The 57,671-nt window shown below is 36.2% G+C and carries 57 protein-coding genes and 1 pseudogene (1 of these 58 cut by a window edge); 7 read left to right on the forward strand and 51 right to left on the reverse strand.

What is annotated here, in order from left to right; translation table 11 throughout:
• Positions 1-284: 284 nt before the first annotated feature.
• On the reverse strand, positions 285-3,353 hold the full coding sequence (locus GKP30_RS02950) for an efflux RND transporter permease subunit (protein ID WP_216827876.1): 3,069 nt from the start codon (positions 3,351-3,353) through the stop codon (positions 285-287).
• 554 nt (positions 3,354-3,907) lie between these two features.
• Positions 3,908-4,114 carry an alpha/beta-type small acid-soluble spore protein gene (locus tag GKP30_RS02955; protein ID WP_216827877.1) on the reverse strand — a complete coding sequence of 69 codons (207 nt, stop codon included), beginning with the start codon at positions 4,112-4,114 and terminating at the stop codon, positions 3,908-3,910.
• 212 nt (positions 4,115-4,326) lie between these two features.
• On the opposite strand from GKP30_RS02955, the gene GKP30_RS02960 reads away from it, so the two are divergent.
• Positions 4,327-4,446: a YjcZ family sporulation protein gene (locus GKP30_RS02960; RefSeq protein ID WP_216827878.1), complete on the forward strand. Its 120-nt coding sequence runs from the start codon at positions 4,327-4,329 to the stop codon at positions 4,444-4,446.
• A gap of 96 nt (positions 4,447-4,542) precedes the next feature.
• Here GKP30_RS02960 and GKP30_RS02965 read toward each other — a convergent pair whose 3' ends face one another.
• Entirely contained in the window at positions 4,543-4,965 is a 423-nt protein-coding gene (locus tag GKP30_RS02965) for a hypothetical protein (RefSeq protein ID WP_216827879.1), read from the reverse strand.
• 120 nt (positions 4,966-5,085) lie between these two features.
• Between GKP30_RS02965 and GKP30_RS02970 the strand changes: the two genes are divergently transcribed.
• Positions 5,086-5,511 carry a DUF2621 domain-containing protein gene (locus GKP30_RS02970; RefSeq protein WP_216827880.1) on the forward strand — a complete coding sequence of 142 codons (426 nt, stop codon included), beginning with the start codon at positions 5,086-5,088 and terminating at the stop codon, positions 5,509-5,511.
• A 47-nt stretch (positions 5,512-5,558) separates the two neighbouring features.
• On the opposite strand, the gene GKP30_RS02975 is transcribed toward GKP30_RS02970, so the two are convergent.
• The 7 genes from GKP30_RS02975 to GKP30_RS03005 form a co-directional block, all read right to left on the reverse strand.
• A complete protein-coding gene (locus GKP30_RS02975) occupies positions 5,559-6,062 on the reverse strand; it encodes a CcdC family protein (RefSeq protein ID WP_216827881.1) in 504 nt (167 codons plus the stop codon).
• 55 nt (positions 6,063-6,117) lie between these two features.
• Entirely contained in the window at positions 6,118-6,738 is a 621-nt protein-coding gene (locus GKP30_RS02980; protein WP_216827882.1) for a hypothetical protein, read from the reverse strand.
• A gap of 6 nt (positions 6,739-6,744) precedes the next feature.
• Entirely contained in the window at positions 6,745-7,320 is a 576-nt protein-coding gene (locus tag GKP30_RS02985; protein ID WP_216827883.1) for a TlpA family protein disulfide reductase, read from the reverse strand.
• Positions 7,298-8,293 (reverse strand): F510_1955 family glycosylhydrolase, encoded by a 996-nt coding sequence (locus GKP30_RS02990; RefSeq protein WP_216827884.1) that lies wholly within the window; start codon positions 8,291-8,293, stop codon positions 7,298-7,300. Before GKP30_RS02990 ends, GKP30_RS02985 begins: the two co-directional genes overlap by 23 nt.
• 171 nt (positions 8,294-8,464) lie before the next feature.
• On the reverse strand, positions 8,465-8,674 hold the full coding sequence (gene copZ / locus GKP30_RS02995; protein WP_216827885.1) for a copper chaperone CopZ: 210 nt from the start codon (positions 8,672-8,674) through the stop codon (positions 8,465-8,467).
• Between the two features lie 29 nt (positions 8,675-8,703).
• A complete protein-coding gene (locus GKP30_RS03000) occupies positions 8,704-11,091 on the reverse strand; it encodes a heavy metal translocating P-type ATPase (protein WP_216827886.1) in 2,388 nt (795 codons plus the stop codon).
• Between the two features lie 13 nt (positions 11,092-11,104).
• Positions 11,105-11,428, reverse strand: coding sequence for a metal-sensing transcriptional repressor (locus tag GKP30_RS03005; protein WP_216827887.1), 324 nt, complete (start codon positions 11,426-11,428; stop codon positions 11,105-11,107).
• Positions 11,429-11,643: 215 nt separating this feature from the next.
• Here GKP30_RS03005 and GKP30_RS03010 point away from each other — a divergent pair, with 215 nt between their 5' ends.
• Positions 11,644-11,829 (forward strand): aspartyl-phosphate phosphatase Spo0E family protein, encoded by a 186-nt coding sequence (locus GKP30_RS03010; RefSeq protein WP_216827888.1) that lies wholly within the window; start codon positions 11,644-11,646, stop codon positions 11,827-11,829.
• Positions 11,830-11,868: 39 nt separating this feature from the next.
• On the opposite strand, the gene GKP30_RS03015 is transcribed toward GKP30_RS03010, so the two are convergent.
• The 8 genes from GKP30_RS03015 to yneA all read right to left on the reverse strand — a co-directional run bounded on the left by GKP30_RS03015 (position 11,869) and on the right by yneA (position 20,098).
• On the reverse strand, positions 11,869-13,659 hold the full coding sequence (locus GKP30_RS03015) for an ABC transporter ATP-binding protein (RefSeq protein ID WP_216827889.1): 1,791 nt from the start codon (positions 13,657-13,659) through the stop codon (positions 11,869-11,871).
• Positions 13,649-15,412, reverse strand: coding sequence for an ABC transporter transmembrane domain-containing protein (locus GKP30_RS03020; RefSeq protein WP_216827890.1), 1,764 nt, complete (start codon positions 15,410-15,412; stop codon positions 13,649-13,651). The genes GKP30_RS03015 and GKP30_RS03020 overlap by 11 nt, the downstream gene beginning before the upstream one ends.
• A gap of 305 nt (positions 15,413-15,717) precedes the next feature.
• The gene (locus tag GKP30_RS03025; protein WP_216827891.1) at positions 15,718-15,936 is read right to left on the reverse strand and encodes a YneF family protein; all 219 of its coding nucleotides are present in this window, start codon (positions 15,934-15,936) and stop codon (positions 15,718-15,720) included.
• A gap of 116 nt (positions 15,937-16,052) precedes the next feature.
• Complete coding sequence (sirA, locus tag GKP30_RS03030) at positions 16,053-16,496, reverse strand: sporulation inhibitor of replication protein SirA (RefSeq protein ID WP_236034850.1); 444 nt, start codon at positions 16,494-16,496, stop codon at positions 16,053-16,055.
• A 211-nt stretch (positions 16,497-16,707) separates the two neighbouring features.
• A complete protein-coding gene (tkt, locus tag GKP30_RS03035) occupies positions 16,708-18,705 on the reverse strand; it encodes a transketolase (RefSeq protein ID WP_216827892.1) in 1,998 nt (665 codons plus the stop codon).
• Between the two features lie 140 nt (positions 18,706-18,845).
• On the reverse strand, positions 18,846-19,085 hold the full coding sequence (locus GKP30_RS03040) for a DUF896 domain-containing protein (RefSeq protein WP_216827893.1): 240 nt from the start codon (positions 19,083-19,085) through the stop codon (positions 18,846-18,848).
• A gap of 60 nt (positions 19,086-19,145) precedes the next feature.
• On the reverse strand, positions 19,146-19,799 hold the full coding sequence (locus tag GKP30_RS03045) for a YneB family resolvase-like protein (RefSeq protein ID WP_216827894.1): 654 nt from the start codon (positions 19,797-19,799) through the stop codon (positions 19,146-19,148).
• Positions 19,800-19,804: 5 nt separating this feature from the next.
• Positions 19,805-20,098, reverse strand: a complete 294-nt coding sequence (gene yneA / locus GKP30_RS03050) for a cell division suppressor protein YneA (protein WP_216827895.1) — start codon at positions 20,096-20,098, stop codon at positions 19,805-19,807.
• Positions 20,099-20,250: 152 nt separating this feature from the next.
• Here yneA and lexA point away from each other — a divergent pair, with 152 nt between their 5' ends.
• The 4 genes and pseudogenes from lexA to GKP30_RS03065 form a co-directional block, all read left to right on the forward strand.
• A complete protein-coding gene (gene lexA, locus GKP30_RS03055) occupies positions 20,251-20,877 on the forward strand; it encodes a transcriptional repressor LexA (protein ID WP_216827896.1) in 627 nt (208 codons plus the stop codon).
• Positions 20,878-20,944: 67 nt separating this feature from the next.
• On the forward strand, positions 20,945-21,508 hold the full coding sequence (locus tag GKP30_RS03060; RefSeq protein WP_216827897.1) for a helix-turn-helix domain-containing protein: 564 nt from the start codon (positions 20,945-20,947) through the stop codon (positions 21,506-21,508).
• Positions 21,509-21,561: 53 nt separating this feature from the next.
• On the forward strand, positions 21,562-21,690 hold the full coding sequence (locus tag GKP30_RS23975) for an IS3 family transposase (RefSeq protein WP_407928576.1): 129 nt from the start codon (positions 21,562-21,564) through the stop codon (positions 21,688-21,690).
• Between the two features lie 10 nt (positions 21,691-21,700).
• A pseudogene (locus GKP30_RS03065) lies at positions 21,701-22,327 on the forward strand (IS3 family transposase); the annotation flags it as partial.
• A 111-nt stretch (positions 22,328-22,438) separates the two neighbouring features.
• On the opposite strand, the gene glnA reads toward GKP30_RS03065, so the two are convergent.
• The 33 genes from glnA to yfmH all read right to left on the reverse strand — a co-directional run.
• Positions 22,439-23,788, reverse strand: a complete 1,350-nt coding sequence (gene glnA, locus GKP30_RS03070) for a type I glutamate--ammonia ligase (protein WP_216827899.1) — start codon at positions 23,786-23,788, stop codon at positions 22,439-22,441.
• 43 nt (positions 23,789-23,831) lie between these two features.
• Positions 23,832-24,227: a MerR family transcriptional regulator gene (locus GKP30_RS03075; protein ID WP_216827900.1), complete on the reverse strand. Its 396-nt coding sequence runs from the start codon at positions 24,225-24,227 to the stop codon at positions 23,832-23,834.
• 246 nt (positions 24,228-24,473) lie between these two features.
• Positions 24,474-25,742, reverse strand: coding sequence for a methionine gamma-lyase family protein (locus GKP30_RS03080; protein ID WP_216827901.1), 1,269 nt, complete (start codon positions 25,740-25,742; stop codon positions 24,474-24,476).
• Between the two features lie 17 nt (positions 25,743-25,759).
• Positions 25,760-27,031 (reverse strand): GTPase HflX, encoded by a 1,272-nt coding sequence (gene hflX / locus GKP30_RS03085; protein ID WP_216827902.1) that lies wholly within the window; start codon positions 27,029-27,031, stop codon positions 25,760-25,762.
• A 226-nt stretch (positions 27,032-27,257) separates the two neighbouring features.
• The gene (spoVK, locus tag GKP30_RS03090) at positions 27,258-28,220 is read right to left on the reverse strand and encodes a stage V sporulation protein K (protein WP_216827903.1); all 963 of its coding nucleotides are present in this window, start codon (positions 28,218-28,220) and stop codon (positions 27,258-27,260) included.
• A gap of 154 nt (positions 28,221-28,374) precedes the next feature.
• The gene (hfq, locus tag GKP30_RS03095; RefSeq protein WP_075386030.1) at positions 28,375-28,614 is read right to left on the reverse strand and encodes an RNA chaperone Hfq; all 240 of its coding nucleotides are present in this window, start codon (positions 28,612-28,614) and stop codon (positions 28,375-28,377) included.
• A 25-nt stretch (positions 28,615-28,639) separates the two neighbouring features.
• Positions 28,640-29,587, reverse strand: a complete 948-nt coding sequence (gene miaA / locus GKP30_RS03100; protein WP_216827904.1) for a tRNA (adenosine(37)-N6)-dimethylallyltransferase MiaA — start codon at positions 29,585-29,587, stop codon at positions 28,640-28,642.
• Positions 29,588-29,609: 22 nt separating this feature from the next.
• A complete protein-coding gene (locus tag GKP30_RS23390; protein ID WP_216827905.1) occupies positions 29,610-30,401 on the reverse strand; it encodes a class I SAM-dependent methyltransferase in 792 nt (263 codons plus the stop codon).
• Between the two features lie 155 nt (positions 30,402-30,556).
• Positions 30,557-32,410, reverse strand: coding sequence for a DNA mismatch repair endonuclease MutL (mutL, locus tag GKP30_RS03110; RefSeq protein ID WP_216827906.1), 1,854 nt, complete (start codon positions 32,408-32,410; stop codon positions 30,557-30,559).
• A gap of 18 nt (positions 32,411-32,428) precedes the next feature.
• Positions 32,429-35,026, reverse strand: coding sequence for a DNA mismatch repair protein MutS (mutS, locus tag GKP30_RS03115; RefSeq protein ID WP_216827907.1), 2,598 nt, complete (start codon positions 35,024-35,026; stop codon positions 32,429-32,431).
• 144 nt (positions 35,027-35,170) lie between these two features.
• Complete coding sequence (locus GKP30_RS03120) at positions 35,171-35,740, reverse strand: outer spore coat protein CotE (RefSeq protein WP_216827908.1); 570 nt, start codon at positions 35,738-35,740, stop codon at positions 35,171-35,173.
• Positions 35,741-36,309: 569 nt separating this feature from the next.
• Complete coding sequence (locus GKP30_RS03125; RefSeq protein WP_216827909.1) at positions 36,310-36,741, reverse strand: RicAFT regulatory complex protein RicA family protein; 432 nt, start codon at positions 36,739-36,741, stop codon at positions 36,310-36,312.
• Complete coding sequence (miaB, locus tag GKP30_RS03130; RefSeq protein WP_407928577.1) at positions 36,741-38,354, reverse strand: tRNA (N6-isopentenyl adenosine(37)-C2)-methylthiotransferase MiaB; 1,614 nt, start codon at positions 38,352-38,354, stop codon at positions 36,741-36,743. Before miaB ends, GKP30_RS03125 begins: the two co-directional genes overlap by 1 nt.
• 302 nt (positions 38,355-38,656) lie before the next feature.
• Positions 38,657-39,088, reverse strand: coding sequence for a universal stress protein (locus GKP30_RS03135; RefSeq protein ID WP_216827910.1), 432 nt, complete (start codon positions 39,086-39,088; stop codon positions 38,657-38,659).
• Positions 39,089-39,265: 177 nt separating this feature from the next.
• Entirely contained in the window at positions 39,266-40,132 is an 867-nt protein-coding gene (locus GKP30_RS03140) for a 2-oxoacid:ferredoxin oxidoreductase subunit beta (protein ID WP_216827911.1), read from the reverse strand.
• Positions 40,133-41,875: a 2-oxoacid:acceptor oxidoreductase subunit alpha gene (locus GKP30_RS03145; RefSeq protein WP_216827912.1), complete on the reverse strand. Its 1,743-nt coding sequence runs from the start codon at positions 41,873-41,875 to the stop codon at positions 40,133-40,135.
• A 419-nt stretch (positions 41,876-42,294) separates the two neighbouring features.
• Entirely contained in the window at positions 42,295-42,555 is a 261-nt protein-coding gene (locus tag GKP30_RS03150; protein ID WP_216827913.1) for a stage V sporulation protein S, read from the reverse strand.
• 107 nt (positions 42,556-42,662) lie between these two features.
• Positions 42,663-43,457 carry a TIGR00282 family metallophosphoesterase gene (locus tag GKP30_RS03155; RefSeq protein WP_216827914.1) on the reverse strand — a complete coding sequence of 265 codons (795 nt, stop codon included), beginning with the start codon at positions 43,455-43,457 and terminating at the stop codon, positions 42,663-42,665.
• Positions 43,458-43,670: 213 nt separating this feature from the next.
• Positions 43,671-45,236: a ribonuclease Y gene (rny, locus tag GKP30_RS03160; RefSeq protein WP_216827915.1), complete on the reverse strand. Its 1,566-nt coding sequence runs from the start codon at positions 45,234-45,236 to the stop codon at positions 43,671-43,673.
• Between the two features lie 152 nt (positions 45,237-45,388).
• A complete protein-coding gene (locus tag GKP30_RS03165) occupies positions 45,389-46,054 on the reverse strand; it encodes a DNA repair protein RecN (protein WP_216827916.1) in 666 nt (221 codons plus the stop codon).
• Complete coding sequence (locus GKP30_RS03170) at positions 46,047-46,307, reverse strand: hypothetical protein (RefSeq protein WP_236034851.1); 261 nt, start codon at positions 46,305-46,307, stop codon at positions 46,047-46,049. Before GKP30_RS03170 ends, GKP30_RS03165 begins: the two co-directional genes overlap by 8 nt.
• A gap of 13 nt (positions 46,308-46,320) precedes the next feature.
• Positions 46,321-47,757 (reverse strand): AAA family ATPase, encoded by a 1,437-nt coding sequence (locus GKP30_RS03175; RefSeq protein WP_216827918.1) that lies wholly within the window; start codon positions 47,755-47,757, stop codon positions 46,321-46,323.
• Entirely contained in the window at positions 47,744-48,739 is a 996-nt protein-coding gene (locus tag GKP30_RS03180) for a metallophosphoesterase family protein (protein WP_216827919.1), read from the reverse strand. The genes GKP30_RS03175 and GKP30_RS03180 overlap by 14 nt, the downstream gene beginning before the upstream one ends.
• A 231-nt stretch (positions 48,740-48,970) precedes the next feature.
• Positions 48,971-50,020, reverse strand: coding sequence for a recombinase RecA (gene recA, locus GKP30_RS03185; RefSeq protein WP_216827920.1), 1,050 nt, complete (start codon positions 50,018-50,020; stop codon positions 48,971-48,973).
• 340 nt (positions 50,021-50,360) lie between these two features.
• On the reverse strand, positions 50,361-51,956 hold the full coding sequence (locus GKP30_RS03190) for a DEAD/DEAH box helicase (protein ID WP_216827921.1): 1,596 nt from the start codon (positions 51,954-51,956) through the stop codon (positions 50,361-50,363).
• 17 nt (positions 51,957-51,973) lie between these two features.
• Positions 51,974-53,206 carry a competence/damage-inducible protein A gene (locus GKP30_RS03195; RefSeq protein ID WP_216827922.1) on the reverse strand — a complete coding sequence of 411 codons (1,233 nt, stop codon included), beginning with the start codon at positions 53,204-53,206 and terminating at the stop codon, positions 51,974-51,976.
• A gap of 57 nt (positions 53,207-53,263) precedes the next feature.
• Positions 53,264-53,839, reverse strand: coding sequence for a CDP-diacylglycerol--glycerol-3-phosphate 3-phosphatidyltransferase (gene pgsA / locus GKP30_RS03200; RefSeq protein ID WP_216827923.1), 576 nt, complete (start codon positions 53,837-53,839; stop codon positions 53,264-53,266).
• Positions 53,840-53,870: 31 nt separating this feature from the next.
• Positions 53,871-54,365 carry a YajQ family cyclic di-GMP-binding protein gene (locus GKP30_RS03205; RefSeq protein ID WP_216827924.1) on the reverse strand — a complete coding sequence of 165 codons (495 nt, stop codon included), beginning with the start codon at positions 54,363-54,365 and terminating at the stop codon, positions 53,871-53,873.
• A 152-nt stretch (positions 54,366-54,517) separates the two neighbouring features.
• Positions 54,518-55,420, reverse strand: coding sequence for a helix-turn-helix domain-containing protein (locus GKP30_RS03210; protein ID WP_407928578.1), 903 nt, complete (start codon positions 55,418-55,420; stop codon positions 54,518-54,520).
• 8 nt (positions 55,421-55,428) lie between these two features.
• Positions 55,429-56,196: a YmfK family protein gene (locus GKP30_RS03215; RefSeq protein WP_216827926.1), complete on the reverse strand. Its 768-nt coding sequence runs from the start codon at positions 56,194-56,196 to the stop codon at positions 55,429-55,431.
• Between the two features lie 369 nt (positions 56,197-56,565).
• A complete protein-coding gene (locus GKP30_RS03220; RefSeq protein ID WP_216827927.1) occupies positions 56,566-56,817 on the reverse strand; it encodes a DUF3243 domain-containing protein in 252 nt (83 codons plus the stop codon).
• 90 nt (positions 56,818-56,907) lie between these two features.
• Positions 56,908-57,633 (reverse strand): elongation factor P 5-aminopentanone reductase, encoded by a 726-nt coding sequence (gene ymfI / locus GKP30_RS03225; protein ID WP_216827928.1) that lies wholly within the window; start codon positions 57,631-57,633, stop codon positions 56,908-56,910.
• A gap of 1 nt (position 57,634) precedes the next feature.
• Positions 57,635-57,671, reverse strand: partial view of an EF-P 5-aminopentanol modification-associated protein YfmH gene (gene yfmH, locus GKP30_RS03230; protein ID WP_216827929.1) — the final stretch only. 1,265 nt of this gene lie beyond the right edge of the window; the window shows 37 of its 1,302 coding nt (coding positions 1,266-1,302); its start codon lies off the right edge, out of view — the gene reads right to left on this strand; the stop codon is at positions 57,635-57,637.

A 57,671-nucleotide genomic window follows, 5' to 3' on the forward strand; every position in this document is an offset into this window, starting at 1 on the left:
TTAAAATTACTGAGACTACATAGACTTTTTTCCTTTAAAAATAATACAAATTGGCTCAACGCAAGAAAATAAGTATATAATTGACTAGGACTAGCTCTAAAAATGATAAAGCTGAACATTTAGTCTGTTTATTTTTATATTAAAATTAAGTCTTTAGAATGAATGGTTATTTACTAAAAACTCAATTAAACATATTGGACGATAGAGTAAAAATAAAAAAATGAGCCAATCCCGATGCAGAGTCTGCTCTCGGTTTGGCTCTCTTGCTATTGAATATGTTTTTATCACAAGCTTCCCTTTGTTTCTCCAGCTTTATCAACAATTACTTGAGTGATTTTACGTTTTTTTAGCCTTCCTAACCCTCGTGTAATATCCTCAAATAATAAATAGACGGCTGGAATAAGCACTAGTGTGATCATCGTCGCAAAGAGTAATCCTGAAATAACGACAGTTGCTAGCGGCGATTGATAGCTGCTTGAAACACCTGTCGCAAGTGCTAATGGTAGCATTCCACCTACTGTTGTTAATGTCGTCATAAATATCGGTCTTAGCCTTGATTTACCTGCTTCTATCACAGCTTCAGCAACTTGATAATCGGCGTTCCTTAGCTGCTTCGTTCGATCGATCAATAAAATGGCGTTGTTTAGGACAATCCCAATTAACATGACAACACCCATTGCCGACATGATGCTTAACTCCATTTGGGTAATGAATAACCCTAAAATAACTCCTGTAATGGTCATAGGAATGATAGACATAACAATAAGCGGATGCTTTAAACTATTAAATTGGACAGCCATTACAACATAAACAAGGAATAGAGCGATTCCTAAAATAATTAACATTTCCTGCATAGCTTCTTGTTGTGCTTCGAGATCACCGCTCATAGAAACAGAATATCCATTTGGTGTTTGAAAGTCTTGAAGCACTTGTTGAATATCACGATTTACTGAACCGGGATCACGGCCTTCTAAGTCTGCAATAACGGTAACATAACGTTCCCCGTCTTTTCGATCAATTTGAGCTGGAACGGTGTTATTCTTAAAACCGATGTATTTAGAAAGTTTTTCTTTATCACCCATTGGAGTCGTTACTTTGTAATCAAGAGCTTCTTGCTTACGTTCAACTTGTTTGTCTGTAGTTACAAATAATGATCGAGTCGTGTTATCATCTGCGGTTATTTCTCCAATCGGACTCTTCATGAATAATGGTTGTAACAAATTTGAAATTTGTACTGGAGTTAGGTTATCGTCTTTGATAGGTTTTTCTTTTAATACGATTTCCTCTTCTTCTAATAACTTTTCACCAGTTGCTTTTATTCCCACTAATCCGTCAATTTGTTCTAAGTCGTTTATTAAATTCTGTGAAAGCTGATCTAGCTCACCAAAATCGTCTCCTTTAATTTCGAGAGAGATAGGGAAGCCCCCGCCCATTCCCATGGCAGATCCAACACTTGTGACTGGGTACTTCTCTTCTAATGTTCGGATTGATGATAAAATTTGTTCATTAATTTCACTTTGCTCTATAGTTGCTTCTTCAATTGGTGTCATATTAATTATTGCATATATTGAATTGACATTATCAATGACAACCGTATTTGTTAATTCAGGTACCCCTTTTAAGCTGTCATATATGGCTAAGGCGATTTCTTCACGCTCTGAAGGTGTTGTTCCGCTTTCTAATTGCACCATTACTTCAGAATATCGATTAAAAACGTCTGGCATGATTATCATCGGTACTTTTGAGACTAGCGTAAGTGACCCCACAAATATAATAAAAAATAAGGTGATCATACTATAGCGATAGCGTTTTTTTCTACTCATCCAAGTAATTAAGTTACCGTATTGTCTGATAATTTTACCTTCACCACGTTTTTTAGCCTTATCACTTACTTTTAAGAAATTTTCTGCGAGAGTTGGTATTAATGTAAAGGATACAAGTACCGAGCTTACAAGCGTAAATACAACTACGAGCGATAAAATAATCATAAATTTGCCAACTTCTCCGCCGAGTAACCCAATAGGTAAAAATACAACAATTGTTGTTAACATTGAAGCTAATACAGCAGTTGACACTTCGCCTGTGCCTTTTATAACAGCCTCAAAACTTCCTAGACCTTGCTCTTTTTTCTTAAAGATGGACTCAAGTATGACAATAGATGCATCTACCATCATCCCAATTCCAAGTCCTAATCCAACAAGACTTAACATATTAAAGCTATAATCAAAGTACAACATAGTCGTAAACGTTAATAATATCGATAAAGGTATAGCTATGCCGATAATTAGTGTCGCCCTTATATTTCGTAAAAATAGTAACAGTACAACTAAAGCCAGTATCCCACCAATTAGGACATTTTGCGATACACCAGAAATGGCATCTGTTACATAGTCTGCTTGAGAAACAATTTCGTCTAAATCAAATCCTTCAACAAAACCATCTGCCCGGATTTTTTCTATCTCAGCTCTTACCGCGGCCGCCATCTCGATTTGAGTTACATCAGAAACTCTGCTAACCTGAACAAGGATAAAGTTAGCACTTCCATTTTTCCAAACTCCAGCTGAATTTTCGCTTGATTGTTCTGAAACTAAAGCAAATTCATTTATTTTTTTTATTCCATCGACAGTAGGTATTGTGATGTTCTTTACATCATTGACATTGTGGATTGACGTATTCCAACGAACTGTTGGCTCATTTTGTTCTCCTGTTAACAAACCTAACGAATTCTCATTATTTGATTGTTGAATGTAACCAATCATCTGTTGAACATCAATTCCTAATTCATCAACTTTATCTTGGTTTAATTCAATGATAATTTCCTTTTGATCAATTCCGACCAAGTCAACATCATGAACCTCTGGCAAGGCTTCCAAGCGGGGCTCTAATACCTCTCTAGCAAAGGCTGCCATATCTTCCTTATCACCATTAGAAATATCCAAAAAGAATTCATACGTCCCGTTCATTGAATAAGGAAAAACATAAATGTCATTGACACCAATAAGTTGCGCCTTTAACCCATTTAATATGGATTTAACTTCACTTGCTACCTCTTCTCCACGTCCTTCTTCAATCTCTATCGTAATCGTACTATTACCCACACTAGAAGACGATTGAAAGCTTTCCACTCCGTCAATACCAAGAAGGGTTTGTTCAATCGGGGTCGTTACACGCTCCTCAATATCTAGTGTCGTCATACTCCCCGCATCAACTTGTATAACAGCACCGTCAAATGTAATAGGTGGCATTAGCTCTTGATCTAACTTTGTTGTTGCATATGTTCCAATAAATAAAATAAAAACAACCATCAAACCGACAATTAACTTACGCTTTAATAAAAATTTTAACCAACCCATCAACCTTTCCCCCCGCCCATTTCTCCGTTTAATAAATACAGACCTACTACTCACGAACTAATATATTCTATTTCATTGAGATTATATAACTTTCTTTTGGTAAATTAATCCTATTTAAGGTTTAATTCCAGCTCCGTCTCAAGACTGATATATTTGTGCTTCTTCACTCATCGCTAAAACGGTTCAATAGCAACATAGTTACAAAAACTATGGCTTAAGATTATTTTTTGGGATATTTGTGTAAAATAATTTCAATCGTTAGAATGAACGTTTTTTGAATTCGTCTTTTACGTAATTCTGACGATAATTCCGTGCTACCTCCTCCCTAGAAAACCTTCACCCATTTGTTGGTAGCACGGTTTTTTAATTGTTTTTTCTTAAGACTCTTTTCTCATAGATTGTTGCTCAGAGCTATTGGACCGTTAACAAACGTAAGCTTGGTTAACGGTTCAATAGCAACTAAGTTTACAAAAACAGCAAATAAAAAGAAGTAGGCAGTATACCTACTTCTTAAATCCATATTTATTTAATTATTGGAGGTGTGATCAGGAAAATTATTTTGTGGGATTACCATTTAATTGTTGTTCAGCCATTTGAACTAATCTCTTTGTAATCTCTCCACCAACTGATCCATTTGAACGAGACGTGCCATCAGCACTTAATTGCACACCAAATTCTTGTGCGATCTCATACTTCATTTGGTCTAGGGCTTGCTCAACTCCAGGTACTACTAATTTGTTTGAACTATTATTGTTTGCCATTTTAATGACCTCCTTTGTATGATGTACTTATAACTTGTGTCAGGACACATTGTTTTATGTAACCAAATGATGGAATAACTAACCCAATCCTCCTTAACTCATTTTTAGTATGGTTATTCGCCTATTCTTTCCGCATTCGTGACACGCGCCCACCCATCAGAGTTACTTTTACATATACTCATATTGAAACTAACAAAAGGAGGCATCCATTTATGAATTTCTATGGAGCACCACAGTTTCACGGCTATCACGGCGGAGCAGGTAAAGGATTTTCGCTGATTGTCGTATTATTCATCCTACTCGTTATTGTAGGAACAGCTTATGTAAAATAAGGATAAAAATATTAGAGGCAAGGAAAGCCTTGCCTCTTTTTTGATTTTAGTCAATAGCAAAAAAGTTTACGAAAACAGCTATAAAAAAAGCGCTTTTTAGCCTAAGAAATTTGTGAATTTTATAATAAACATCGCAATGATAGCTAGCATAAGTAAAGTACTAAACATTTTTACTTTATTAACTGGCTCCTCGAACGACTGCTTATTTTCAATCGATTCCAATGATTCTCGAACAAATTTTGCTGTTAATCCTAAATAAGCCCCAATAATTACCCAAACGACCACAACAATGATTGTCCATAGTGAAAGATCAAATCTTAGCAGAACACCTGTTACAAACATAACAATTAACGCACCGTGAGCAATCATTATAATCTTTTTATAAATTTTTAAGACCAAATGGATACGTCCTGAACCTTCAGTTACCATCACATGTATGATGACAGGTAGAGGAATTAAGATAAAAAAGATCATAGAAATAAATAAATGGAGTGCATACATTAAGATTTCAAATAACATAAATTAACCACCTCAATGTTCTATTTTATAGAAAATTGGTGAATGAGTAAAATATATTTTATGTTCACCTCCCATTATGTTAATATTTAATGGTTAGATGAATGTATTTGAGGTGTTTATATGTCTACATGGTTTATGTGGTTTATCGTTTTTTGGACAATATTTTTAGTAACAGTTATGTTTATTGGTGGTTATTTTATGTTTAGGAAGTTCTTAAAGAAGTTACCAAAAGAAGATGGCATGTCAATCTTAGATTGGCAGGATCATTATATTAAAGAAACAATCCAATTGTGGCCTGACGATATGAAACAACTTTTAGAGGAACTTGTTTCCCCAGTTCCAGAACTTTTCCGCGATGTAGCTCGACAAAAAATTGCAGGAAAAATTGGTGAACTAGCCATTGAAGAAAAAGCGGGAGTAATAACGGAAGAACTTGTTGTTAGGGGTTATATTCTGGCAACACCAAAACGAGATCATAAATTCTTATTAAAAAAATTACACGAAAAGCAAATTGATGTCTCACCATATCAAGCACTATTTAAATAACTTGGACCCATAATAAAAAGGATGGACTTTGAATTCCATCCTTTTTATTATGTTTCAGCTGGCACCATTGTTTTCTCGGTACTACTCTTCAGTTCTTGTTCGACTCTCTTAAACGAGAGGTACATTGCAATTCGCCATGGGATAATCATTCCATAGGCTAACAAAAAGAACATTCCACTGAGCTCTTCAACATTAATTGAATCACCAATAATAATTTTAAATAAAATCCGAGCGATAAGTAGGCCAACTAGAATGAATACAAAAGCTTTTGATCGCTTTAAATAAATTTCTTGGTTTTTTATTTCAAATTTTGATGTCTTTATTAATAATATTGAGAAAAGCATCCCCACCGAAAGTGCTTCTAGAACTTGAAGCGGTGCAGGCCTTGTTGGTTCATATAGAAACATTAAAAAACCTGTCGACATAAATAAAGGAGGTAATACGATCTTCTTTATCGATGCAGGCTTTTTCGTTGCTTTTAAACGAATAATGATAGCTAATGTCGCCATCATCGCTGCACCAATAGTTGTTAGTAAAACTGATGTTGTCATTTGCTAGCCTCCTTTCTGTAACGATAAATTTAATTATAGCATATCCATGTCTATATTACTTGATTTGAAATGGGACAAGCAAGCTTTTCACTAAAATAAACGTAATTACTAATAAAATGGTTGATTTTCCAATTCCATTGGTTCTTGTCCATTGAAGCGTAAAGAAAAGGAATACTAATAATAACAAAGCTTCGTAAACATTAACAGGATGAAAATAAACACCTTCAACCTTCCAACCAAAATCAAGATGGTTACGTTGTCCAACCTCTTTTAATAGAACTGAATACATAATCGCACTACAAAAAGCAGAAATGCTTAATTGGTCAATTAATTGTATTTTCCACCTTTGCCTTATCCAACTAACAATAAAAAAACCTAAACTTATTGTACCTGCTCCAACAAATGCACCTGGACCTCCAGCATAATAGATTAAATTTCTTAGATCCAATAGTAATGAAGGAGAAAAAATAAATGGCCACAGCTTATATACGACTAAAAAAATAACAAAAGTTGTGGTTACTAGATTTAATATATTTTCCCGTTCTCCTTTTAAATCCGTTTGCTTAAGTAGGTAACTTAAAATACCATAAAATACTGCAGCACAAATGATGTATGAAATCATCGTCAAAGAAAGTTGAGCGGGACCAAGCTTGATAGTGTCTAATGGATCAAACATATACTATTAATTCCTTTCCTCAAGTACGGAATTCATTACATTTATCAACTCTCGTTCTGTCATTCCCCCTACCCTACGGTAAGCGATAACACCATCAGCATCAAGAACAACAGTTGTTGGAAAGGCAGTAACCCGAAATAAACGTGCAATCTCTCCATTTGCGTCAACTAGGTTATCATACGGAACCTCGTAATCAGATATAAAACCTAGTGCTGCCTCGTCACGATCTTGGTGAGCCATATTGATACCTACAAATTCAACCTGATTAGAAAATTGCTCATATACATTAATAAGATGTGGCATTTCTACACGACACGGTGGACACCAAGAAGCCCAAAAATTTAATAACACTGGTTTACCTCTAAAATCCTCCGAGTCAATACTCTGTCCTTCAAAGTTTTTTAGCGAAAAAACAGGGGCCTGATAGCCTACCTGTGGTAATACTAAATTATCTTCATTTGTTGCAAAAGAATTTTGATAGTTGCCAAACCATATGAAAAATCCGACAGTCATAACAACTAATACTAAAGAAAGCTTTTTCAAATGTTCAATTCCTTCCTTACTGTACTTTACCGTGATCAACTAAAACGTTCCATCTATCATCATTTTCTTGTAACAGTAACGATGAACGTTCTGTAGTAATAACAAGTTGCCCTTCTTCATTTACAACTATATAATTTACAGAACCATGCTCACTTGGATAGGTAATAGTTTCACTTTTGTCGCCAGTCCAAAGAGAAAGCGCTTCATTTGTTTCATTAAAGTAATAAACCATTTCATTACTTAATACTGCGAGTCCCTTGACATTGCCAGAACTGATTTCTGTCCAATTGACTCCACTGTCTTCTGATCGATACAATCCTTTAACTGTAGCTGCAAAAATTACAGAGTCATCTTCTGGTGAAAATGCCAGGTCGTGAACAGCATGGTGCTCTAATGGCAGGCCATTTGTTTCTATTCGGTCCCAGTTAAACCCTTGGTCCTTACTTCTAAAAATAAACGATGCAAAATTATTTTTAAAATCGAGTGCATGTCCTAAAATGTGATGATCGTCTTGATAACTGGCAGTAAGGGCATGGAAGTCGTATTCTCCTAGTAAGCTTCTGAACTCCCAAGACTGACCGCTGTCTTCACTCCACATAAACCCAAGTGGGTCAGGAAGATCACTACTATAGACTGGATGACCACTCGACATAAGGTAACTCGTATCTGCAACACGACTGAAGCCCATAAAGTCGTCATGCATTTCACCTAAATAGTAAGCCGTTTCAGGTCCTTCATATTCCACTATACCATGATGGGTTGCGATTAAATAACTTTCTGGATTCCTAGGATTTATTTCAAGACCGTGTATGTGACTCAATTCTTCTGTTTTTTCTCTTATCATTTCTTTTTCGTCAATAACAGGTTCATCGAATTCATCTTCTTCTATTATTTCTTCTGTTTCAACTGCTGTTGGATCTTCTGTGGGATCTTCACTTTGCCCGCACCCTGCTACTAGTATGGCACCTGATACTATAACTGAGACAAAGAGTCGTTTCTTATATTTTTTCACATTAAACACTCCATTTCTTTGAAGATATTTCTTTTTGTAAGCTTTGTAAGCTTTGTAACCCATTGCATCCATTAAGGGATAAACAACAACTGAATGAATAATTATAGCAATATTTAATGAAAAAAATATGAAGGGAGCACAAATTTTTCATTAGGCTCCCTTCATTCTCATTTACGCTACAACATCGAAGCCAGTGTCTTCGATTTCTGATTTTAATTGATCAATCGTTACTTCGTCCTCATTATATTCAACCGTAACTTCTTTATTTTCTAAATTAACTTCTGCTTGAGTTACTCCAGCAAGTTTTGTTAATGCACCTTCTACTGAAGCTTTGCAGTGTCCACATGTCATTCCTTTTACTTTAATAGTTTGTTTCGTCATTTTCATATCTCCTCATCGATTTTTTATTTTCAAAGCTTTACTCTTTTTAAGCGTAAAGCATTGCTAACTACTGAAACTGAGCTAAATGCCATCGCAGCACCTGCTACCCAAGGAGCTAATAAGCCTGCTGCAGCTATCGGTAAGCCGATGGAATTGTAGATAAACGCCCAGAATAAGTTTTGTTTAATGTTTCGCATTGTTAACTGACTCATTCTAATCGCTTGTGGAACAGCTAATAAATCTCCACGCATTAAAGTAATATCCGAAGCTTCAATCGCTACATCTGTCCCTGTCCCAATTGCCATTCCTATATCAGCCACAGCTAGTGCCGGCGCATCGTTAATACCATCACCAATCATGACAACCTTTTGGCCTTGTTTCTTTAATTCTTCTACTTTTTTCGCTTTTTCATCTGGTAATACTTCAGCAAATACTATATCAATCCCAACTTGTTCAGCAATTGCATTGGCTGTTCGTTCATTATCACCAGTTAGCATAACAACTTTAAGGCCCATCTTCTTTAATTGTTGAACAGCTTCTTTCGATGTTTCTTTGACTTCATCAGCAACGGCGATAATTGCAACGAGCTCGCCTTTCCTTGCGGCTAGCATCGCTGTCTTACCTTCTAGCTCTAATTTTTTTAATGTTTGTTCATGTTCATCTTTCAATACAATACCATAATCATTCATTAGTCTTCTAGTTCCAACCAATACTTCAGCGCGTTCAACTACACCTTTAATACCTCTTCCAGGTATAGCCTCAAACTGTTCATGCTCGATTAACTGAATGGCTCTAGATTTAGCTCCTTTAACAATCGCTCGAGCTAATGGATGTTCTGAATTTTGTTCAAGACTTGCAATCCATTGCAGTGTATTCTCTTCAGTTGAATTATCGTACATGATGAGATCTGTTAATGCTGGTTCACCTTTAGTTATCGTTCCTGTTTTATCAAACACTACAGTGCTTATTTTATGGGCTGTTTCTAACTGCTCGCCACCCTTAAACAGAATACCATATTCAGCACCTTTCCCTGTTCCAACCATGATAGAGGTTGGAGTAGCCAAACCTAATGCACAAGGACAAGCAATAACTAACACAGCTGTAAAATTGATCAGGGCAAGCTCAAAACTAGCTCCTAAGAAGAAGTACCATAAAATAAATGAGAATACTGCAATTCCAAACGCTGTAGGAACGAAATATCCAGAAATGATATCAACCATTCTTTGGATCGGTGCTTTTGATGTTTGTGCTTCTTCTACGATTCTTACAATCTGTGCAAGCGTTGAATCCTTCCCTACTTTTGTTGCTCTTAACTTAAAACTACCATGTATATTGATAGTGGCACCGATCACATCGTCACCAATATTTTTATCAACAGGGATACTTTCCCCTGTTAGCATTGATTCGTCAATACTTGAGTAACCTTCTACGATAATACCATCGACAGGTATTTTTTCTCCTGGTTTAACAACTACAATATCATTTAATTCAACTTGTTCAATTGGAACTTCAATTTCTACACCATTGTTAATAACAATAGCCTTTTTCGCCTGTAGGTTTAACATTTTCTTAATCGCCTCAGACGTTCTTCCCTTTGCCCGTGCTTCTAATAGTTTACCGAGAAGAATGAGAGTAATTATGACTGCACTCGTTTCAAAAAACAAGTATACTTCTCCTTGAAGGACGAGCCAGACAGAGTAGAAATAGGCAGCGGAAGTCCCCATCGCTACTAGAACATCCATATTGGCACTTTTATTTTTTAACGTTTTATATGCCCCCCGATAAAACTGCCATCCAGCATAGAACTGGACTGGTGTTGCTAATACCCATTGCAGGTATCCATTCATTAACCAATGGGGTAATAACATTCGTTCTGGGTAAAAATGATCAATCATCGTAATAAATAACGGTAATGAAAAAATGAGTGCAAATATAAATTTATTTCGCTGTCTTCTTATTTCTAACTCTTTTTCGTCGACTTCTGGCCGTTCAGCTACTGGTTGCTTCGCTTGAAATCCTAATTTTTCAATCTTTTCTGTAATACGTTCTAATTCTGTAATGCCCTCATAAAAAGTAACAGTTCCCTTTTCTAATGGAAGATTAACTTGAACCTCTTTAACTCCTTCCATCTTCCCTATCACTTTTTCAATCCTTGAGGAACAAGCAGCACATGTCATTCCTTTTATATCTAACTCCACTTTTTTAATAGGAACTGTAAATCCTAATTTATCAATTTTTTCAACTACTTTTTGTGTCGTGTTTTTGGATGAGTCAATCTGAATCGAAGCTTTTTCTAAAGAAAGGTTAACGGATGCTTCAACACCCTCCATTTTATTTAACACTTTTTCAATTCTCGTAGAACAAGCAGCACATGTCATACCCTGAATGGGTATATTCATTTCTTTTCTATCCATCATAATCACCTGCCTTTTATTTTGTAAATTGATGGATCACTTTCATTAGCTCATCTAATGCTTGTTCTTCTTCACCAGATTTTATCGCATTGGCAACACAACCTTTAGTATGCTGCTCCAGTAATGTATACCCTACTTTTTTTAGCGCTGCATTGACAGCTGATAATTGAACGAGTACGTCCACACAATACCTGTCTTCATCAATCATCTTCTGAATACCCCTTACCTGACCTTCAATTCTCTTCAAACGATTTTGGATCTTTTCTTTCTCCTCTTTACGTTTTGCTACTGAGAATGAAGGGGCTTCATTAATTACTTCTAACGGTATTTCTCTCTTCATAAGATCACCTCACACCCTTACTATACCCCCCTATAGTATGCACGTCAACTAAAAAACAAAATTATTAATTTTTAAACTTTAAATAGTCATTTTCCATTGGCTTTTTATTTTGTTAATAAATAAATAGATAAATTTGTAATATTTTTTCAATCGGTTGAGATTTTATCCAGTTTTTTGTATAATTTTTAATAGATGTAAACTAAAAGGAGAACACCATGTGCAAGGATACTATACTGGCAACAATAGAAGAGCAACGAAATAAGTTAATAACCATTGGACTGATTTATGGATTAAGTTCTCCGATTGCAGTACAAGAAAGTCAAGAACTTGATAGACTACTGAACTGCTATGATCAACTGAGAAAAACAAATGAGAGAGAACTAGAATTAGAAAAGCCTTAACTCACTAGGAAATAATTAGAGTTAAGGCTTCTTTGTTTTTTATGGAATACTAACTTGCTTTTCTGCTCCTTGTTGCAATAAATACATCTTATGATATAAACCAGATTGCTTTAACAATTCATCATGATTTCCTTGTTCAACAATTTCACCTTGATGAAGAACAATTATATGGTCTGCATCTTTGATCGTAGAAAGTCTATGAGCAATTGCAATGGTTGTTCTTCCTTTTCGCATTTTTTCTAATGCAATTTGTATCGCTTCTTCAGTCTCAGTATCTACACTAGCAGTTGCTTCGTCAAGAATTAAGATTTTCGGATTAATAGCCATCGTCCTTGCAAACGATAAAAGTTGTCGTTGTCCGCTTGATAAAGTTGAACCACGTTCAGCTACTTCAGTGTCATAGCCGTTAGGTAAGTTTTCAATAAAGGAATGAGCATGGACAAACTTCGCAGCCTCTTTTACTTGTTCATCCGTAATATGCTCGTGATATAGCCGAATATTTGATTTTATATCACCAGTGTACATAAATGGATCTTGAAGAACCAACCCTAATCGATTGCGTAATTCAACTTCAGAAAAAGTTTGAAGCGGCTGACCATCAATAAGAATTTCCCCTTCTTTGATTCCATAAAACCTCATTAAAATGTTGATAATCGAACTTTTTCCACTCCCTGTATGCCCTACAAGTGCGAGCGTTTCACCTTCTTTTACTTTAAATGAAATATTTTTTAAGACGTGTGTTTTCCCGTCATAAGAAAAAGTAACATTTTTAAACTCAATTTCACCTTTTGTAATCTTTGATTGTTCATTTCCTATTTGAGTTGGTGCCAGCTCATCATGGTCAAGTAGCTTAAATACCCTCCCAGCTGAAACAATCGCTTGTTGAAATAAAGATAAGCGCATCATCATTTGGTTTACGGGCTCAAAGAAACGATCTAAATAATTTACAAATGCATACAATACTCCAATCTCTATCGGACTATTAAGTGAAGTTATACCAAAATAACTAAGTATTAAAATCAAAGCTAAAATAGAAACAAAATCTACTGCAGGTCGGAGTAATAACCCATCTAACTTCATACTTTTCATCCAGGCACGTTGATGCTGATCATTAATTTCTTTAAACTCTTTTCTCATACGACGTTCTTGACGAAACAATTGAATGATAGACATCCCCTGAATAGACTCATTTAATTTCGCATTTAGTTGACTTAGTCTCTCACTCATATCCGCATAAAAACGTGAACTAAATTTACGATAGAGCTGCATCAGCATAAATAAGATAGGCAATAAAAACAAACAGAAAAATGCTAATTGAGCATTTAAATAAAACATTGCTACAAATATTCCAATTAGGAAGATAAAGTTTTGGACAAAAGTAGCTAGTACTGTTACATATAATTCCTTTATTGATTCAGAGTCATTTGTTATACGAGATACTAATCCTCCAGCTGGAGTACGATCGAAAAAAGAGAGTCCTAGCTTTTGAACTTTAGAAAACACGTCTATCCGCATTTGTTGAATAATCTTTAGGGCTACTTTTTGAAACGTAAACAGCTGTACATAATTTAAAATAACTGCACTTAAGTGAAGAACTATATACGTCGCTCCTAAAATAAATAAAGCCCTAAATTCAAAGACACGTGGTGTTAAGTAGTCATCAATAAATATCTTTACAAGAATGGGACCGATAATATCCGCACCAGTCGCAAGAATTAATAGTACAAATGCAAATGTCATTGTTTTTATATGAGGCTTCGTATAAGCAAGTAGCCTCTTAAAAACAGCACGTTGTTCTTTTGCGCTAAGAACACGATCTTTATGTTGCATGATTGTCCCCTCCTTGTTGCACTAAAGACTCAAGCTGTTGATGGTCATACATTTTTCGATACCAACCATTTTGCTTCATCAGTATATCGTGATTTCCTTGCTCAATAATTTTCCCTTCATCTAAGACAATAATCAAATCTGCATGCTTGATTGCACTTAAACGATGCGCCGTAATGATTGTTGTTTTATTTTTCCGTTCGTGACGTAGAGCATGTAAGATTTGCTCCTCCGTCTTTGCATCGACTGCTGAAAGTGAGTCATCTAATATTAAAATTTCAGGATCCAATATTAGTGCCCTTGCAATAGAAACCCTTTGCTTCTGTCCACCAGAAAGCGTAACACCTCGTTCCCCAACAATCGTTTCGTATCCATCAGGGAAACGTACGATGTCATCATGTATGGATGCAAGTTTACTAACTTCAATAATTTCATTAATAGATGCTTGTGGTTTTGCAAACGCGATATTGTCTGCAATCGTAGCAGAGAATAAAAAATGATCCTGTGGAACATAACCAATAGCCGTTCGAAGAGCATCGAACTCATACTCTTTTACTGAACGATTATCTAACCTTACCTCTCCATCTACGACATCGAACTCTCGCATAAGTAATTTTAAAAGTGTAGTTTTTCCACTTCCTGTTTTCCCGACAATTCCGAGTGTTTGCCCTTTATCAATTGTAAATTGAATTTTCTCTAACGTATTCATTTCTTCTTCACTATATTTGAATGAATTTATATCATATGAGATGTTTCCTTCTGGCATTTGACTATGGTTTGCATCAGAATCACTAATCTCTATCTTTTCACTTAATATGGACGATACACGGCCGTAAGAAGCTCTACCACGTTCGACAATATTAAATAACCAGCCAAAAGCTAACATCGGCCAGATAAGTAGACCTAGATAAATCGTGAAACTGGTCAACTGTCCTATCGTCATCTCATCTGCAATAACGTATCTTGCACCAAATACAACTGCAAGGAAGAATGAAATACCTACAATCAATGAAATCGTTGGATCAAACAACGCGTCCACTCTTGCTACTGCTACATTTTTCTCGACAACATGATTGGACTTCTTCTTAAAGGACTCCACATCTGCCTCTTCATGACCAAACGCTTTCGTTACACGTATTCCAGTCATACTCTCTTGTACTTTATCATTAAGTTCTGAAAACGCTGCTTGAGCTCCCGCAAATCGTTTGTGCAGTAAGGAACCATAGTAACTTGTCGATAATGCCATAAAGGGCATCGGAATAAGACAAATTAGTGTAAGCTTCCAACTAATAGTAGCTGCCATTGTAATAATAACAAATCCACCCATTGTTAGAGAATCTACTAAAGTCAATACTCCTGCTCCTGCAGTTTGTTCAATAGCTTTAATATCATTTGTGGAATGGGCCATTAAATCTCCTGTACGACGTTTTTGATAAAACCTGCGGGACATATTGGTAAAATGCTCATACAGTTGATTGCGCAATAACCTAGCTAGCCGAATCGAAGCACCAAATATCATAATTCTCCATATATATCTTAGGATATAAGTGCAAATTCCGATTAAAAGTAAGATTAACATCCACTGCATTAGAATTTCTCTCGTTAATGTATTTTTCTCAATATGGTCAACTATGACCCCTACAATATAAGGCGGTAAGAGCGATAAGAAAGATACGACCATCAATGTTAATATTCCTAAACCATACTTGCGCCTTTCTTTCTTAAAATACCACCATAAATCAATAAAGACCTTCATTCTTCCCCTCTTTTCTTTCTCTTCTCTATAAATGCAAAAAATAATAATAGTGAAAATCTTTCGAAAACCGAAACGACAAAATAATTTTATCAAATGGTAGCGTTTCTGGCTATAGGTCAATCTTGATAAATTATGTTAAAGGAATTCGTTTATTCATAAAGCTATGCCTAACCATCAATATCATCATCAACAGTACAGAGCTCCCAATTAAGTCTATAGAGATGCAGTTTCAAACTTATTATTTATTAATTGGCTCTATAATAAATAAAAAAACACCCCTTGATGAGGTGCTTGTCCCGTTCTTACTATTTATTAGACGTCTGCTTTTGCATCGCCTTCATCATCTGGTTGATTTTCTTCTGTGACGGGTTTTGTCCCATCTGCATCATCATGACACGTAACATTTGTTCATTAATTGGTGGGTTTTTCTTTAAATAATTCATCATAGTTTTACGGGCAATAAAAAAGCCAATCGCAACACCACCAATAAGGCACAATGTACCTACTAGGATATTAATCCACATAAAACGGCTTCCTCCTTCTTGTTGAAAAACATTTTCATCATAATAAGAATGACTAGTACAATCTTACTTATTATAACGTAACCCACAAATGAATAAAAGGTCTAAAGCAAAAATCTTTACACGAGTTTAACTTGTTTAATGGGATTTAGCCATCCATAACGATATGTTGAAACATCTAATGCAAAAAAAGAAGGACTAATCTTTCTCATTACTTCAAAAAACATCGTCTCAGCTTCAAATGATCCATCACTTACGATATGGATATAATTAGAGAATATAACCAATTGCGCCTTACTATTTGGCTCACTAATCTGAATACGATGTGCTTGATTAAAGAAAAAATAATCGGTTCTATGTTTAAAGGCTTGGAGAAATTGGTGTTGTAGCTCCACAACTGGAATTGGTTTAGAAATATACTCAATTTGTTTTTTTATAATATCTTTCTTTTCATCCAACGCTCTTGTTTCATCTAAAAACAAGTGAAAAAGTTTAGATTCTTGTCCAAAGTAATGTTGGGCAACTTCTTCATTAATTAGGTAGATATCATATTTTCGCATCATAATCCCCCCACCATTTTTGACAAGTATAATATAGCTACAGAAAAATTGTTGTCACTTTAATGGAGGACATACCTTCTAATTTTGTCGATTACTAAAAATCACTCGAGCTTTTCATAATATAAATCGTAAAAAATTAAGGGGACACAACTCTAATCAAGGCTAAAGAGGCTGACTTAATAAAGTCAACCTCCTTAAAAAAGTGCATTGAAAATTATTTTTGTAGCATCGCTTTAACACGTGCAACTACATTCTCAACTGTAAATCCGTATTCTTCCATGATCTTCTCACCAGGTGCAGATGCGCCAAAACGATCAATCGCAATGACATCACCTTGATCACCAACATACTTGCTCCAGCCTAGTGAAGAGCCCATTTCTATACCTAAGCGTACTTTTATTTCATTTGGTATTACACTTTCTTTATATTCAGCCGATTGCTGTTCAAAACGATCCCAGCTTGGCATGCTAACTACAGAAGTATAAATACCTTCTTTTTCTAACACTTTTTGAGCTTCTACTGCTAGTGAAACTTCCGAACCACTCGCTAGTAAAAGTGCACTTGCTTTTCCAATTGCTTCTGATACTACGTATGCTCCCTTTTTAACACCCTCATATGAATGTTCTTGCGTTGTTTCAAGTGTTGTAAGGTTTTGACGGGATAAGACTAGTAATGTTGGTTGGTCCTTACTTTCTAATGCAAGTTTCCAAGCTGAAACTGTCTCATGAGCGTCTGCAGGACGAATTATCGAAATGTCTGGCATTGCTCGTAATGAAGCTAATTGTTCAACAGGTTCGTGAGTAGGGCCATCCTCACCAACAGCAATACTATCATGTGTAAACACATAAATTACTGGGAGTTTCATTAGAGCAGATAAGCGAATAGCTGGTCGTAAGTAATCAGAGAAAACGAAGAAAGTTGCTCCAAATACTTTTACTCCACCATGAAGCGCCATTCCATTGACCGCTGCTCCCATTGCAAATTCACGAACCCCAAACCAAATATTTCTCCCACTATAATCCTCACGGTTGAAATTACCTGTATTTTTCATTAATGTCTTATTGGAAGAAGCTAAGTCTGCAGAACCACCAACTAATTGTGGAACAGTTGCCGCAAATGCATTGATAGCATCTCCTGAAGCAGAACGAGTAGCAACTCCTTTTCCTACTTCATATACTGGAGCGTTATCAGCCCAGCCTTGTGGAAGCACACCATTTATTGCCAACTCTAATTGCGCTGCAAGCTCTGGGTATGCTTCTTTGTATTTAGAAAACATTTCATTCCACTCTGCTTCTCTCTTCGAACCAGCCTCTTTTACATTGGCGTAGTATTCAGCCACTTCATCAGGTATATGGAACTCATTCTCAAATGCCCATTCATATGTTTCCTTTGTTAATTTAACTTCATCGGAACCGAGTGGTGCACCGTGTGAAGCAGATTTTCCTGATTTATTTGGAGAGCCATAACCAATCGTTGTTTTAACTTCAATTAATGTAGGACGGTCATCAGCTTTTGCAGCTTCTATTGCTTGTCCAATTTCATCAAGATCATTACCATCTTCGACGCGAATAACCTGCCATCCATATGCTTCGTAACGTTGTGCAACATTTTCAGAAAATGACATATTTAAATCGCCGTCTAATGAAATGTCATTTGAATCATACATAATTACAAGTCGACCAAGTTTTAGATGTCCTGCAAGTGAAGCTGCCTCTTGTGAAACACCTTCCATTAAGTCTCCATCACCACAGATAGAGTAAGTATAATGGTCAACGACTTGGAAATTATCTTTATTGTATGTACTTGCTAAATGTCGTTCTGCCATTGCCATTCCTACAGCCATAGCAACCCCTTGTCCTAAAGGACCTGTTGTTGCCTCTACACCTGGAGTATGTCCATATTCTGGATGTCCTGGTGTTTTACTTCCCCATTGTCTAAAGTTTTGTAACTCTTCAATCGATAAATCATAACCAGTTAAATGCAAAAGGCTATAAAGCAACATTGAACCATGCCCAGCGGACAGAACAAAGCGATCGCGATTAAACCAGTCTGGATTATTAGGGTTATGTGCCATATATTTTGTCCATAAAGAAAACGCCATTGGAGCTGCTCCCATTGGCATACCTGGATGTCCTGAATTGGCTTTTTCAATACTATCAATGGATAACGTTCGAATTGTATTTACTGCTAATTTTTCAACGTGAGAACTCATTCCTCTTTGTCACCCTTCCTATCATGTCCATTATATATATACGTCTCTCATCATATACTTTCTTTCCTGTTTTAACAAGAAAAGAAAGTAAATTTTATCTATCAAAGATAGCTTTTACATTAAAAAGTAAAATCATCCAATCAATGTTGTATCCCTTTATTGGCTTTTTTGGAATCCTTTAACTTTTTAGGGGTGACCTCTTGACCTTTTTCATCGACAATTTTTACAGAGTGTAGTTGTTGTTTGAATGATGCACGAAACGTTTTTACATACTCTGCACGAAGCTGTTTTTGTTCCTCAGCTTCTTTATTGGTTAAACCAGTTGTCTTTGCCCGACTGGCAAGTTCGTTTATTCGTGCAATCTTTTCTTTTGATAACATGTATTATTCCTCCTAGAAGACACATCCATTTCTTCTATTAATGTACACGAACAACTAATATCATTCAACTTTGTTCTCTTTTTCAACATGTTCTAAATAACGTCTATTAACAGTTGCTTTAGAAGTAACATACCCTATTCCATTTAAGAAGCTACTAATCTCAGAGAATGTAAGACCTTTTTCACGTAATTTAAGTATCTCTTCAATAGGTAATTCCTTTCTCTTTCTTCCACCTAATTGGTGCTTTGATAAGTTGTTTTGAGGCTGATATCCGTTATTAATTGCTTTTTTCATACCTCTTTTTATTTTCATGTTATGTAACTTTCTTTGATATTCTTCTACGATCCCAATGATCTCCATTAATATTGTATCTAATTCAGTTGGTTCAAGTTCATTTCCGAAGTTAGAGAGTGTATAAATTTTTTTGTTCATTTTTCTAATTTGATATAAAAGCGCTGTTTTCGTATTTCCTCTACCTAGCCTTGTATCATCTTGAATCAGCAATACATCACAATCACTTTTTAGTAACTCCAATACTTCAATAATTCCTTCTCTATCCGTTTCATACCCACTTTGTCGTTCTTTAACAACTTTTATTACTTCGAGCTGTAGACGATTTGCTAAGTCAATTAATTCTTCAGCTTGTCTATTTAAAGATGATGTTTGCTCATCATTATTCGTACTGACTCTACAGTAAATTACTGCTTTTACCAAACTTCTCACCTACTGTTCGTATCTATTGGAATAACTAAAGTTTGCCCAGCTATTAAATTTGATTCTTGCATCTCGTTGGTTTGAAGGACCCAGTGAATAAACTCATCAACCGAAAATGGATGATCATATTTTGTAGCAAAACCCCATAAAGTATCTCCCTCTTTAACAACTATTTCAATCGGTTCCGCTAGTCCTTGTTTTTCAGCCCCCGCTACGGACATAAAAGCAAAAAATACGATAGAAAGAACAAATATAATAACTAGAGTTATCTCTTGTCGACTTAAATTTACTATTTTCATCAAAATCACCTCATAAGAATGTATGTTCTTGTCTTTTATTGTAGATGAGAACACCCATTCGTGTCAACGGCAAATTAGAACTTATGTTTGCATCCATTTTTTTGACATGATATACTTTATTTAAGATTAATTGGATAAATGAGGTGTCAGTGATGACAAAAGTGTCGAAAAGACAACAAGAAATCTTAGATTATATCAAAACTGAAGTTCGAAAAAAGGGTTATCCACCTTCAGTGCGTGAGATCGGTGAAGCTGTAGGATTAGCATCAAGTTCTACTGTTCATGGTCATCTATCTCGCCTCGAAAAAAAAGGGCTTATTCGCCGTGACCCTACTAAACCAAGAGCGATTGAAGTTACTGATCAAGACCAAGTTGAAGCAGAACCTGGAATAGATACAAGAACTGCATTTGTACCAGTAATCGGTAAGGTAACAGCTGGACAACCTATAACAGCAATTGAAAATGTAGAGGAGTACATCCCACTGCCAGAACGTTTAGTATCAAACGACTCAGTCTATGTTCTTATCATTGATGGAGATAGTATGATAGAGGCTGGAATATTTGATGGAGATATGGTCATCGTTCGACAACAACAAACAGCGAATAATGGAGATATCATAGTTGCTATGACTGAAGAAGATGAAGCAACAGTTAAACGCTTTTTCCGGGAGAAGGATTACATCCGACTGCAACCAGAAAATTCTACAATGGAACCAATTATACTTAAGAACTGTACAATCCTCGGAAAAGTAATCGGAGTTTTCCGTACGATTCATTAAAAAGGACCGCCAATGTACTGCACCCCAAAAGTTAGAGTAGAAAACTAACTTTTGGGGTGTATTTTTTATGGCTAAATATAGTGAATCATTTAATTTAATGTTAGTAAAAGAATACCAACAAGGAAAATTAAGTTATAACTTGTTGGCACAGAAGCATGGTATGAGAAACAGTTCACCCATTAAAAGATGGGTAAAAGTATTTGAGAAATTTGGTATGAGTGGGTTAATTGGTAAGATGAATAAAGAAACTTATTCTGTTCAATTTAAGCTAGATGTATTAAGCTTTATGAAAAGAACAGGTTCTTCAGAAACGGAAACAGCCCTTCAGTTTGGGCTAACAAACCCTCCTATGATAGCTTCATGGAAGAAGTCTTTTTTAGAGGGTGGTACCGAAGCACTGGATAGACCGAAAGGACGGCCACCTATGTCTGATGAAGCAAAGAATAAGAGAAATAAACAATCAGAAGAAAAAGAGATGATTTATGAACAAAAATTAGAGAGAGAAAACGAGCTACTTCGTCTAGAGATAGAATACTTAAAAAAGTTGCAAGCTTTTCAGATGGATCCGGAAGGCTATCTCGAAAAGCACAAGCAGCGTTATCATTCGAACTCAAAGAAAAATTCAGACTAAAAGATGTTCTACAGAGTATTCCTGAATCATCCTATCACTATCATATAAAAAGGATGAAGAGAGATAATCCAGATCAAAAACTAGAAGATTGTACTCAATCCATTTATGAGGACAATGACAGAAATTATGGATATCGTCGCATCTATTTAGAATTAAGAAATCAAGGCCTTGAAGTAAAATAAAAAGGTTTACAGAATTATGAAGAAACTTGGACTTAAGGGAGATAAATTTAGACGAAAATCACGTAAGTACAGTTCTTATAAAGGGCCAGTTGGTAATATAGCGAAGAACCTGATTAACCGTCGTTTTCATACCAATGTAAGCCATCAAAAACTAACAACAGATATCACTGAATTTAAGTGTTTAGATGGGATGAAGCTGTATCTAAACCCAATTATGGACATGTTTAACGGTGAAATTCTTTCATTTGGAATTAGTAGTCGTCCAACTTTAGACCTTGTCCTAAAACCTCTTGAAGAAGCCCTTATAATTGTAAAAGATTCCAAGTACAGAACAACCATACATTCTGATCAAGGTTGGCATTATCAGCATAATAAATGGGTAAAGACGTTAAAAGAGAACAAAGTATTTCAAAGCATGTCTCGAAAAGGAAACTGTATAGATAATTCACCAATAGAAAACCTTTTTAGTTTATTAAAACAAGAAATGTATTATGGAGAAGCACGTTGTTCATTTGAAGATTTAAAAAAGAAGATTGAAGACTATATTGAATATTATAATAATAAACGCATAAAACAAAAATTGGCAGGCATGAGTCCGATTCAATACCGAATTCACACCAGCCAATTAGCTGCTTAATATAAAACTCTAACTTTTAGGGGTCACATCACAAGCGGTTTTTTTTTAATTCAATAAAATGTTGTAACAACAAAAAAAGGAGACGCATTACACGTCCCCTTTAAATAACTATTAATATGAAGATAGATACTGTTCGCGCTCCCAAGGGTGAACCTGCGTACGGAACATATCCCACTCAATTTCTTTTGCCTCAATAAAGTGTTCAACTGCATGCTCACCTAAAGCTTTGATTAACACTTCATCTTGAGCTAATTTATCCATTGCTTCTTTTAATGTTGCTGGAAGATCTTTAATGCCTTCTTCCTCGCGCTCTTCTTTACTCATGATGTAGATGTTACGATCAGTAGCTTTTGGTGGAGTTAGCTTACGCTTAATTCCATCAAGTCCTGCAGCTAACATTACAGCCATCGCTAAATATGGGTTTGCAGCTGGGTCTGGTGAACGAACTTCTACACGTGTACTTAGACCACGAGAGTTTGGAATACGAATTAACGGACTACGATTACGCATAGACCATGCAACATATACCGGTGCTTCATAACCAGGAACTAATCGCTTATATGAGTTTACAAGTGGATTTGTAATTGCTGTAAAACCTTCTGCATGATCTAAGATACCAGCTAGGAATTGCATTGCTGTTTCACTTAATTGAGATTCTGTATTTTCATCGTAAAAAGCATTTCCTTCAGCTGAAAATAATGACATATTACAATGCATACCCGATCCATTAACACCAAATAATGGTTTCGGCATAAATGTCGCATGTAGTCCATGCTTACGAGCGATTGTTTTTACAACGAGCTTGAATGTTTGGATATCATCACAAGCTTTAATTGCATCAGCATACTTGAAATCAATTTCATGTTGTCCTGGAGCTACTTCATGGTGCGATGCTTCAATTTCAAAGCCCATTTCTTCTAACTCTAGTACAATATCACGACGGCAGTTTTCCCCTAAATCTGTAGGAGCTAAATCGAAGTAACCACCTTTATCATTTAATTCTAGAGTCGGCTCGCCTTTTTCATCATTTTTGAAAAGGAAGAACTCTGGTTCAGGCCCGATGTTAAATGATGTAAATCCTAATTCTTCTGCTTCTTTTAGTACGCGTTTTAAAATACCACGAGGGTCACCTGCAAATGGAGTTGGTGCTTCACCTGGCTTACCTGGTTGGTAGACATCACAAATTAGACGTGCTACTTTACCTTTTTCAGAAGTCCAAGGGAAGATTACCCAAGTATCAAGATCAGGATATAAATACATATCCGACTCTTCAATACGAACAAATCCCTCGATCGATGAACCGTCAAACATCATTTGATTACTTAATGCTTTGGGCAACTGGTTAACAGGAATTTCAACGTTCTTAATAATTCCCATTAAATCAGTAAACTGTAAACGAATAAAACGAACATTCTCTTCTTTTGCTACCTTTAGAATATCTTCTTTAGTAAATTTAGCCATAGTATGTATTCCCCTTTCAAGTATTTATCAAAAGAATTGATTATTAGTGGAAAAAACGAGATAACTGCCCCTGTATAATAGAAGCCTTTCCGTTTCGACCAGCCATTATCAGTTCATTCTTCAAATGTTTTCTAAGTTCTTTGTCAGAGATTTCAGCTGGTTTACCTTGAGCTAGCTCCACCATTTCATTCGCTTTCTCATTCAATTCAAGTATTTTCTTTATCCCAGAAATATTAATACCTTGTTCAATTAAGGATTTTATTTCAAGTAGCCTATCTATATCATTAAATGAAAACAAACGTTGATTACCATTTGTTCTTACAGGATGAACGAGTTCATGCTCTTCATAATAACGAATTTGTCTTGCTGATAGCTCTGTTAACTGTTTAACAATACCTATTGGAAACAGTGGCATATTACGACGAATTTGATCGCTCATAACCAGACCTCCTTCTCTAGAACTTACTATTAGAATAATAGATGTTAGCTATGATGTCAATAGATGTTAGGTTAGTTAACATCGGATTTCTTCAAATTATTACTTTTTTCGCTCTTTTTTTAACTTTCATTTAATCCTTATTTGTTCACTTTCTTGTCCAACTAGAAAATGCGACGATCCCCAAACTTTTATAACCACAATAAGCCATAACACAACAAAAAAGCACCATAAAGAGTGCTCTTCCAATCATAAATTAATATGTCCCTTTTCCAATAAATGATTAACTGCTTTTATTACTGCAATTTTAACGTGGGAATATGTTAATCCTCCTTGAACATAAGCCGCATAAGGTGGTCGTAATGGACCATCTGCTGTTAGTTCAATACTTGCCCCTTGTATAAAAGTACCTGCGGCCATTATTACATCATCCTCGTAACCTGGCATCGGACTTGGATGTGGGACGACATGTGAATTGATAGGTGATGCTTGTTGGATCGCCTGACAAAAAGCTACCATTTTTTCATGATTATCAAACTGAACAGATTGGATTAAGTCTGTTCTTTTCTGATCCCATGCTGGTTGCGTGTTCATTCCTAATTCTTTAAGGAAAGCAGCCGTAAAATGAGCTCCCTTCAACGCTTGCGCTACTGTATGAGGAGCTAGGAAGAAGCCTTGGTACATTTCAAGTAAGCTGTATAAAGAAGCTCCACCTTCAGCGCCAATCCCAGGCGCAGCTAATCTATAGGAGGCTAGTTCTATAAGTTCTTTTTTCCCTACTAAATAACCACCCGTTTTGACAATTCCACCACCAGGATTTTTGATTAGAGACCCCGCCATTAAATCAGCACCGACATGACATGGTTCCTTCAACTCTACAAACTCACCATAACAATTATCAACAAATACAATAACATCACTCTTTATTTCTTTTACAAACGAAATCATTTCTGCAATTTGATCTATCGTAAAAGAAGGGCGATTATCATACCCTTTAGAACGCTGTATCCCAATGACTTTTGTTTTTTCTGTAATCGCACGTTCTACAGCTACAAAATCTACTTTCCCTTCAGCTGTTAGTGGGATTGCATTATAAGAAACGTGGAATTCCTTTAATGAACCGTTTCCACTACCTCTTATACCTACTACTTCTTCTAGTGTGTCGTACGGTTTACCAGTTATATATATTAATTCATCTCCAGGACGCAGTACACCAAATAGTGCTGTAGCGATCGCATGTGTACCCGATATAATTTGGGGACGCACTAAACCTGCCTCCGCTCCAAATACATCAGCGTAAATCGCTTCTAGTGTATCTCTTCCTGTATCATCATACCCGTATCCTGTCGAGGGTGTAAAATGAAAGTCACTCACTTGGAACTTTTGAAAAGATTGTAAAACCCGTAGCTGATTCGTTTCAGTCACGCGGTCAATTTCCCCAAATAGCTCTGTTAATTTCTGTTCTGTCTGCTCAACAATTGATTGAAGTTGCTGTCCATATGAAAACTGTTTGTACATATTCTTCTCCCTATTAGTTATCGATCTATTTGTTTTAGCTGGTGAGCAAGTGAATGTTTTGGGTGAACATATCCTTCGCATTCATAAGTTTCAGTTTCTTCATCCCAGCTTTGCTGTATTAAGATCGTTTCTGTTTTTATTCTAGCTAATAACTTTCCTTCATCCGAATGAATTTGTACATTATATAAATCCATCTCTTGTTTAAGAGTTTCTTCGATTTTTCCTCGGAGCTTTTCAAGCTGTTTTTCGTCTTTTGCAGAAATTAATAGTTCTGATGAGTGGACAAAGACATCTTCTTTATCCTGAATTAAATCTGCTTTATTATAGACGGTTAGCATCGGTATTTCATTGACTTTAAGGTCTTCTAATAACTTAAGAACCGTTTTCTCATGTTCACTGAAATTTTCATGGGAAGCATCAATGATATGTAAAATAAGATCAGCTTCTTGAACTTCTTCTAATGTTGAACGAAATGCTGCTATTAAAGTGGTCGGAAGATCTTGAATAAAACCAACCGTATCAGATAGTAATACATTCATTCCACTAGGAAGCTTCATTTTTCTTGTTGTCGGATCCAAAGTCGCAAATAATAAATTTTGTTCAAAAGTTTCTGCTGCAGTTAATCGATTAAGTATTGTAGACTTTCCAGCATTTGTATATCCGACTAAAGCAATTTGTAACACTTGGTTTTCTTTCCTACGCTCGCGATATTGTTTACGATGCTGTACGATCGTTGATAGCTGCTGCTTAATTTCATCCATGCGACGGCGAATATGCCTACGGTCGGTTTCAAGCTGAGTCTCCCCTGGCCCACGAGTCCCTATTCCTCCACCTAAACGTGACAAAGCTAACCCTCGTCCCATAAGACGTGGTAGGAGATAATTTAATTGGGCAAGCTCTACTTGGAGCTTACCCTCTCTCGATTGCGCTCTTTGCGCAAATATATCTAATATTAGTTGAGTACGGTCGATTACGCGAACACTTTCTCCAAAAATTGAAGATATATTTCTAATTTGACCTGCTGATAGCTCATCGTTGAAAATAACAATATCTGGTTCTTTTTCTTCAATCAGTAGTGATAGCTCCTCAATCTTCCCCCGACCTAAATATGTTGCTGGGTCAATTGAAACTTTTTTCTGATCAATCGTTGCAACAACTTCACCGTTAGCTGTTGCTGTTAAGGACTTAAGTTCTTCCATTGAATATAAGAAATGGTCATCAGTTCTATCTTTTGTTTGACAACCTGCTAAAATGACACGTTCTTTTGTTTCATTTCTAACCTCTTGCACTATGAACTCACAACCTTCGCTTATCTATTCCGTCTTGAAGATATTACACATTGGTCCACTAAATGTCAAGAAAGGTATAAGGTACACTTTTAACACAAATTATAGATTGGACCCTCCCTACGAAATAAAATACACAATGCGTGCGAGATACTCATTTAGACTTGTGTGTCACCTAATAGAAACAGTACCATATCATCACCATTTAGTATTGACCTATCTTCCCTTCTCAAGAAAACGGTTGAACTCTAGACTTTTCAAAGTCAAAATCCTCTGCTTGAAGAGTCGAAAGAGATTGACGATCATACTTTCCTTCTACAAGTAGCCGAACAGCCTGAGTACGAATGGCTTGCTCTAGTAAGTTTCTCACAAAACGACCATTACTAAACGTTTTTCCTTGCTCTCCTTTTATTCTTCTTAAATACTCTTTTATCTTTTGTTCTCCCTGTCTTGAAAGCTGATATTCTCTTTCAGCTAACATAATCTCGCTGATTTGCATTAACTCTTCTGTTGAATAATCCTCAAATGGGATAGTAATTGGAAAACGTGAAGGTAATCCAGGATTCAACGACAAGAAATAGTCCATTTCTCTACCATAACCTGCCAAAATCAAAATAAAGTCATGTTGTTGATCTTCCATAGCTTTTACAAGGGTATCAATTGCCTCTTTCCCGAAATCTTTTGCCCCACCACGTGCTAGGGAATACGCTTCATCAATAAACAGGACACCACCTAATGCCTTTTTCAACACTTCTCTCGTTTTTTGTGCTGTATGTCCAATATATTCACCTACTAGGTCAGCTCTTTCAACTTCAATTAGATGACCTTTCGATAACACTTCCATTTCATGAAACATTTTTGCAATTAACCGAGCTACCGTTGTTTTCCCAGTTCCTGGGTTCCCCTTAAAAATCATATGCAGTGATTGCTTTGAACTTTTTAAACCATTTTCTTTACGACAGTTATTAATGTAAAGCCACGCATATACTTCTTTTAATAAGCGTTTTACATCGTGTAATCCTACTAGTGAGGATAATTCTTTTTCCATACGTTCAAGCACTTCATGTTTTTCAGCCAATGTATTTCCAAATGATTGTTCTTTTCGAAATAAACTTTCCTTATCTCGATTATTTTCACGGTTCAGGACAACATTAATTTGTCCTTTCGAGCGGGTAACTGTTGTGTTTTTCATTGTTTCACCCCTCAATTTACAATCGGTTACAATACTATACGCAAATGCCTAATTTTTGTGACAGATGCCTATAAAAATTCTTAGGATAAAACAATAGAAAGAGGGCCACTCCCAGTACATAGTACTTAAAAGTGACCCTCACCAATTCCAACAATTATGATTGTTGTTCTGGATCAATGTTTACTTGAACATTACGCTGTGGAGCAAAAGTTGAAATAGCATGTTTATAAACAAGTTGCTGTTTTCCTTCACTCTCGAGAATAATTGTGAAATTATCAAACGCTTTAATTAGCCCACGTAACTGGAAACCATTTAACAAGAAAACAGTAACTGCGATATTATCCTTACGTAGTTGGTTTAGGAATTGGTCTTGAATGTTAACGGATTGCTTCATTTATTAGTCCCCCTTCTATGTACTATTATTTAATTTCGCTATGATTATAAAGCTTTCCTTCTATAAAATGTTGAATTTCTGTAATCTTTTTAATAAAGTTTGCATCTGTCATGTCAAACCAATGAACATTTGCTTTATTACGAAACCACGTATATTGCCTTTTTGCATATCGCCTTGAATTCCGCTTTAATGTTTCTATCGCTTCTTCCTTACTGACTTTTCCCTCTATGTATTCATAGATCTCTTTATATCCTATTGCTTGAACAGACTGACAATCCCTAACACCTTTTTTATATAAGTTTTTCGCTTCTTCAATTAAACCTTGTTCAACCATAAGATCGACACGATGATTTATTCTTTCGTATAATATATCGCGTTCCATCGTTAAACCTATAAAAACAAAATCATATGGCGACTCAGTTGTTTGTGTTTGCTGGTATTCAGATAATGTCTTGCCCGTTCGTTTTATTACCTCTAAAGCACGAATGACTCTTCTGTAATTGTTTGGATGGATGGAAGCATAGCTTACTGAGTCAACATCCTTTAATTTATGATGAAGCTTTTCCACTCCGTGCTCTTTTACAAACTGCTCCATTTCTTCTCTAAACTGCAAATCTGTTGGTGTATTAGCAAAATTAAAGTTTTGAATAACTGAATTTATATAGAGTCCCGTACCACCAACAATAAAAGGTAACTTTCCTTGTTCATTTATCGAACTAATAAGCGGCTGAACAAGATCTTTAAATTCAGCAACAGAAAATGGCTCCGTCGGTTCCTTAATATCAATTAAATGATGGGGGATATCATCCATTTCGTTTACAGTTACTTTGGCTGTTCCGATATCCATTTTCCTATAAACTTGCATTGAGTCACCACTTATTATTTCCCCATTAAGTCGTTTTGCTAACTCAATTCCCACCTTCGTCTTACCAACCGCTGTAGGACCCACTATTACAACAAGCTTCTCCTTCATGACAACACCCTTTGTATCCTTTTCACTTCAAATAATCCGTATTTAGGTTTATGTATCCAAAGTGAAATTTTGCCGTTCGCCTCTTAATCACTTCAAAGCCAAGGTCAGCAAACCTTTCACTTTTCCAGTAGTCTTTTAAAACGACCCTTTTCCTCGCTACCCTTTTTGCTTCTTCTATCGCTTTAACTGAAACCGTATGATAAAGCGCTAATGACTTTAAGGGCGAAATTCCTTGCGAGGTTTCAAGTGCAGTTTCAAACATTGGGTCGAAATATACGACATCATAGCTGTTCGATTCTAATCTTTGGAGAATGCCAAGGTGTTCCCCTTGTATGACTTGTATAGAACGCATCGCTTGATTGAATAAGTTATTACCAGAATCCCACTGTTTCAAACCTTTATCTACAATATAAGCTATCGGTCTACTTCCTTCAATCCCAACAACTTTCCCTGCTGAACCAACAACGCTTTGAGCAACAATCGCATCCGAACCAAGTCCTAGTGTACAATCTAATAGAGTCATCCCTTCTTGTAATTGTGACGCTTCTATTAACGGATCATACCCATCCTTTTGCAATCTTTTAACACGAAACATCGCTGAGTTAGGGTGAAAAAAGAAGGGGTCGGTTGAATGAACCGAGTAATAGAAGAGCTTTTCCTTCCCGACAATAAATATGTCATTTTTCAGCTCTTCTATCAAAACCTCTATAGGTTTATCTTCTCGTTCAATAAATAGCGCTTCTAGATCTTCACTTATTTTGATGGCTTGTTCTACTAATTTTTCATTATGCTTTAAGGCTGTTGTTATATACACACTATCTCTCCACGTCACTATTAATGCTACCTAATTAATTATAGACTTTTTTATAACCGACTCGCAACTAATTAGTAGATAAGCCATCTATCAGTATATCCACAAGCATAGCTCTATAATCATTTTCATATTTTTTCGGCACTTTTAAAGTTGTACTACATAATTCTTTTAAACATCTTTTCCATTTCATAAGTAGAGTAATGAATTAGAATTGGTCGCCCGTGTGGACATGTAAATGGGTCGATGCATTTACGTAAACTTTCTAACAATGCAAATTGCTCATCTGTTCTTAAGTGACGATTCGCCTTAATTGCTGCCTTACACGACATTAAAATAGCTGCTTCTTCACGAAGTTTCTTAATATCAATTTTTTTCTTGGACAGGATTTCGTCAATCATTTCCCTTAACGTTTCATCCTCTTGACCTTTAGGTAACCAGGTAGGATATGAACGAATAATATACGTTTGTGTGCCAAAAGGCTCTAGAAACAGCCCAACTTGCTTTAGCTCTTCTGTAAATTCATTTAGTAAGATAAATTCACTATGAGTACATTCTAGTGTAATAGGCACAAGTAATTCTTGGAGTTCTGCAGTAACCTGGCCTACCTTTTCTTTAAAATACTCATATTTAATTCTTTCTTGAGCAGCATGTTGGTCAATAATATAAAGCCCCTGTTCATTTTGCGCAAGAATGTACGTCCCATGCATCTGCCCGATCGGATAAAGAGTCGGAACACGGTCAGTTTTTCTCACTTCCTCTACCGATATTACATCGATCTCTTCTTCTAAAACTGATTTCTCACATTGCTCTAATGACTCTTTAAGTACTATTACATCTTTGACAATCGCATCATTTGTTGGATGTTGGTCAGCTTTTTCGGTAGGCTCTGGGGCTTTTTTTTCATCATTTTTTGGAGTCGTTGCTCTAAATACAATCGGTTTAGGCTCTTCATGAGTAAGATTAAAAGAGATTTGTTCGGACTTTGGCTTTTCCTTCTTTTCCCTGACGACTTCAGGAATCAGTTGTGTTTTTTTGAAAACGCTTTGAATGCCCTCTTTCACAAGCTTTGTTAGTTCCTCTTCCTTACTTAATCGAACCTCCAATTTGGAGGGATGAACATTTACGTCTATCAGTAAAGGATCCATCGATATATTTAATACAACAATTGGATAACGACCGATCGGAAGAAGGGTGTGATAGCCTTCTTGAATCGCTCTCGCCAAAGAGTAATTCTTAATATACCTTCCGTTTATAAATGTGGACATATATTGCCGAGAAGCCCTCGTCACTTCTGGTTTTACGATAAAACCTGTAACTTTAAAATCAATAGTTTCAGCTTCAATTGGAAGCATTTGTTTAGCCACGGTAGAACCATATATTGAATGAAGCACTTGTAATTGACTTCCATTGCCATTGGTTTGAAGCATTTGCTTACCATTATGAAAAAGTTGAAATGAAATGTCTGGGTGAGCTAAAGCAATCCTGTTTACAATATCACTAATATTGCCTAGTTCAGTATGGACCGTTTTTAAATATTTCAACCTTGCTGGCGTATTATAGAAAAGATTTGTAATTGTAACTTCAGTTCCTTTTCTACTATTGGCAGCCTGTTTAGATACAATTTTTCCACCTTCTAATTTAATACTTGTACCAACACCCGTTCCTGTACTCGTATTTAATTCCAGGTAAGATACAGAAGCGATACTAGGTAATGCTTCACCTCGAAACCCTAAGGTCATAATATGAAAAAGGTCTTTGTCAGTTTTTATTTTACTTGTAGCATGACGATAAAAAGCCGTTTCAACATCCTCTGGTAAAATCCCATCTCCATTATCAAGTATTCTAATTTTAGACAGGCCACCTTCTTCAACTTCAATTACAATTTGTGTACTTTTTGCATCAATTGCGTTTTCAACTAGCTCTTTAACTATTGAAGCGGGGCGCTCCACCACTTCCCCAGCTGCAATTTTATTCGAAAGCTGCTCGTCTAACTTTACAATCTTCCCCATGGCTTCACGCACCTCCCTTTATTTTTTTAATCGTTGTTGAATGTCATTTAATATTTTAAGTGCTTCTAATGGTGTCATATTGAGGATGTCCAACTTTTTAAGATCCTTTATAATTCCTGTTTCGGCTGAAGTGGTTTGAGGTTTCTTAGACTGTTTTTCTTCTTCACCAAACAAGGATAACTGTACAGGCTGATCCTCTTGATCCTTAGCTTCAGCCCTTAATGGTAATACGGTTTGTTTTTCTTCCCCTTCTAACTGATGTAGAATTTCATCAGCTCTTACAATAACATGTTCCGGAAGTTCTGCTAATTGCGCCACATAAATCCCATAGCTTCGATCAGCTTGTCCGTCAACAACCTTGTGTAAAAATACGACCTTCCCATCTTCTTCTACCGCTGAAACATGGACGTTCTTTAGTCGTTCTAGTTGTTGTTCAAGTGCTGTAAGTTCGTGGTAGTGAGTTGAAAACAGAGTTTTTGCGCCAATTTGCTCATGAATATATTCAACGATCGCTTGAGCGAGTGCCATTCCATCATAAGTTGATGTTCCTCTACCAATCTCATCTAATAATATTAAACTATTTTCAGTTGCATTCATTAGCGCATGTTTAGTCTCCAACATTTCAACCATAAAGGTGCTTTGTCCACTTGCAAGATCATCCGCAGCACCAATCCTTGTAAATATTTGGTCAAAAACTGGAAGGACAGCACTTGTTGCAGGTACAAAACAACCGACTTGAGCCATAATGGCTGTTAAGGCAAGTTGTCTCATATACGTACTTTTACCTGCCATATTCGGTCCAGTAATTAATAAGATCTCTCGTTCACGGTTCATGACAACATCATTGGAAACATATTGTCCGCGATCAATCATTTTTTCGACAACTGGATGACGACCACTTTCTATTTGAATTTCTCGGTTGTCTGTTAAATGAGGCCTTACAAAGCGCTGCTCGTTACTTACAGTTGCAAAACTTTGTAAAACATCAAGTGTACTAATCGTTTTTGCTAGTTGCTGAAGTTGTCGTATATAGCTTTTGACTTGTTCACGAATCATTTGAAACAAATCGTATTCAAGTTGTTCAATTTTTTCCTCTGCTTCTAAGATGAGTGTTTCTTTTTCTTTAAGTTCAGGTGTAATATAGCGTTCTGCATTCGCTAGCGTTTGTTTTCTTTCATATCGTCCTTCAGGAAGGTTTGGGATATTGGCTTTCGTCACTTCAATATAATAACCGAATACTTTGTTGTAGCCGATTTTAAGTGATTTGATATTCGTTTCTTGTCTTTCCTTTTGCTCAAGTGCTGCAATCCATTCCTTCCCATTTAAACTAGCATCTCTATAGCTATCTAGTTCACTATTAAATCCAGCTTTAATCATTCCCCCATCCTTAACAGATAGCGGAGGATCATCAACAATACTCGTTTCTAATAAATCTAATAACTCCTCACAATGATCAATTGTTGTAATTAATCTTTTAGTTAACGGAACATTTAGCTGTTGTACGATTTGCACAATCTTAGGAACTTGCTGAAGAGATCTCCTTAACTGTACGAGTTCACGCGCATTAACATTACCATAAGCTACTTTACCTGCAAGCCGTTCTAAATCATATACATCAGTTAAGGCTTCTCGTAATTCCTCCCTTGCAAAGAACTGTTCAATAAAGGTTTCAACTACGGTTAATCTCTCTTCAATTTCGGTTTGATTAATTAATGGCCTTTCTAGCCATTTTTTTAGTAATCGTGCACCCATTGCAGTTACTGTCGCATCAACAATCCATAGCAATGAACCTTTTTTCTTTTTCTCACGAATGGTCTCAATCAATTCTAGATTTCGTTTTGAATGGTAATCTATTTTCATATATTGATTGGACGTATAATATTGAACTTGTTGTAAATGATCTAGCGACCGTCGCTGGGTTCGAACTAAGTAATTACAAAGTCTTCCTATTGTTGCTAAAAGTTGATCATGTTGGATTCCTGCACAAATGGGGTGAAAGTATTCAGGGACAGCCTCAACCGCTTCAAATGATATTGTAATGGCTAAACGTTGCTTGATCATTTCAAGATATGTTTCATCAAAATCAGGGGAAACTATCACTTCCTTTGCTCCTGCAGAGGCCAGTTCAAAGATCACTTCATCTATACCACCTGTAAGTACAGTAATGGCACTTTCTCCTGTCGTTAAATCTGTACGAACAAAGCCAAATTTTCCTTCGTCGAAGTAAGATACAGAGGTGATAAAATTATTTTCTTTATCAGTTATTGTTTTGCCGTCCATCACCGTTCCAGGGGTAATTAACTTCACAACTTCTCGTTTAACGACCCCTTTCGCTTCTCGCGGATCTTCAACTTGTTCACAAAGTGCAATCTTATAACCTTTTTCTATTAATTGCGTGATATATTGTTCAGCGGAGTGATAGGGAACTCCACACATAGGAATTCTTTCTTTATCACTTCCTCTTCCAGTTAATGTGATTTCTAATTCTTTGGCAGCAAGCTTTGCATCTTCAAAGAATAGTTCATAAAAATCTCCTAAACGAAAAAATAAAAAGGCATCTTTATATTGTGCCTTAATTGCTAAGTATTGCTGTATCATAGGCGTATGCTGTGCCATTGTAATCCCCCAAAATTCTACTTTTTACGCTATTATTATACCATAACAAAGGAAGAGGTGTCAGGCACCTTTAGCATGCTAAAGGTGCCTGACACCTAAAATAAAAAAACTAGGAAGCACTTTCCTTCCTAGTTCATTTATCAACTATTCTTCTGTGTCCCCCATCATAAAGTTAGGGTCTAGATCTTCAAACTCTTCATCCGTTACATCTTCTTCAAACATCGCAGGATCTAACTCGGCAATCGTACCATCAGGATGAACAGCGACGTGAATTTTTGTTTCACCAATTACTTCAGTCAAGAATTCACGTTCTACTTGAACAACAACACTTGAGCCATTTGGTGAAATCGTTGCTTCAAGTGTATTTGGCTGTTGAATTGCTTTTGCCATCACTTGAACATCATCAGACATAATATTGTCGTCTTTTACTTGTAACGGAACAACATCAGTATACGTGACAGTTTCAGTAGCTACTTCAGTCTTCGTGTTATTTTGGTGAGAATACCAGCAGTTAATGTCATAACTACCATTCACCTCTACCGCATCACCCTTTTTAGCCGCTTCGTACCTATGATTGATAATCCAGCAACCTAGAATGCTCGTAGGCTTATGGGAAGGGCTTACTGTGTGACTAGCTTGAGTAAACTTTCTTCCCTTACCACAAACCGCCTTCGTAATAATTTCACGATAATTTAAGTTATCTGTTTGTGACATGAGTGAACCCTCCTCGATCAAATCGTTAGAAAAACTCGGCATGTCGCCGTAAGTACTTCGCTTCAACATCGTGTCTCTTGTCGAAGTTAAGTCATAGGAGAAAGCCTGACTTGGTTAGTCCGATAAATTAGACGGGCGTCCATCTAATTTCATAAATACGATGTCTTAGTCTTAGATCAAACTAGCGTCGCCAATTTCTTCACTTCCATCCTATGCAGGGCGAATAACCATTGTGCCAAAAAAATAAATTTCATCTTGTAAAAAAAGTTGATAATTTCAATACACATAATCTATAAAACGATATGAGTCAAACTTCGTAATTATGTCCCCTTTTTCTAGATTTGATTTGATTTATTTTTTGGGCAGTTTTTCATTGATTAATATAGAGTATTCACATATTTAAAAAACATGAAAGAAATATGTATCTTTATCTTTTATCTTTTATTTAAACGCTGTTAAAACTGGCACTGATAACCAAAGATGAGGAGTCAGCCCTCACAAAAAAAATTTTGAGTCCATCCCCGAAACAAAAAAAGAAGCGCTGCTCATAATAAGCAGGCTTCTTTTCTTTAGCTCTTGCAACCACCTGAGCTAAATGGACTTTTAGTCGTTGTTCCTTTTAATAGATCTCCACCCATGGACTTAATAATTTCATCAGTCACTGTGTTAGAAATCGATGATGAAACCAGTTGAAGAATATCGTTTACTTCCATTTGGCTACTTTTAAATTCCTGTACTAACGGAATTTGGTCTAGTTCCTCTTGATAAGCATCAATTTTTGCTTCTGCTTTTTTAAGAGCTTCTATTTTACCATAATGCTGTAAGTTAACTGCTTCCTTTTGTGTACGCTTAATTTTAGCCATTAATTCCTGGACTTTTACATTTTCATTAATTTGCTTTTCTGCTTTCTTAAAGAAATCTACTTCTTCTGTTTCGGCGATCATTTTTGCAAGTTCTGTTGCTTTCTCTACAATTTCACGTTTCGTGTACACTTTTCCCATTATTCCTTCACCTCTACTAATTCAACCATTTCACCATCTAGCGACCACGTTTTAGCATCTGTTACTTTTACATATACTATGTTACCAATGACTGACTTAGGTGCTTTAAAGTTTACAAGACGATTAGTACGTGTACGGCCTGATAAGATATCTGGATTCTTCTTACTTTCTCCTTCAACTAAAACTTCGACTACTTTATCTTGATAGTCTAAGTTTCTCTTAGCTGAAATTTCATTAATTAATGCATTTAATCGAGCTAGTCTTTCTTTTTTAACTTCCATTGGTACGTTATCAACCATTTTTGCTGCAGGCGTTCCTTCACGTGGGGAGTAAATGTACGTAAAAGCACTGTCAAACTCAATTTCACGTACTAATGAAAGTGTATCTTCAAACTGCTCTTCGGTTTCATTAGGAAAACCAACAATTAAATCAGTCGTAAAAGATGCATTTGGAATGGCTTCTTTTATTTTACCAGCTAATTCTAAATATTGCTCACGTGAATACTTTCTTGCCATCAATTTTAATATTCCAGTATTTCCATGCTGAACAGGTAAGTGAATATGCTCCACTAAGTTTCCGCCTTTAGCTAGGACTTCAATTAAGTGATCATCAAAGTCTCTTGGGTGGCTTGTTGTAAAACGTATTCTTGGGATATCAATTTTACGAAGCTCATCCATTAAGTCTCCTAAACCATATTCAATCCCTTCAATATCCTTACCATATGCATTTACGTTCTGACCAAGTAGAGTTACTTCTTTATAGCCGAGGCGAGCTAATTCACGTACTTCTGAAATAATATCTTCTGGAAGTCGACTACGTTCCTTCCCGCGCGTATAAGGTACGATACAGTACGTACAGAACTTATCACAGCCATACATAATATTTACCCATGCTTGTGTATTCCCTTGACGCTTACGTGGCATATTTTCAACAATGTCGCCTTCTTTAGACCATACTTCAACAACCATTTCTTTACCAAAGATTGCATCTTTTAATAAGTGTGGTAAGCGGTGAATATTGTGAGTACCAAAAATTAAGTCAATGTGCTGATGTTTCTGCATAATGCGGTTAACTACGCCTTCTTCTTGGGACATACAACCACAGACCGCTAGGATCAATTCTGGTCTCTCTCTTTTTAAAGGCTTTAAATTACCAATTTCACCGAATACTTTATTTTCTGCATTTTCACGGATAGCACATGTGTTAAGAATAATAATATCTGCTGTATTCGTATCTTCAGTTTCAGTAAAGCCAAGTTCTAGTAACATTCCAGCCATGTTTTCTGTATCATGGTAGTTCATTTGGCATCCATACGTGCGAATTAAGAAGGATTTCCCTTTGCCGATTTCTTTCATATCTTCAGGAATATTAAAATCGTAATGAACTTGAACATCTTCCTTACCACGGCGTTTACCTTTTGAATAGTCAGGTTGATCACTAATTAAGATACTGCGCCCACTAATTTTCATTATTTTTTTACCATCTTCTCTCTCTGACACTTTCGCATTAGAGAAGTCGAAATATTTGCTATAGTCTTTAGCACTATTCCCACTAGAGGATTTTACGTCCTGTGTGGAAACCTTTTTGCTTTTGTTGTTGTTATCATTCATCATATCTAGACTCCTTTCTCGTATTTTAGAGAAATATAATGTAGACGTACAAAATAATATTATATACGCTTCTATCATTCTACACAACATTTCAAATGAATAACCATTGAAGAGTTAATGAAACTTTTAAACAAAGATAGAATTATAAAGTAATCAAGTTATTTAATAAAGTGGCTCTTTTCTTAAACTTCAGGCTTTAGCGGGTGGTCCCATAGAAACCAAGTTTACCAAATCACCTATCAGAAAAGAGCATAATAAAAAAAACGTGCGTTGCTCATAGACCAAACGCACGTTTCATCACTATTTTATTTAGCTACAAGTACAGGGCAATGTGCATGCTGTACGACATTATGACTTACACTACCTAATACAATTTCTTTGATTGTACTTAATCCTCTGCTTCCAATTACAATTAAATCAATATCTTTTTGTTTAGAATACTCAATAATCATTTCTGCAGGATTTCCATTAAGGACTACGTATTCTTTCGGATTATTTAACTCCTCCATTGTTGCTTTTGCTTCATCTAGGGTTTTTGTTATTTTTTCTTTTTGGTTTTCTAAAAGCATTTCATAGACTCCAAACTCACTTCCTAAATATTTAGGGTTAAGTACATAAAGAACATTTACTTCAATTTTATTATCTTGTTTTGCTAATGCTTTTGCCATTTCTAATGCTTTTTTACCTAAAGTAGAACCGTCATATGCCACAACAATACGTGAATAAAAACTAAACATCCTACCTCTCCCCCAATACGATTTTCTCTTACAAAACTATATTATCATTTAATACCAAAAAGTTAACTACTGACTGTTAAAAAATTCTGAAATTTCTTTAAATTGTGTCGTTTTTGTGGTGAAAAAAAAAGAGACGTTCAATTTATAAATTGAACGTCTCTTTTTGTAAGTATCTAATTACATGAATTCAGCCATTAGTTGGTTGAATTTCTCTTCATCAAGTTTCAAGTCTTGTTTAGAAAGACCGTTCTCATCGTATCCAGTAACTAATTCTTGATACGATTTCTTCTCTTTGTTTTGGTAGATCAGACCTGTAACTAGACCATTTTTCTCCATTAATGTTTGCATCGCTTGCATACGATTAGATGGATCGTAACCTTCAATAGAAGAAAGACTAGTTAAGTTATCTTTAAACCAGTCATATGTGTTAACTTTATTAAACGTAACACAAGGACTGAATACATTGATTAGTGAGAAACCTTTATGGTTAATCCCTTGTTCAATTAAAGATGTAAGTTCCTTAAGGTCACTTGAGAAGCTTTGCGCTACGAATGTTGCTCCAGCAGTAAGAGCTGTTTCCATAACGTTTAATGCAGACTCAATTGAACCACCTGGCGTACTCTTTGTTTTAAAGCCCATTTCACTACGAGGTGAAGTTTGACCTTTTGTTAAACCGTAAATTTGATTATCCATTACGATATACGTAATGTCGATGTTACGACGAATAGCATGAACTGTATGACCCATACCAATTGCAAATCCATCACCGTCTCCACCTGAAGCGATAACTGTTAATTCACGGTTTGCCATTTTAACACCTTGTGCAATTGGTAATGCACGACCATGAACACCATGGAAACCGTATGAGTTAATATAACCTGAAATACGACCTGAACATCCGATACCAGAAACAACAGCAAGATTATCTGGTTCTAATCCAGCATTTGCAGCGGCACGTTGGATAGCTGCCTGTACCGAGAAATCTCCACACCCAGGGCACCAGTTAGGCTTTACTTTATTACGAAAGTCTTTAAATGTTGCCATTTAGACCAACTCCTTGCATTGTTTGTAGATATCTGATGGCAGGAATGGGTTACCGTCATATTTAAGCATGCTCTCAACATTTGTTCCGCCAACATTCATCTTAATAATACTTGCTAATTGTGCAGTTGCGTTATTCTCAACAACTACAACTTTCTTAGCACGATCCATTAATGGCTTTAATTGTTCTGTCGGGAATGGGTGTAGTAAACGTACATGTGCATGGTTTACTTTAATTCCATCAGCTTCTAATCGCGGCATTGCTTCGTTAATTGTACCACGAGTAGAGTTAATACCAATAACTAATAGATCTGCTTCTTCATGTGGTGCATTCGTATATACCGGTGTATCGAAGCGGTCTGCTAGCGTGTTTAATTTACGTAATCGCTTGTCCATTTGTGCTACACGATTTTCAGGGCTTTCAGATGGTTTCCCTGTTTCATCATGTTCTACACCAGTTACGTGGTGAACACCATTTTTCATTCCTGGAGCAACACGTGGTGACACTCCATCTTCAGTTACTAAGAAGCGTTTGAAGTACTCTCCATCTACACGCTCAGGTAACTCTTCATTTATATCAAACTTACCGCGACGAACTTCAATCTTATTGTAATCTAATGGCTCAACTGTTTGCTTACCTAACGATAAAGCAAGGTCAGTTACAATAATAACAGGACATTGATACTCTTCAGCAATATTGAACGCTTCAATTGTATCGTAGAATGCCTCTTCTACTGTACTTGGAGTAATAACAACTTTCGGAATATCACCGTGAGTGTTATATACCATTGCCATTAAGTCTGATTGCTCTTGCTTTGTTGGTAATCCAGTACTAGGACCCCCACGTTGTGTGTCAACGAGTACTAATGGAACTTCTGTAATACCTGAAAGACCAATTGCTTCTGCCATCAGTGATAAACCAGGACCAGCTGAAGCTGTTAGTGTACGTACACCAGCATAGTTAGCACCTATTGCCATCGTTACTGCAGCAATTTCATCTTCGGTTTGGATAACTGTCCCACCAAATTCAGGAAGTTTTTTAATTAAGTACTCCATGATCTCTGAAGCAGGAGTAATAGGGTATGCAGGCATGAAACGGCATCCACCAGCTACTGCACCCATTGCAATCGCATCGTTACCGATCAAGAACATACGCTTCTTACCATCAGCTTTTTCTAACTGTAGAGACTCAATTTGACCACCAGCTTCTTTATTGAAGAAGTCAGCACCAGCTTGAATAGCCTCCATATTTTTTTCGACAACTGACATACCTTTTTTCTTGAAGATTTCTTCAACAACTTCACGGTATGACTCCACTGGTAAACCAAGAATAGCACTTGATGCACCAACTGCTACCATGTTCTTCATTAGTGAAGTTCCAAGGTCATTGGCAATTTCAGTAAATGGAACCGCATACAATGTCGCTTTAGCGTCTTCAGCTAGTGTAGGATTGAATTTTGCATCAGCAACAACAATACCACCTTCACGAAGCTCATGATAGTTTACATCAATAGTCTCTTGGTCGAATGCCACGAGAATATCTAGGTCGTCTGAAATTGCATTAAGTGCCTTTGTGCTTACTCTGATTTTATTGTTCGTATGTCCACCTTTGATACGAGAAGAAAAGTGTCGATACCCGTACAAATAGTACCCTAAACGATTAAGTGCAATAGCAAAGATTTCTCCGGTACTTTCAATACCTTCCCCTTGCTGTCCTCCAACTTTCCAAGAAAGTTGATTGATCATTTTCTCCACCCCTTTGGCGTATTGAATGAGAATGACTGTTTCCACTATAGCATAGTAAATCCCTTTGTAAATTCACTAGGCAAACTGAGGGTAACTTACCTGTCATGCTCATGATGAATAATTATGTACTAAACGATTACAATAATAAATCTATCCATAAGAAAAAGCAAGACTTATAAGGAAAATATTACGGAATAGTGAAAACGTATGAATATTGTCAAAATTAATCGGAACAAAAAGTTGTTCACGATCTTGTCATAATTTTAACAAATGTTGACTACCTACTTCAAAGGTTTTTATTATTTTTTTAATTTTTTTTTTACAAACTTAATAATATCCATAAAAATAAGGCTAACTATTAAGCGTCATTATCCTCTAAAAGACAAGTACGCATTAGTTAGCCCTTTCGTGTTCGAGCATTACCTTGGCTCAATAATTAACTTTATAGCTGTTCTTTCTTCACCATCAATCTCAATATCCGTAAAAGCAGGAATACAAACAAGATCAATTCCACTAGGTGCAACAAACCCTCGAGCGATTGCAATCGCTTTTATAGACTGATTTAGAGCACCAGCGCCAATAGCTTGAATTTCTGCTGCGCCTCGTTCTCTTATGACACCTGCAAGCGCTCCTGCTACAGAGTTAGGTGTAGATTTTGCTGAAACTTTTAATATCTCCATTTCTTGTACCTCCTTAATGATGAATATTGCCGCTTATTAAATATATTCCCGAAATTTTCTAATATTCCTGCTTATAAGGAGGTATTTTCAAAATATTCTTTCACTTATTATTCGAAGAATGGAGAATCCTCGTTAATCAATACACGTTCAATCGATTTTGCTCGACCTGTTTTATCGTCAACTGTAATTACGACAGCATTTAATTGTTCTCTACCTATAGCGACTTCAAATCTTACAGGTAAATTCGTCAAAAATTTATTTAATACTGCAGTACGATCCATCCCTAATATCCCATCATAGGGTCCAGTCATTCCGACATCTGTAATATATGCAGTACCGTTTGGTAAAACACGCTGATCGGCAGTCTGAACATGTGTGTGTGTTCCTACTACTGCAGTTACTCTTCCATCTAAATACCAACCCATCGCCTGTTTTTCACTCGTTGCTTCTGCGTGGAAATCAACAAAAATGTACGGAGTTCTATCTTTTACTTGCTCTATAATTTCATCTACTTTACGGAAAGGACAATCATTTGGCGGAAGAAATGTTCTTCCCATTAGGTTAATTACAACGAGCTCTATAGTATTAATCTTAACAATTGTATAACCTTTTCCTGGGGTTCCTTCTGGATAGTTAGCTGGACGCACTAACGTTTTTGCATCATCAATAAATTCAAAGATTTCCCGATTGTCCCAAGAGTGGTTACCTAATGTAACTGCTTGAGCGCCCGCATCGAGAAAGCCCTTATATATTTTCTGGGTAATACCTTTTCCACCAGCGGCATTTTCACCGTTGACAATCGATATTTGTGGTCGATATTTCTTTTTTAATTTTGGTAAGTACTCCTTTACCATAGCTCTACCTGGCGAGCCTACTACATCTCCAACAAATAAAATTTTCATTTAGTGCCTCTTTTCTACAAACTTACAATTTATGTACATTCTCAACATAATCATATATAAAAATAACAATCTTTGACAAGTAATAAAAGTCGTTTTTTACTTTGTAATTTTAAGTAAAGCATGTGAAATTAACAGTTTACTCGATGACCGCAAAAACACTTATATCAACAATATCCTCTAACAAAGCAAAAAAATAAAGTGGTTTACACCACTTTATTTTGCATACTCAACCGCCCTTGTTTCACGTATTACTGTAACACGAATATGACCTGGGTAATCGAGATCTTCTTCAATTTTCTTCGTGATATCACGAGCCAACTTGTAGGCTTGTGCATCATCAACAATATCAGGTTTTACCATTATACGAACTTCTCGTCCAGCTTGAATTGCATAAGTCTTCTCTACACCTTCAAAAGACTCTGAGATCTCTTCAAGTTTCTCTAAACGACGTATATACGTTTCTAGAGTTTCTCGTCTAGCACCTGGTCGTGCTGCACTTAATGCATCAGCAGCAGCTACGAGTGTGGCTATAATTGAAGTTGGTTCGGTATCACCATGGTGTGATGCAATACTATTAATTACAACAGGATGTTCTTTGTACTTTGTAGCAAGCTCTACACCAATTTCAACGTGGCTTCCTTCTACTTCGTGATCAATAGCTTTTCCAATATCATGGAGTAAGCCAGCACGACGAGCAAGTTGAACATCTTCACCAAGTTCAGCAGCCATTAGTCCTGCCAAGTAAGCCACTTCCATTGAGTGCTTCAAGACGTTTTGACCATAACTCGTTCTAAACTTTAATCGACCTAATATCTTTATAAGGTCTGGATGCAAGCCATGAATTCCCATTTCAAAGGTTGCTTGTTCCCCGTATTCACGGATCGTTTCGTCAACCTCGCGACGAGATTTATCTACCATTTCTTCAATACGAGCTGGATGAATTCGTCCATCTTGAACAAGTTTCTCTAAAGCTGTACGAGCTATCTCTCTTCGAATTGGATCAAATCCTGATAAAATTACTGCTTCAGGAGTATCATCAATAATAAGATCAATACCTGTAAGCGTTTCTAACGCGCGAATATTTCGACCTTCTCTTCCAATGATGCGGCCTTTCATTTCATCATTAGGAAGACTTACAACAGAAACCGTTGTTTCTGCTACATGGTCTGCTGAGCACCTTTGAATAGCTAACGAAAGAATTTCTCTAGCCTTCTTATCAGCTTCCTCTTTCGCTTGCGTCAGTCGTTCTTTAACTAACACAGCCATTTCATGAGTAAGGTCTTGCTCAACTTCACGTCGAATAGCTTCTTTCGCTTCTTCTCGAGATAATCCAGAAATCCGTTCGAGCTCGGTTTTCTGCTTATTCAAGATTTCCTCCACTTTGCTATCCATCTCTTCAATATGTCGTTGTTTTTTGGCGAGAGACTCCTCTCTCTTTTCTAATGATTCCTCTTTTTTATCTAGAGTTTCACTTTTACGGTCAAGGATCTCTTCTTTTTGAACCAAACGATTCTCTTGTTTTTGAATCTCATTTCTACGTTCACGAATCTCCCGTTCAGCTTCTATGCGAAGTTTATGAACCTCGTCCTTAGCTTCAAGAACGGCTTCTTTCTTACTAGCTTCAGCTTCTCGTTTACCATCTTCAACAATCTGTTTGGCAGCATGTTCCGCACTAGAAATTTTCGCTTCAGCAATGGATTTTCTAACAAGATATCCAACAACTGCACCAACACCTGCAGAGACAACAAGCAAAATGGAGATGATTAAGACGTTATCCATGTAGTCACCTCCTCTTGCTATCTAATTGTTGGTTCCAAAAGTCATATTATCATTCGTTAATTGTCGTGCGTTAACTTACACACCTTATGAAGGAAACATGACATTTTAAAATGCCGTATTCTCCTTAATTGTATAGTTGGATAATTTTGTTGTCAAGCATTGTCAGTTCGATTAACTTCACTAATACCATCACGAATATCGACGTAGTAAGCACGATCACCAGACTGTGCCAAATGTTGGTTGTGGGTTATCATAATTATTTGTCGATTAAACATTGTACTTATCGACTTAAGAAACTCGTAAAGATATAACACGTATTCACCAGAAACGTGTTTTCCAGGTTCATCTAAAAGGATTGGCCCTTCCATTTTTGGTTGCGTAGTTTCGATTAATGCTACACGTAAAGCCAATGTAACAATATCCACTACCCCGCCACCGCGTGCCTCTTGCGGTTTCGTTTTAACTTTAATTCCCTCATAATCAGAAACAACGTAAAATTCAGCAACAGGTTTGTTACCTTGCTCTTCAATTTCGATTTGAAATTCAAATAAAGGACCAAATATAAATTGTAAGGCATTTGTTACTAAACTTTCAATTTGTTGCTTAGCCTGCTCCCTCGCATATTCAGCAGACTGTTGTAATAAAACTCTAGCTTTTTCATACGTGTCTTTCGTGTCATAAAACTGGTCTAATGCATTTAATTTTTCCTCTAACTGTTCTGTTAACAACTTCCGCTTAGCATCTAAACGAACCCATTCATTTTTTGACAGTTGTAAATCCTGCTCTAATTCTTTAAAAGCTTCCTTGAATTTACTCATTTTGTCCCATCAATTCCCTTGGGATCATCGCTTTCGTTTCGGCTAAACCTCTTTCAATTTCTTCTTCAAGTCTCCTGATCTCTTTTTCAAGGTTTTCTGGTTTAACACCAAGTTCTTCTAACTCACTTAATATTCTCTTTTGTTGATTTTCTAGTTCTTCGAGCTTTGCTTCTGCCCGATAGCGCATATCTTTTGCTTTATCAATTGCTTCTTTAATTTTTGTAAGTTCATGTTCCACGTGCTTCACTTGCATTTCACCACCGTTGTTATGATAATAATTGTTTTATTACAGTACTATTTAATTGGCCACCACATGTTGGGCATTGGCCTTTTTCTAAGAGTCGTTTCTCATAATCAGCTCGAAACTGTAACTCTTCTTGTTTTTTTCCTGAAACAAAAGTTGCCCCATCCATCAAGCGTTTTTTTACATCGACAAGTTTATCTTTTAAAACTTTATATGATTTCAATCGTTCAATGCTAGATAGTAATTCTTGGTATTTTTCCTCACTTAAATCTGTTTTTTCTAGACGGACTTTGGAATTTTGGATCTTAATAAATTGCTGGTTAAGAAACTTAAAACTCTCATCTAGCCGTCTTAGCTCGATCACTGATTTCACATGCTCAAGTAACTTCTGCACTTTTTGTTCTTCAGTCATTGTTGCAAACGATGTTTTATCAATAATTGTTCGAGCATCTACTAAACTACTGCTTAAACGACTATTAGTTTCATAGAGTTGTTTAAGTTGATTTAATTGATTATATTTTTGTATAATAGTTGTTACACTTTTCTTTGCTTGATCAGCACCATTTGTTTTTTCAATCCATATTTTACATGTGTTTATTGTTCTCTTCATTTCTGCTATTTGTGTTTGTTTCATTTGATATGATCGTTTCTTTTCGTCAATAAATTGTAGTCTCTCTAGATTTCTTTCCCACTCCTCTATTCCTTGTAGAATAGTCAAGTGCCTTTCTACGGCTTCTTTGTTAATTGAGAGTTCTTTCAAGTACCTCTTAAGTAATTCTAATTTTGAGAGCTTTTCATCTTTTTGTTTTAATTGTTGATATTTCTGTTCACAACTTTCTAGTTTAGAACATGCGTCATCTAAAAAATGATAGGGCTCTATTTTCTCTTTGAGTATTTCTACTTCATTTTCTACATGTCTTGTTTGTTGTTGAAGCCTAGCAACGTCCTTTGTAGTATCCCGCACAGCCATATCAATATAATGTGCACCACTGATTCTTCCAATAGTCTTCGCTCTCACAGAAGCTGTCTGTTCAAGTAAAAACGGCCCATCTAACTGCTGAGAAACGTTTAATAATAATTCCATATCTCGGTCTATTCTTAATGGGTAGATTTGATGTGCATCAAGAACCTCTTGGGGAACATGAGTTCCGAAGCCTTCTAAAACGAGATCTTCATTTCCGATCGTTTTAATTATATAACGATTTTTCGAAGTAGTTCTTTCTCTCACGATACTTACTTCATTTGTAAATGTTAATGTCACTCGAACAAAATCACCACTAACTCTCATGAAGTCAGTACCTCTCGGTTGATTAAATAACACCCACCGTATCCCTCGTAATATAGCGGTTTTCCCACTATCTGATTGACCAACAATGACGTTGAGACCGTTCGAAAACTCCATTGATGTATCAAGGTGGGACTGGAAGTTTTCAAGTCGTACTTCTTTAATCCAATTCATGGTCTCCACCTTTCCATAGTTCTTCAATCACTTCTATTCTTCTTAGCGCCTCTGTTTTCACCTTATCTTCTACATTGGACATTGAAGCGATTTGCGTGATGATTTGCTTCATGTTAACCGTTTGAAAATTAGACTGTTCTTTCACTTGCTGGATGAAAGAGTTTAACTTTTCTTCTTGATGAACGGCTTTCTCCAGAAAACTACGATCTAACACTTCCTCACCTTTCAGCGCAGATTTCAAAGGGACCTCAGTCAGTTGAATACTATTTTGAGAAAGTTTTCCGATGATTATCTTAGGTATTCGTGTAATTTCAGACCAATGGTTATTCACCCTTGCAATTGCACCAGGATTACAAATATACTTACCGTTCTTTTGCTTGATTCCAAAACCACCATGAAAGTGGCCTGTCAGGATGATATCAGCTGTTGTACCCCATATATGATCAATAATTGTAAAAGGGATACCATCGGGTAGTGCCTTTTCAACTAGCATACTATGAACAAGGTGAATTAATATATCTGAACCTGATCGATTTTCTGGATAATAATCAAGCTTTGGATCTCTTTGATCTATATCATAATGATAGGGCTGTCCCGATATTTGCACTTTCACACCGTTTTTTTCGATCACTAAAGGCTCATCAGGAGAGATAACTGTTATGATACCAAACGCATGTAACAAGCCTAGCATCGTCCTCGAAATCGTTTCAGGGTTATGTCCATACGTATCGTGGTTGCCAGAAATAGCATATATAGGAGCTTTGGCTTGACGAAAAATTTGTGCGAATTGTCCAACAACATTTGGTGATAAATCAGGTCGATCAAACACGTCACCACCATGAAGCAATACATCAACATTTTCACGATTGCTTATTTCCATAATCTCGACAAGTTTTGCTTTTAATGTGTCAACAAAAGAATCTAAGCGATTTTTAGGAGTTGTTCCACGAATATGTGTATCCGTAAAGTATAAGAACTTCATTTCAACTCCTCCCTTCATTACGAAATAAATAAGAGGATCACTCATTTGCGTCTGCCCTTATCTAAATAAGGTTGCGTGTAAGTGTAAAGCAACCTTATTAGTCTATGGGTGCCTGACACTTAGTACTTGAGTCATCCTCTATCTAAATGTTTCGTTTGTTGTTTTTTACAACGAAGAATACGCCTAATAAAAGAGTCATTTTATTAGACGTATTCTACTTATCATTTTTTATTATTTTAAATCTAATGGTAAATCTTCAAATTCACTATCGCTAGGAGCCTCAACTGTTATCTCACCATCAAGTCCATAGTGCGCACGAATTAATTGTTCAATTTCCGCTGTTAAGTCTTTATTCTCTTTTAAGAATTGCTTTGCATTTTCACGACCCTGACCTAGTCGTTCGTCATTAAATGAATACCATGCTCCACTCTTCTGAACGATATCTAGCTCTGCAGCAATATCTAAGATGGAACCTTCTCTTGAAATTCCTTCTCCATACATAATATCTACCTCTGCTGTTTTGAATGGAGGAGCAACTTTATTTTTAACAACTTTAATTTTTGTCTTGTTACCGACCATATCGTTACCTTGCTTCAATGTTTCAGCACGTCTAACCTCTAAACGAACAGACGAATAGAACTTTAGTGCACGTCCACCTGGAGTTGTCTCTGGATTTCCGAACATAACTCCAACTTTTTCACGAATTTGGTTTATAAAAATGGCAAGTGTCTTTGATTTATTAATTGCCCCACCTAACTTACGAAGTGCTTGAGACATCAACCTTGCTTGTAAACCAACATGACTGTCTCCCATTTCTCCCTCAATCTCAGCCTTTGGTACAAGGGCAGCAACACTGTCAATGACGATAATATCAACAGCACCGCTTCGAACAAGTGCTTCAGCAATTTCTAGTGCTTGCTCTCCAGTATCTGGCTGTGAAAGTAATAACTCATCAATATTTACGCCTAACTTTTTAGCATATACTGGATCAAGCGCATGCTCAGCATCGATAAAAGCAGCTTGTCCACCTTGACGCTGTACTTCAGCAATTGCGTGTAATGCAACTGTCGTTTTACCAGATGATTCAGGTCCATACACTTCAATTATTCTTCCACGTGGATATCCACCTACACCGAGTGCGATATCTAATGCCAACGCACCACTTGATACCGTTGATACTCGGGTTTCCGTTTGCTCACCCATCTTCATAATAGACCCTTTACCAAACTGCTTTTCAATCTGTCTTAGTGCCATCTCTAAGGCGGCTTTTCTATCACCCATTACGTCATCTCCTCAAATATATGAAAATATTTTTTATAATTTTTATATAAGTAATTTACGTACATAATAAATTAAAAATCATTATATACGTTTGTAACATATCTAGTATGTCTTTATTAATGATAACTTTTTTTTTTAGTTTTGCCAATAGATTTTACGAACATTTATTCGTTTTTTTCAAAGCAAAGATTGGAATTATAAGAGTAAGAGAGGAATTTAGGGAGAATTAGGCAACTCATAATAAGTGTCAGGCACCTCAACCTTGATAAACGAGTTCACCAAAACTCTATATCACATCGATGTGAGGGGCACAGACACTAATGAGCACAGTTCTATATTATCATTTTAGTGGACGTTTTTCACGTTTTGGACGTGGTTTTGCAGGTTCTAAATTTACTCTAGCTCCATTTATTCGTGAATAACGAAGAGCTTCATAAACAAATGGTGCTACTTCTTCTGGAACTTCAACGAAGGTAAATTTATCAAAAATATCGATTCGACCTACAGCTTTTCCAGGTATACCAACTAATTCAGAGATTTCTTCTATTAAGATTTTTGGACTCATATTTACATTTTTCCCAACGTTAATGAAGAAACGAACCATTCCTTTGGCTCCACCTGTTTCACCAAAATTATATCCATCATCATCAAGATTATTATCATTAAGGAAATTACGTTTAAGTAAAGCTGTAACAATCTTTTCTGCAGGGTATGTGTTGAGAAGGTCATGAACTAATGGTGCAAACCATTCACTGTCTTTATCATCATTCATAGCTGTTTCAATTTGCTTTTTCCATGTTTCTTGCTGCTTCTCAATTACTTCAGCAAATGTTGGGACATTTTCTGATGGGATAGGCATCTTAATCTCATCTTCAATCGAACGTAAATGCTTCATTTCACGAGGTGTAACTAAAGTTAAGGCTAAGCCCTTTCTTCCAGCACGTCCTGTTCGACCAATACGGTGAACATAACTTTCAGGATCTTGTGGAATATCATAGTTAATTACGTGTGTAACATTATCAACATCAATTCCACGAGCTGCAACATCCGTTGCGATTAAAAACTCAATAGTTGAGTCTCTGAACTTTTTCATCACATTATCACGTTGCGATTGCGTTAAATCCCCATGTAAGCCATCAGCAATGTAACCTCTCGCTTGTAAAGCCTCTGTTAGTTCAGAAACACCTTTTTTAGTACGACAGAAAATAATCCCAAGATCAATTTCTTCACTGTCTATAATTCGGCACAATGAGTCTAATTTATTACGCTCGAGAACCTTATAATACACTTGATCGATTGAAGGTGCAGTAACTTCACCTTTGCTGATTGCAACAAGTTGTGGTTTTTTCATATATTTGTACGAAAGCTTTTTAATTGGAGGCGGCATTGTTGCAGAAAATAAAAGTGTCTGTCGCTCCTTATTTACCTGTTTTAAGATGGCTTCAATATCCTCAATGAAACCCATATCGAGCATTTCATCTGCTTCATCTAGAACTACAGTATGTACTTTATCCAAGCTTAATGTCTGTCTCCTGATATGGTCAGTAATTCGACCAGGAGTACCAATAACAACTTGAACCCCTTGCTTTAGCGCACGGATTTGATGGGAAATCGATTGCCCACCGTAAATAGGTAATGTACGGATTTTTTTGTATTTTGTTAATTTTTGCAACTCACCAGATACTTGAATAGCTAATTCACGTGTAGGTGTTAGAATTAGTGCTTGAACATAGCGGTCTTCGGTTACTTTATCCACAACTGGAATGCCAAAAGCTGCTGTTTTACCTGTGCCAGTTTGTGCTTGTCCAATAACATCCTCACCAGATAAAATAACTGGTATCGCCTTTTCTTGAATTGGAGATGGTTCTTCAAAGCCCATATCATGAATCGCTTTTTTTACTTGATCTGTAATATTAAAATCTTTAAAATAACTCATATTTTATAATTCCACCTTTATAATTCTTTAAGCAAGTAATAGCAGCCATACTTAACAGATCGTTCTCGGATCTGCCCTCGAGTTCCAGACAAATTTAATTCAAATGATTTCGATCTGCCGTTTGGTAAAGCAACACCGATATATACAGTCCCAACATCTTTACCCTCGTGATGATTCGGTCCTGCTACACCTGTAAAACTAATTCCGATATCAGCTTCACATATTCTCTTTACACCTAGTGCCATTTCAATTGCACATTCGTTACTGACCGCACCATACTCTGCTAATGTATTTTTTGACACTGATAACAGTTTTTCCTTCATTTCAGTTGAATAAGTGACAATCCCACTTGAAAAAGCCTCAGAAATACCCGAGTAGTCTGTAAGCTGTTGACTAAACATTCCACCCGTTAAGCTTTCAGCAGAAGCAATTTTATAGTTCTTTGATAATAACCTTTTTACCAACTCTTGCATCAATGAAGTATCATCATAACCGTACAAATACTTTCCAACCCTAGCATTTATCTTAGCCTCTAATTCATCTAATAAAAATATGGCTTGCTTTTTATCATCATGTTTAACAGTTAAACGTAGAGTGACTTCACCGTCTGCTGCTAATGGGGCAATTGTTGGATTGCTTTGAGCTTCAATTAAATCTATCAATACTTCCTCTAGTTTTGCTTCTCCGATTCCAAAAAATCGTAGTACTCTAGATTCGATAATGGATTTTTCATTTAAGTTATCCAGTAAGTAATTTTCACCGTATGCAGTGAACATTGGCTTTAACTCTTTCGGTGGGCCGGGGAGTAACATAAAGTGAGTTCCCTCTTCAAAAATAGCCATTCCAGGCGCCATGCCATGATCGTTATTTAAAACTGATGAACCTTCAATAACTAGAGCTTGCTTTTTGTTGTTCTCTGTCATGGGTCTTTTACTATTTTGAAAGTATAATTCAATCTGCTTTAAAGAAGGCTCATCATATACTAATTTACGATCTAGTAGTTCTGCAACCGCTTCCTTTGTTAAATCATCTTTTGTAGGACCTAATCCACCTGTAATGATGATTAGGTTTGCTCTTTTCTTAGCTTGGATAACAGCTTCCTGTAAGCGCAATTTATTATCTCCTACAACTGTATGGTAATAAACATTTATCCCTAGAGGAGCTAACTGTTGCGATAGAAATTGCCCATTTGTATTGGCAATTTGACCTAATAAGAGCTCTGAACCTACAGCAATTATTTCACTATTCATTCATGCACCTCAGTTCAATTACGATATAGTTGACATGAAAATGGGGAATTTATCAACTTATGCCTTTAAAAAGATATGTTTGTTTTTCATGAAGTAATCGATTCCCGAAACGATTGTCAAAATCGTAGCAACCCATAACATTAGCATATCAAACGGGAAACCTATTGGTGCAAATGGAAAATTATGTAACATTAAAGCGGAGATCGCAATTATTTGAAAGACTGTCTTAATTTTTCCTAATGGACTAGCAGCAATTACAGAACCGTCTGCTGCAGCTACAAGTCTTACACCTGTTACAGCAAATTCTCGGCTTAGAATAACAATGACCATCCATGCTGGTGCCATCTGTAATTCAACTAGAGAAATGAGAGCAGCAGTTATTAATAACTTATCTGCTAATGGATCTAAGAATTTCCCAAGATTGGTTACAAGCTTATACTTCCTTGCATAATACCCGTCTAACCAGTCTGTAGCTGCAGCAATTATAAATATGATCGCTGCAATAAAGTGGGAAACAGGAATTTCTGTACCAAGTATGGATAAGTTCCCAAAATCCATTGGAACAATTAAAAAGATCATAAAAATAGGTATAAGAAAAATTCTTGAGATTGTAATTTGATTTGGTACGTTCACAAAGATCCTCCCTAACTTACTTATCTTATATTTAGCGCATATTTACGAATTGCACAGGGAACTCCAAATCTTTAGATTTAACTAATTGAATGACCTCCTGTAAATCGTCAATGCTTTTGGCAGTCACTCGAATTTGTTCATTTTGAATTTGTGCTTTTACTTTTAACTTAGAGTCTCTAATCAATTTGGTAACATCTTTAGCACGATCAGAACTAATTCCAGAAACTAGCGTAATTACTTGGCGGACAGTTCCTCCCGAAGCTTTTTCAATCTTTCCGAAGTCCATAGACTTTTGTGAAAGACCACGCTTAATAAACTTTCCTTTTAAAACATCAATAACACTTTCTAATTTATAATCGTCATCAGAAATTAACGTTATTTTATCATTATCTGTTCTCTCAATGGAGCTTTTTGACCCTTTAAAATCATAACGTGTTTGGATTTCTTTTACCGCTTGTTGAATTGCATTATCTACTTCTTGAATATCTATTTCAGAAACAATATCAAAAGAGTGCTCTTTAGCCATAGTTTAACATCCTTTCAAAATATACTCTCACGTCAACTATTTTCTATTGTATCACACGTTGTACCAAATTGAGAAATTGTTGTTAACATTGTTATATTCTTCTGAATTCACGAGAAGAAAGCGAAGAGCATCCTCACTCTTCGCTGGTTTTATTATTCATTTGCTCTTTCAAAAGCGATTGTTACTTTTTGGTGAACAGCATTTAGTGGGCGTTCGAATAACTCACCATTAATAAACAGCTCTACATTATTAGATGCCCCCATGTTGAATGTAATTTCTTCCTCAGCACTAAAATCATAATCTAACTCATCGCCTTCATTAACTTCAGATGCATAGAAAGAGTTTCCTTTTGCATTTGCAATTCCAATATAACTTCTACCGTTGGCTACAAGTTTAACTTCAAATTTGTTCGTTCCATCTAACGTATAATAACTATGGTTTCCTGAAACTTGAGTCTGAGTGAAAACTTGTGTTTCTTCTTCAACCTCTTCTTCAACTTCTTCAGGTGTACCATTCTCTTCACCTACTTCTGCTTCTTCCTCTTCATCAGGAAGCGCTTCTTCACTTGGAATTTCTTCACTAAATTCACCATCAAATCTATCGTCTTGCTCTTCAGGAACAACTCCTTCAGCTCTATCTTGAGAAGTATATTGTGCGAAAACCCATATCCCCGCAAAGACTGCAATAATAAGAACCCCAGCTACTAAAGCAGGGAGGATAGAATACCCTTTTGATTTCTTCTTCGGATTAGGTGGCGTTTTTTGAGCTCGAACTGAACGCCGAGAAGGTAGTTCAGTTCCTTCTTTATGAGGGTTAGGAAGTTCATTCCCAAACTCCTGAAATATTTGTTCGGGGTCTAAACCTACTGCCTCTGCATAGTTTTTAACAAAAGCTCGAGCGTAAAACTTACCTGGCAGCGCATCAAAGTTACCTTCTTCGATAGCTAAAAGATATCGTTTTTGAATCTTCGTTGTCTTCTGTAAATCATCTAGGTTTATTTCTTTTTGTTCTCTTGCTTCTCTTAATCTTTGGCCTAATTCAGACAATGAAAACACCTACCAACTTAACTAATATCGAATGATGAAAAACCAGATTCAACAACATCATATGATATCTCCTCTGCCTCATCGTTTCGCAATTCAATTATTGTATCAAAATCGTCTAATGTAAACTCTGTTTCTCTAACAAAAATATCTGGATGTTCGATCACTTTTACTGCAGGAAGTCTCATTACATCGTTTACTAATATTCTATGTTTTTCTGTCGCCCTCATTGTTGACACGATGCCATCTATAATATAAATATGGTTCTCACCTAATTCATCATCAGCCAATTGACTCCTTACTGTTTGTCTAAGTAAGGTTGATGAAATAAACGACCAACGTTTATTAGCACAGACACTTGCAGCTACAACAGATTCAGTCTTACCAACACGTGGCATCCCTCTAATACCGATTAATGAATGTTCATTTTTTTTCATTAACTCAGCCATAAAGTCAACAAGTAAACCTAGTTCGTTTCGAACAAAGCGGAATGTCTTTTTATCATCTGCATCCCGTTCTATATAACGCCCATGTCGGATGGCCATTCGATCTCGCAGATGCGGCTCACGAAGTTTAATTACAGTGATATTATCAATTGTATTAAGAATTGAATGAAATCTTTCAATTTGATCATCACAAGTACTTCGGATAAGCATACCTCGACGTTTATCTTCAACTCCATTTATCGTGACGATATTTATTGATAACATTCCTAGAAGGGATGCAATGTCGCCAAGTAGACCTGGACGATTTTTATGTATCTGATACTCTAAATACCATTCTTTCATTCTTTCTCCCCACCTTCAGTCTCCATTAAAAAATACTGAAACAATTAATTAAAAATCAAATTGATTTTCCTACATTTATGTTTATGACTTATTAAGAAACAATATTTATAATTAGTTCGACTAAAAATTATTTATATTAAGATGAAAGATTTGCCATTTTAACCTGTATGTTATCATTTTACGCTATTAGATGTCGAATAAACAAGTGATTTCTATTTGTCTCATAGTTTTTCACAACATATTAAAAAATTGTTTATTTCTTACGATTTCTAAAATTAAGTGTTGACAAACATAGAACACCAACAGCCCTATCTAAAAAATTTAATTAACTAATGAAAAAGTGCTGCAATAAAATGCAGCACTTTAATATTAATGATTGTTTTGAACAAGTTTAACCATCATATTGGCGATAGCATGTTGTTCTTGCTCATCTGCTACCTTCCATAAATCAGCAAGAATACGTTCTTGTTCGTTTTTTGGTTCAACCTGTTGTGCTAAGTACTCTCCAACTTGATAAGCAACATCAGAAATGACTGATTGGTTCATCCCTTCCTGTTGTGCTTGGTTGAGACGATCACCTAAAAAGTCTTTCCACTGTTCCCAATTATCTAAAACTGACATATTAACCCCTCCTTAATATTAAGTTCAACAATAGTTTTTCATGAATGAAGGGAATTTATGCAAAATGAATGTTTCAAAAAAAAGAAGAAGTTAACAATACCAAGCACCATTAACTGATAAGATTTGCCCATTAATATATGTAGCTTCATCAGAGATAAGAAAAGAAACAGCATTAGCAACTTCTGTTGGAGTTCCTAACCTCCCCATCGGGATATCATCCTCTAGTTGTCCTAACTCTTCTTGATCAAACTGTGCTAGCATCTTTGTTTTTATCGCTCCTGGGGCGACACCATTGACTCGAACCTTTGTTGGTCCAAGTTCTTTTGCTAAAGCTTTTACAAAAGAGTTTAATCCTCCTTTGACAGCTGAATAAACAACTTCACAGGAAGCACCTGTCAAGCCCCAAATCGAGGATATAACTACAACTGAACCTGCTTGTTTACTTATCATTTTTGGTAATAAGGCTTTCGTTAATTGTATAGGGCTAGTTAGATGCAGTTGGATACTTTTTTCAATTTCTTCATCATTCATATCTGTCAATAAGCCAAAATAAGACGATCCACTGTTATGAATAATTACATCAATTGGTCGACTCAACTGCTCAACGAGAATATTTGCTGACCCTTGTTGCGATAAATCAGCTCGAACAATATGAACTTCTACTCCTAAAGTACGACAACGATTAGCAACATTTTCGATACTTTTTTCGTTAGTAAAATAATGCAAGTAAAGAGAAAAACCACGAGCAGCCATTTTTTCAGCAATGGCTGCTCCAATGTCTCCACTTGCTCCAGTAATTAAGCAAGTTTGTTTCAAGTTAACCTTCCTCCGTATATCCCTCAGGCTTCACCTGA

The organism is Alkalihalobacterium elongatum (assembly GCF_019024285.1).
GTDB classification, from domain to species: Bacteria; Bacillota; Bacilli; order Bacillales; family Bacillaceae_F; genus Alkalihalobacterium; species Alkalihalobacterium elongatum.

What these genes read in the sequence shown, in the direction of transcription:
- hfq (WP_075386030.1), bottom strand. Translation starts at nt 28,614, where the DNA reads ATGAAGCAATCCGTTAACATTCAAGACCAATTCCTAAACCAACTACGT.
- lexA (WP_216827896.1), top strand. Translation starts at nt 20,251, where the DNA reads ATGACAAAAGTGTCGAAAAGACAACAAGAAATCTTAGATTATATCAAA.
- GKP30_RS03220 (WP_216827927.1), bottom strand. Translation starts at nt 56,817, where the DNA reads ATGTCAGTTTTAGATAATTGGGAACAGTGGAAAGACTTTTTAGGTGAT.
- GKP30_RS03025 (WP_216827891.1), bottom strand. Translation starts at nt 15,936, where the DNA reads ATGTGGATTAATATCCTAGTAGGTACATTGTGCCTTATTGGTGGTGTT.
- miaB (WP_407928577.1), bottom strand. Translation starts at nt 38,354, where the DNA reads ATGATGAATGATAACAACAACAAAAGCAAAAAGGTTTCCACACAGGAC.
- GKP30_RS03135 (WP_216827910.1), bottom strand. Translation starts at nt 39,088, where the DNA reads ATGTTTAGTTTTTATTCACGTATTGTTGTGGCATATGACGGTTCTACT.
- GKP30_RS03060 (WP_216827897.1), top strand. Translation starts at nt 20,945, where the DNA reads ATGGCTAAATATAGTGAATCATTTAATTTAATGTTAGTAAAAGAATAC.
- GKP30_RS03190 (WP_216827921.1), bottom strand. Translation starts at nt 51,956, where the DNA reads ATGAGTTATTTTAAAGATTTTAATATTACAGATCAAGTAAAAAAAGCG.
- copZ (WP_216827885.1), bottom strand. Translation starts at nt 8,674, where the DNA reads ATGACGAAACAAACTATTAAAGTAAAAGGAATGACATGTGGACACTGC.
- GKP30_RS02970 (WP_216827880.1), top strand. Translation starts at nt 5,086, where the DNA reads ATGTCTACATGGTTTATGTGGTTTATCGTTTTTTGGACAATATTTTTA.
- GKP30_RS03165 (WP_216827916.1), bottom strand. Translation starts at nt 46,054, where the DNA reads ATGAGTAAATTCAAGGAAGCTTTTAAAGAATTAGAGCAGGATTTACAA.
- GKP30_RS03215 (WP_216827926.1), bottom strand. Translation starts at nt 56,196, where the DNA reads ATGAAAGAATGGTATTTAGAGTATCAGATACATAAAAATCGTCCAGGT.
- GKP30_RS03195 (WP_216827922.1), bottom strand. Translation starts at nt 53,206, where the DNA reads ATGAATAGTGAAATAATTGCTGTAGGTTCAGAGCTCTTATTAGGTCAA.
- GKP30_RS02975 (WP_216827881.1), bottom strand. Translation starts at nt 6,062, where the DNA reads ATGACAACATCAGTTTTACTAACAACTATTGGTGCAGCGATGATGGCG.
- sirA (WP_236034850.1), bottom strand. Translation starts at nt 16,496, where the DNA reads ATGATGCGAAAATATGATATCTACCTAATTAATGAAGAAGTTGCCCAA.
- GKP30_RS03020 (WP_216827890.1), bottom strand. Translation starts at nt 15,412, where the DNA reads ATGAAGGTCTTTATTGATTTATGGTGGTATTTTAAGAAAGAAAGGCGC.
- GKP30_RS02950 (WP_216827876.1), bottom strand. Translation starts at nt 3,353, where the DNA reads ATGGGTTGGTTAAAATTTTTATTAAAGCGTAAGTTAATTGTCGGTTTG.
- spoVK (WP_216827903.1), bottom strand. Translation starts at nt 28,220, where the DNA reads ATGAAAAACACAACAGTTACCCGCTCGAAAGGACAAATTAATGTTGTC.
- GKP30_RS03150 (WP_216827913.1), bottom strand. Translation starts at nt 42,555, where the DNA reads ATGGAGATATTAAAAGTTTCAGCAAAATCTACACCTAACTCTGTAGCA.
- GKP30_RS03180 (WP_216827919.1), bottom strand. Translation starts at nt 48,739, where the DNA reads ATGAAGTTCTTATACTTTACGGATACACATATTCGTGGAACAACTCCT.
- mutL (WP_216827906.1), bottom strand. Translation starts at nt 32,410, where the DNA reads ATGGGGAAGATTGTAAAGTTAGACGAGCAGCTTTCGAATAAAATTGCA.
- GKP30_RS03155 (WP_216827914.1), bottom strand. Translation starts at nt 43,457, where the DNA reads ATGAAAATTTTATTTGTTGGAGATGTAGTAGGCTCGCCAGGTAGAGCT.
- GKP30_RS03040 (WP_216827893.1), bottom strand. Translation starts at nt 19,085, where the DNA reads ATGTTATCAAAAGAAAAGATTGCACGAATAAACGAACTTGCCAGTCGG.
- recA (WP_216827920.1), bottom strand. Translation starts at nt 50,020, where the DNA reads ATGGGTGATAGAAAAGCCGCCTTAGAGATGGCACTAAGACAGATTGAA.
- tkt (WP_216827892.1), bottom strand. Translation starts at nt 18,705, where the DNA reads ATGAGTTCTCACGTTGAAAAATTAGCAGTAAATACAATTCGAACGTTA.
- GKP30_RS03175 (WP_216827918.1), bottom strand. Translation starts at nt 47,757, where the DNA reads ATGAATTGGATTAAAGAAGTACGACTTGAAAACTTCCAGTCCCACCTT.
- GKP30_RS03010 (WP_216827888.1), top strand. Translation starts at nt 11,644, where the DNA reads ATGTGCAAGGATACTATACTGGCAACAATAGAAGAGCAACGAAATAAG.
- GKP30_RS03005 (WP_216827887.1), bottom strand. Translation starts at nt 11,428, where the DNA reads ATGAAGAGAGAAATACCGTTAGAAGTAATTAATGAAGCCCCTTCATTC.
- GKP30_RS03120 (WP_216827908.1), bottom strand. Translation starts at nt 35,740, where the DNA reads ATGTCACAAACAGATAACTTAAATTATCGTGAAATTATTACGAAGGCG.
- GKP30_RS03075 (WP_216827900.1), bottom strand. Translation starts at nt 24,227, where the DNA reads ATGAGCGATCAAATTCGTCGTAATATGCCACTGTTTCCAATAGGTATT.
- yneA (WP_216827895.1), bottom strand. Translation starts at nt 20,098, where the DNA reads ATGAAAATAGTAAATTTAAGTCGACAAGAGATAACTCTAGTTATTATA.
- GKP30_RS02980 (WP_216827882.1), bottom strand. Translation starts at nt 6,738, where the DNA reads ATGTTTGATCCATTAGACACTATCAAGCTTGGTCCCGCTCAACTTTCT.
- GKP30_RS03080 (WP_216827901.1), bottom strand. Translation starts at nt 25,742, where the DNA reads ATGTACAAACAGTTTTCATATGGACAGCAACTTCAATCAATTGTTGAG.
- GKP30_RS02960 (WP_216827878.1), top strand. Translation starts at nt 4,327, where the DNA reads ATGAATTTCTATGGAGCACCACAGTTTCACGGCTATCACGGCGGAGCA.
- GKP30_RS03170 (WP_236034851.1), bottom strand. Translation starts at nt 46,307, where the DNA reads ATGCAAGTGAAGCACGTGGAACATGAACTTACAAAAATTAAAGAAGCA.
- GKP30_RS03140 (WP_216827911.1), bottom strand. Translation starts at nt 40,132, where the DNA reads ATGGCAACATTTAAAGACTTTCGTAATAAAGTAAAGCCTAACTGGTGC.
- GKP30_RS02965 (WP_216827879.1), bottom strand. Translation starts at nt 4,965, where the DNA reads ATGTTATTTGAAATCTTAATGTATGCACTCCATTTATTTATTTCTATG.
- rny (WP_216827915.1), bottom strand. Translation starts at nt 45,236, where the DNA reads ATGGATAACGTCTTAATCATCTCCATTTTGCTTGTTGTCTCTGCAGGT.
- GKP30_RS02955 (WP_216827877.1), bottom strand. Translation starts at nt 4,114, where the DNA reads ATGGCAAACAATAATAGTTCAAACAAATTAGTAGTACCTGGAGTTGAG.
- GKP30_RS03145 (WP_216827912.1), bottom strand. Translation starts at nt 41,875, where the DNA reads ATGATCAATCAACTTTCTTGGAAAGTTGGAGGACAGCAAGGGGAAGGT.
- mutS (WP_216827907.1), bottom strand. Translation starts at nt 35,026, where the DNA reads ATGGCACAGCATACGCCTATGATACAGCAATACTTAGCAATTAAGGCA.
- GKP30_RS03205 (WP_216827924.1), bottom strand. Translation starts at nt 54,365, where the DNA reads ATGGCTAAAGAGCACTCTTTTGATATTGTTTCTGAAATAGATATTCAA.
- GKP30_RS03125 (WP_216827909.1), bottom strand. Translation starts at nt 36,741, where the DNA reads ATGGGAAAAGTGTACACGAAACGTGAAATTGTAGAGAAAGCAACAGAA.
- GKP30_RS03000 (WP_216827886.1), bottom strand. Translation starts at nt 11,091, where the DNA reads ATGATGGATAGAAAAGAAATGAATATACCCATTCAGGGTATGACATGT.
- GKP30_RS23975 (WP_407928576.1), top strand. Translation starts at nt 21,562, where the DNA reads ATGAAGAGAGATAATCCAGATCAAAAACTAGAAGATTGTACTCAATCC.
- GKP30_RS03015 (WP_216827889.1), bottom strand. Translation starts at nt 13,659, where the DNA reads ATGCAACATAAAGATCGTGTTCTTAGCGCAAAAGAACAACGTGCTGTT.
- miaA (WP_216827904.1), bottom strand. Translation starts at nt 29,587, where the DNA reads ATGAAGGAGAAGCTTGTTGTAATAGTGGGTCCTACAGCGGTTGGTAAG.
- glnA (WP_216827899.1), bottom strand. Translation starts at nt 23,788, where the DNA reads ATGGCTAAATTTACTAAAGAAGATATTCTAAAGGTAGCAAAAGAAGAG.